This window comes from Phenylobacterium sp., assembly GCF_035309685.1.
Taxonomy (GTDB): domain Bacteria; phylum Pseudomonadota; class Alphaproteobacteria; order Caulobacterales; family Caulobacteraceae; genus Phenylobacterium.
The window spans coordinates 54,553-104,101 of sequence record NZ_DATGEX010000013.1 but is presented as its reverse complement, the minus strand read 5'-3'; the positions used below and the strand labels follow the sequence as shown (position 1 = coordinate 104,101).

Below are 49,549 nucleotides of genomic sequence, written 5' to 3'. Positions count from 1 at the left end.
GTTCGGCGACCGTGGCTGGTGGTCGACCACCGCGGCCTGGGGCCGGCGGTCCAGCCTGGGAACTGACCTCGACGCCTGGGTGCTGGAAAGCGCGGTCAAGCCGAACCCGGCCTGGACGGTGTTCGGCCGCGCAGAGCGGCTGGACAATGATGAGCTCGTCGCGCCGCCCGCAGGCGCCGCCCACGGGCCGGCCTTCACCGTCGGCAAGGTGAGCCTGGGCGCGATCCGTGACTGGCCGGTGGGCGATCATCTGCTGTTCGGCCTGGGCGGCCTCTACGCGCTGGATTTCGTGCCCGGCGCGCTGAAGTCGGCCTATGGGAGCACCGAGCCGCACGGCGCCATGGCCTTCGTGCGGCTGAAGCTTCACTGACAAGCTCGCCCTGAAAGCTTTGGCGGCAAGCTTCACCGCGATTGGCGGGCGAACGGCGATACGCTAGCACTTCGGCCATGAGCCCCGCGATCCGCGTCCTCTCCGACATCCCCCGCCGGCAGGCCGCCGAGCGCAGCGACGCGATCGCCGTCCAATGCGGGGACGGGCGGCTGACCTACGGCGAGCTCGACGCCAACAGCCGCAAGGCCGCGGCCCTCTTGATCGGCGCGGGCGTCCAGCCCGGCCAGCGGGTGGCGTGGCTGGGCCGCAGCCACGAGACCTTCTTCGAGCTGCTGTTCGGCTGCTGTCTGGCGCGCGCCTGCTTCGCACCGATCAACAACCGGCTCGCCATCGGCGAAATCGCCTTCATCCTGGACGACTCCACGGCCGATCTGATTTTCGTGACCGCCGACTTGCTGGCGGCGGCTCAGGCGGCGACCGCCCAGATCAGCCGGCCGATCCGCATCTTCACCGTCGATGCGCCGGCGACCGGTCTCGACCACTACCCGGCCCAAAGGGACGCGGCGTCCGGCCCGGCCCGCGAGCCGCAGCCCGCCGACGATGTGGTGCAGCTCTACACCTCCGGCACCACGGGTCTGCCCAAGGGCGTGCGGATCACCAACGCCAACATGGAGGCGTTCCTCGGTCCGGCCATGACCTTCGAGGGTATGAACAACACGCCGGACGACGTCTTCGTCTCCTGCATGCCGCTATTCCATGTGGGCGGCATGAACCCGGACCTCACCGCGCTCGCGGGCGGCGCCAAGCTGGTGGTGATCCCGGCCTTCGATCCGCCGCTGGTGCTGAAGATCCTGGAGAGCGAGGGGGCCACACGCACCGGCTTCGTGCCGGCGATGATCAACATGCTGCTGCAGCACCCTGACTGCGCGACCACCGATTTCTCCAGCCTCAAGAGTCTGGTCTATGGCGCCTCGCCGATCAGCGAGGCCGTGCTGACCGCCGCGCGCGCACGCTTCGGGTGCCGCTTCACCCAGGTGTTCGGCATGACCGAGACCAACGCCGCCGGAACCGTGCTGCACGACGACCACCACCAGCCGCACCTGCTGCGCTCCTGCGGGAAATCCTGGGCGACGCATGAGGTGCGGATCGCGGGCGACGACGGCGAGGAGGTCGCGCCTGGCGAGGTGGGCGAGATCCAGGTCCGCGGCCCGGCGGTGATGTCCGGCTACTGGAACCGTCCGGAGGCCACCGCCGAGACCATCACCCCAGAGGGCTGGCTCAAGACCGGGGACGCCGGCTACCGCAACGACGACGGCTATTTCTTCGTCCACGACCGGGTGAAGGACATGATCGTCTCGGGCGGCGAGAACGTCTATCCGGCCGAGGTGGAGAACGCGATCCTGGGCTGCCCCGGCGTGGCCGACGCCGCGGTGATCGGGGTGCCGGACGCGCGCTGGGGCGAGGCGGTGAAGGCCATCGTGGTCAGGGCGCCGGGCGCGGAGATCGGCGAGGACGCGGTGATCGCCTGGGCCCGCGAACGGATCGCCGGCTACAAGGCGCCCAAGTCCGTGGACTTCATCGACGCGCTGCCGCGCAACGCCACCAACAAGGTGCTGCGCCGCGTGCTGCGCGAACCCTATTGGGCAGGCCACGGCCGGCTGGTCGGCTAGGCCCTGTTCTTCCCCGCCCCCGCTGATCCATCGTGAGCGGGAAGGGCTCTAGGAGGCCAGGTCCGCCCGATCCAGGGGCTCGGGCCGCGGCCGCGGGGCGAGCGCCAGGCGGGACAGGCTGACCAAGGCCGCGATGGCGGCGAGCCCGGCCGCGGTCGCGAGCGCTGCCTTGGTCGCCGAGGTCCCGGCCAGGTGGAAGAAGACCGCGGTGGTCACCGCGCCCGCCGTCTGGCCCAGCAACCGCGCGGTGGCCAGCGCGCCGCCGGCCGCGCCGGAGCGGTGCATGGGCGCCGCGGTGACCATGGCGCGGTTGTTGGGCGACTGGAAGAAGCCGAAGCCGAGGCCGCAGACCGCCATGCGCCAGGCGACGTCCAGATTGCCCGCGTGGACCGGCACGATCGACAGCGCGAAGAGGCCGATGGCGAAGACGCCAAGGCCGATGCCGCCCAGCGTCCCGGCGCGATGCCGGTCGGCAAGGCGTCCCGCCAAGGGCGCCGAGATCCCCACCGCCAGCGGCCAGGGCGTCATCAACAGCCCCGTCTCCACGGCGGTACGGCCCATCACCGTCTGGAAATAGAAGGGCAGGCCGACATAGGCCATCATCTGGGCGGCGAAGGCGACGATGGAGGTGGCGATCGACAGGCCGAAGATCGGCAGCTTCAGGAGGTCGAAGGGCACCAGCGGCGCCTCGCGGCGAAGCTCGCGGTAGCTGAGCAGCGCGCCGGCCGCGCCGCCGATGGCCAGCTTCGACAGGCCCGACGCCAGGCCTTCGCGCGCGATGCTCTCCGCCCCGGTGATCAGGAAGCCGAAGGTGAGCGCGTTCAGCACCGCCGAGATCCAGTCGAACTTGCGACTCGAACCCACCGTCTCCGGCAGGGACCTAAAGGCGATGGCGATGGCCAGCGCCCCGATCGGCACATTGATCGCGAACAGCCACTCCCACGACCAGTGCGACAGGATCGCCGCCGCCACCGTGGGCCCCAGCGCCGCCGAGACCGAGATCACCAGGGCGTTGAGCCCAATGCCCCGGCCGAGGAACTTCTTCGGGTAGGTGAAACGCACCAGGGCGGCGTTGATGCTCATGATGCCGCCGGCGCCCAGGCCCTGCAGGACGCGAGCCGTGGTGAGGGTTGGCAGGGTGTGGCTGAGCGCGCAGCCGAGCGAGCCCAGGGTGAAGACCGCCAGGCCGACCATGTAGACCCGCCGGTAGCCCAGCCGGTCGCCCAGCGCCGCCAGCGGCAGGAGGGTGACGGTGATCGCCAGCTGATAGGCGTTGACGATCCAGATCGAGGAGGCGGCGCTGGCGTGCAACTCGCGCGCGATGGTCGGGAGCGCGACGTTGGCGATGGCGCCGTCCAGCACCGACATGGTCATGGCCAGCCAGATCGCCGCCACCGACCAGTAGCGCCGCGGGATCGGCAGGCCGTCCGGCATCCCGGTCGGCGCGTGGGCGTCGGAGTCCTCGCGCGCGATCTCGGCGGCGGTGGCCTTGGCGGCGGTCGGCTTGGCGGTAGGGGCCGGCATCAGGCGTGAAACCCCCGAGCCGCCGATGGGTGGCGAACCTCCACCAAGATCAGGCGCTGGCCGCCGCGCTGGGGCGAGCCTTCACGGTCTCGAACCAGGCGGTAAGCTTGCCGAACCCCGGGTCCAGCGGCTGGCCGACCGTCGCGCCGAAGTCGAGGAAACAGAACAGCAGCACATCGGCCAGGGTGAAGCGGTCGCCCGCGATCCACGGGCCCTGGACGTGGCCTTCCAGCCATTCGAGCCCGTCGCGGGCGACGGCCTTCAGGCCGGGCGCGGCCTCGGGCAAGACCCGCATGCGGCTTTCAAACAGGCGCAGGCCCTCGGCGTAGCGGAAGCCGTTGGCCATCGGCTCGCAGACCTTCAGGTCGACGCGCCGCGTCCACATCCGCGTCGCGGCCCGCTCTTCCGCCGTCGTCCCGATCAGCGGCGGGCTCGGATGGCGCTCGTCGATATATTCGCAGATGGCCGTGATCTCGGTCACGCAGCTTCCGTCGTCCAACTCCAGCGCCGGGGTCTGGCCCGCAGGGTTGACCGCGGCCACATAGGGCTCGCGGCGGTTCTCGCCGCCCATCAGGTCGACGGTCACGAAGGGGATTTCCAGCCCCTTTTCGGCCAGGAACATCTTCACCACGCGAGGATTGGGGCCGATCGAGGTATGGAGCTTCATGGGATTTCCTCTGTTTGCGGCCGCGACCCTAGGAGGGCGCCGGGAGGAGCGCAACGTCAGCGCCGGCGGAGGTGTTTCGCGCCGCGCCACAGCCAAGCTGCTCACCGCCTTGTGACCTGTTCGAGTGGCTTTTGAGCCCGTCTTGGAGTATAGAAGCGCCCCATGGCTGATCGACAGTTCAAACCCGACCTGACGGGATCTGACGAGACGCTCGAGCACCTCCTCGCCCGTCTCCGCTCCACCCTGCGCCGCCCGGCCCGGCCGCGGCGCGACGGCCCCACCGACTGGGATCACTTCGTGACGTCGCGGCGTCCGCATGGCGGCCTCGGCGGCGCGGAGGCGCCGATCCCGCGCGAAAGACCGATCCCGGACGCCTACGCGGCGTTCTGAGAGTCAGAGCCCGGCAGGCTTCGGGCCACCCGTCGCCCAGTCCAGGAGCTCGACCGGGTGGATGACCGGCTGGCTGACCACCGGCGCCATCTGGGCGATGCAGCCGACGTTGCCGGCCGCCACCGCCGCCGCGCCCGTGCGCGCGATATTGGCCGCCTTGCGGGCGCGAAGCCGCCCGGCCAGCTCCGGCTGCAGGATGTTGTAGACACCCGCCGAACCACAGCAGAGATGACCCTCGGCGATGGGACGGACCTCGAAGCCCGCCTGCGCCAAAAGCTCCGCCGGCCCCGTCTTGATCCCCTGGCCGTGCTGCAGCGAGCAGGGCGCGTGGTAGGCGACGGCCAGCCTGCCGGGCCGGGTCACCGGCGGCAGACCCACCTCGGCGATGAACTCCAGGATGTCCCGGGCGCGCGACGCCGTGTCGGCCGCCCGAGGATCGTCCGGCAGGCGGCGGCCATAGGCCTTCAGCGTCGTGCCGCAGCCGGCGGCGGTGGTGACGATGGCCTCGAAAGGTCCGGCTCGGGTCCAGGCCGCGACATTGGCGCCGGCGAGCCTGGCGGCTTCCTCCGCGCGGCCCAGGTGCTCGGAAAGCGCCCCGCAGCAGCCCTCGCCCTCGACCAGCACCACCTCATAGCCCGTGCGCGCGATCAGCCGGATCGCCGCCGCGCGAATGGCGGGCGCCATGGCCGGTTCCACGCAACCCTGGAGCAAGGCCACGCGACCGCGGGACGCGCCTTCAGCGGGTGTCAGCCTGGGTGAGGCGGCTTTCGCGGACGCCTTCGGAACCAGGCGCAGCAGGGCGGCCAATGACCCCAAGCTCAGCATCTCGAACGCCGGCTCCAGCGGCCGCGCCAGGCGTCCGAGCGCGAGCGCGAAGCGCAGATGGCGAGGCCGCGTCATGACGCGCGGGATCGCCCAGCGCAGCAGCCGCTCGCCGGGCGGCCGGCGGTGGTGGGTCTCGATGTGCGCGCGGCCGTGCTCGATCAGCTGGGCGTAGTCGACGCCGGAGGGGCAGGTGGTCTTGCAGGCCAGGCACGAGAGGCAGCGGTCGACGTGGGTGACCGTCGAGGCCGCGGGCGCGCCGCCGTCCTCCAGCATGGCCTTGATCAGCTCGATCCGCCCGCGTGGGCTGTCGCGCTCGTCGCCCAGCAGGACGTAGGTCGGGCAGGTCGCCGCGCAGAAGCCGCAGTGCACGCACTTGCGGATCTCCGCGTGGCTGGCGGCGACATCGGGATCGGTGAGCTGGGCGGGTGTGAAGGCGGTTTGCATCAGGCGCCGCCCATCCGGCCGGGGTTCAGCACACCCTTGGGATCGAAGGCGGCCTTGACCCGCGCGGTGAGCGCCGCCAGCGGCCCTTCCAGCGGCTCGAAGGCCGGCGCATCGCCGCGATAGACGGTAGCGTGGCCGCCCAACGCCTTGACCGCCGCCCGAACGCCCTGCGGCTCGGCGTCGGTGAGCAGCCAGACGAGGCCGCCGCCCCAGTCGTAGAGCGCCTCGCCCGCCACGGCCTCGCCGACGCTGGCGCCCATCGCCGGCGGGACGGAGATCCGCCACAGCGGCCGCGGATCCTTGTGGAAGGCCTCGACCTCGCGGACCTGGGCCCAGAACTGGCGGCTGTGGCCGGCGTCCAGCCGCTCGGCGCGGCCAAAGCCCTTCAGGGCCGCGGCCAGGTGATCGGCCCGCGCCGCCACCGAAGCGGCGAAGCCCTCCAGCCTGAGCGCCGTCACCGCCATCTGGCCCTTCAGCGGGGCCCGCGCCGCCGCGGCCTGCGGCAGGTGCGCCGCGCCGGAAACCTCGACCGGGGCGTTCATCGCCGCCACCATGGCCGCGTTGGCGCGCGCGTCGGCGAGGCCGAACAGCAAGAGCGTCGTCTCGGTCCGCGCCGCGGGCAGCACCTTGATGGTGACCTCGGTCAGCACCGCCAGCGTCCCCCAGGAGCCGGCCATCAGCTTGCTGAGGTCATAGCCGGTGACGTTCTTGACCACCTTGCCGCCGGCCTTGATCAGCTCGCCGCGGCCGGTCACCGCCTCCAGCCCCAGGAAGTGGTCGCGCGCGGCGCCGGCCCGGATGCGGCGCGGGCCCGAGAGGTTGGCCGCCAACGCGCCGCCGAGCGTCGGCCGGCCTTTGGCGCCCAGCAGCTTAGCCAGATGCGGCGGCTCGAAGGGCAGCATCTGCGCCTGTGCGGCCACCAGCTTCTCCAGCGCGGCCAGCGTGACGCCCGGCTGGGCGGTCAGCACCAGTTCCTCCGGCGCATAGTCGATGACCTTGGAAAGGCTCGCCAGGCTCAGCACCCCATCGGCCGCCGGCCCGCCGCCAATCCCGCGCTTGGTCCCGCCGCCGACGATCTCCAGGGCGCGACCGGCTCCGCCGGCGCCGGCGACGATCTCCGCGACCTCGGCGGCGGTCTTCGGTGTCCAGGTCCGGGCGGCCAGGTCCAGCACCCTAGAACCGCGGGAGATCGGGAAAGGCGACGGCGCCGCGATGCACATGCACCCGGCCCAGTTCGGCGCAGCGGTGCAGGCGCGGGAACACCTTGCCGGGGTTGAGCAGCAGGTCGGGGTCGAAGGCGCACTTCAACCGCTGCTGGGCCGCCAGGTCGGTCTCGCTGAACATCTCGCCCATCAGGTCGCGCTTCTCGACGCCCACGCCATGCTCGCCGGTCAGCACCCCGCCGACCGCGACGCAGAGCTTGAGGATGTCGGCCCCGAAGGCCTCGGCGGCCTCCAGCTGTCCCGGCTGGTCGGCGTCGTAGAGGATCAGGGGGTGCAGGTTGCCGTCGCCGGCGTGGAAGACGTTGGCGACGCCCAGGCCATACTCCAGGCCCATCTGGGTGATGGCGCTCAGCACATAGGGCAGCTGTCGCCGCGGGATGGTGCCATCCATGCAATAGTAGTCCGGCGAGATGCGCCCAACCGCCGGAAAGGCCGCCTTGCGCCCCGCCCAGAAGCTCAGCCGCTCCGCCTCGCTCGCCGACGTGCGGATCGTCGTGGCGCCGCGCGCCAGCGCCAGGTCCGCCACATGGGCGGAAAGCTCGGCGCACTCCGCTTCGGGCCCGTCCAGCTCGACGATCAGCAGGGCCTCGCAGTCCATCGGATAGCCGGCGTGGACAAAGGCCTCGGCCGCGGCGATGGCCGGCCTGTCCATCATCTCCATGCCCGCGGGGATCACGCCGGCCGCGATGATGTCGCCGACCGCGCCGCCCGCCGCCTCGACGCTGGGAAAGCCCAGCAGCATGGCCCGCGCCGTCTGCGGCTTCGTCAGTAGGCGGACGGTCACTTCCGTGACTACGCCCAGCAAGCCTTCCGACCCCGTCACCACGCCCGGCAGGTCGTAGCCCGCCGCGTCCAGGCCCTTGCCGCCCAGACGCACCACCTCGCCGCTCATCAGCACGATCTCGCAGCCGAGCAGGTTGTTGGTGGTCAGGCCGTACTTCAGGCAGTGCACCCCGCCGGAGTTCTCCGCCACGTTGCCGCCGATGGTGCAGGCGATCTGGCTCGACGGGTCGGGCGCGTAGTAGAAGCCGTCCGCCTCGACCGCGGCGGTGATGGCGAGGTTGGTCACGCCGGGCTGCACCACCGCGCAGCGGTTGGCGTAGTCGATCTCCAGCACACGGTTGAACTTGGCCATGCCCAGCACGATGCCGTCGGTCAGCGGCAGGGCCCCGCCCGACAACGAGGTCCCGGCGCCCCGCGGCACCACCTTGACGCCGTTCGCCTGGCACCAGGCCAGCACGGCGCAGACCTGCTCCACCGTCTCCGGCAACACCACCGCCAGCGGCGTCTGGCGGTAGGCGGAGAGGCCATCGGACTGGAAGGGAACCAGGCCGGCGGGGTCGCCGATCACGCCCTCGCCCGGGACCAGCCGCTGCAGGGCGCGCACGATCTCGGCCTTGCGGGCGATCAGGGCGGGATCGGGCAGCGGCATCTTCATGGCCGGCCTTGAGTAGCCCGTTCCGCGGGGCGCCCCAAGCTTCACCCTGAGTCAGAACGTCTCATCCGTAGGACCCCGTAGTGTCCCGGCGGTGCGAACCGGCTATGTGGAGTTACGCACTTAGCCGAACCCGTCGAGGGCTCCGGCGTCTTGCCAGGGGCGGCCACGCGTTCAGTACCGGCCGCCCCGACCGGTCTCGCCTCCAACTAGAATAGAGAGCGCCGCCGGCCAGCGGGCCGGCGGCGGCGATGCTGAACAGCCGCTGCGACGAGTCGCGGGCGTTTGGCCCGTCTGTCACCGCCTCTCCTTGACGGACTGCGCCTCAAGTCCGCGGGGGCACTGTGCGTGCGCTTTACGCACGCGGCAACCGGCGGAAGCTCGCGTTCCGTCAGGCGGAACGGGGTCGACCTAGTGGCGCGCGGGCGCCTGTTGCTGGGCCTGAGCCTGGGCCTCGCGGCGCTGCTCGACCTCTTTCTTATGGGCGAGGTGGTGGCCCACGACGCAGCCGGCCGCCGCGCCCAGGACGGCGTGATGGCCGACGACGTGGCCGGCGACGCCGCCCACCACCGCGCCCTTCAGGCACCCCTTGGCCTGAGCAGGGCCGGCGGCGGGGAGGGCAAGCGCCAGCATCAGGGCGGCGGCCGAGGCGATCTTGGCGGTGGCGTTCATAGCGTTCACATCCTCAGAGGCTTGGCGGCGAGGCTATTCCGCGCCCAAGCTCGCGCCAAGTTAAGGAACGCCCATGTCCGACATCCTGCTGACCGACGATCCCGCGCCCTTCGTGCGCCGCCTGACGCTGAACCGGCCGGAGAAGCGCAACGCCCTCTCCAACGACTTGCGGGCGCAGGTGTTCGCCGCCCTGGAGGCCGCCGACACCGACCCGCAGGTTCGGGTGACGATCCTGCGGGGCGCCGGCTCCTGCTTCTCGGCCGGCTACGACCTGGGCGGCGGGGCCGCGCCACCCTATCCGTTCCATACCGCGGCCGGCGCCGGCCACTGGTCGCGGCACGTGGTCGAGGGCTGCTTCCGGGTCTGGGACCTCGCCAAGCCGGTGATCGGCCAGGTTCACGGCTGGTGCCTGGCCGGCGGCTCGGAGCTGGGGACCGCGTGCGACCTGGTCTACGTCGCCGAGGACGCCCAGATCGGCTACCCGCCCGTCAGGATGATGAGCCCGCCGGACAACCAGTTTCACCCATGGCTCTGCGGCCTGCGCCCAGCCATGGAGATGATGCTGACCGGCGACGCCATCGATGGCGTGGAAGCTGTCCGCGTGGGCTTCGCCAACCGCGCCTTCCCGGCCGACCGGCTGGAAGCCGAAGTGCTGGCGATGGCTGAGCGCGTGGCCAAGATTCCCACCGACGTGCAGCAGATGAACAAGCGCTCCGTCCACCGCGCCATGGAGATCATGGGGCTGCGCGCCGCCCTCCGCGCCGGCGCCGAGATCCAGGCGCTGGCGCTGACCACCGAGAGCTCGCGGGAGACCTTCGCCAGGTTCGCCGACGGCGTATCCCAGGCGCTCGACGCCCGCGATGGCGCGTTCGGGGACTACCGGACGAAGGGCTAGTCGCCCTTGAAGGCCGGCGTGCGCTTCTCGTTGAAGCTGGCGACGCCCTCGCGGCGGTCGGCGGTCTTGAAGAGGCGGTTGTAGCCGGAGAGCTCCATCTCCATGGCCGCGGCCAGATCCTGGCCGTGGCCCTCGTGGACCACGCGCTTGAGCGTGCGGACCGAGAGCGGGGCGTTGGCGGCGATGCGGCGTGCGGTCTCCAGCACCGCCTCCATCAGCTCGGCGGCCGGGACCACGCGGTTGACGATGCCCGCCTCCAGCGCCTCCTGGGCGGAGAGCGGCCGGCCGGAGACCAGGATCTCCAGCGCCCGGCGCTCGCCGGCCTGGCGGGTGAGCAGCTGGGTGCCGCCCAGGCCCGGCATGATGCCCAGCGTCACCTCCGGCAGGCCGAAGCGGGCGGTGTCGGCGGCATAGGCGAAGTCGGACAAGAGCGTCATCTCGCAGCCGCCGCCCATGGCCGCGCCGTTCACCGCCGCGATCACCGGCACGGGGACGGCGAGCTGAGCGCGGGCCATGGCCTCGAAGACCTTGTGCTGCTCGGCCCAGGCCTCGTCGGTCATGCCGTTGCGTTCCTTCAGGTCGGCGCCGGCCTGGAAGTGCTTGCCCTCGCCGGTCAGGATCACGCAGCGCAGGTCCGCGCGATCGTGCAGCGAGGTCCACGCCTCCAGCAGCTCCATGCCCATCTGGGTCGAGAGCGCGTTGGCGACCTCCGGCCGGTTGAACGCCACCATCGCCACGCCCGGCGCGGGGTCGGTCAGCTTGATCGTCTCGGGCATGTTCAAAAGCTCTTCGGCAGGTCCAACACGTGGGTGGCCACGTGGCTGAGGATGAGGTTCGTGGAGATCGGCGCCACCTGGTAGAGGCGGGTCTCGCGGAACTTGCGCTCGATGTCATATTCCTCGGCGAAGCCGAAGCCGCCGTGGGTCTGGACGCACATGTCGGCGGCGTACCAACTGGCCTCCGACGCTGTGAGCTTGGCCATGTTGGCCTCGGTCCCGCAGGGGTGGCCGGCCTCGAACAGGGCGGCGGCGTGGTCGACCATATGGCTGGCGGCGGTCATCTGCACGAAGGCCCGGGCGATCGGAAACTGCACGCCCTGGTTCTCGCCGATGGCGCGGCCGAACACCTGCCGCTCGCGCGCGTAGGCGCTCGCGCGGTCGATGAAGAACTTGGCGTCGCCGATGCACTCCGCCGCGATCAGGATGCGTTCGGCGTTCATGCCGTCGAGGATGTAGCGGAAGCCCTTGCCCGCCTCGCCGATCAGGTTGGCCGCCGGCACGCGCAGATCCTCGAAGAACAACTCGGTCGTGGCGTGGTTCAGCATGGTGCGGACCGGGCGGATCGTCAGGCCGTTCCCCACCGCGGCGCGCATATCCACCAGCAGCACGCTCATCCCATCCGAGGGCTTGGCCGCGTCCGCCCGCGCCGTGGTGCGGCAGAGCAGCACCATCAGGTCGGAATGCTCGGCGCGGCTGATCCACAGCTTCTTGCCGCTGACCACGTAGTCGTCGCCGTCGCGCCGCGCGAAGGTGGTGATCCGCGTGGTGTCGGTGCCGGCGTCGGGCTCGGTGACGCCGAAGGCCTGCAGCCGCAGTTCCCCCGAGGCGATCTTCGGCAGATAGGCCTCTTTCTGCGCCGGGCTGCCGTGCCGCAGCACCACGCCCATGGTGTACATCTGCGCGTGGCACGCGCCGCCGTTGCCGCCGGAGCGATGGATCTCCTCCAGCACCGCGGTCGCGGCGCCGAGCCCCAGGCCCGAGCCGCCGTAGGCCTCCGGGATCAGCACCGAGAGGAAGCCGGCTTCGGTGAGCGCCCGGACGAATTCGGTCGGATACTGCCGCTCCCGGTCCAGCGCCCGCCAATAGGCGCCGGGGAACCGCGCGCAAAGCCGGCCGACAGCCTCGCGGATTTCGGGGAAGGTCTGGGTAGGCACAGGCGCATCTCTGGCGCCTGCCCCTTTCACTGTCATCCCGGAAAGCGCGCGCTTGTCTGGGACCCAAGGCCCCGCACGTCAGGAGGACGAGGTCCGCAGAGCTACTTTCTCCCGAAGAGCCGCTGGAATAAACCGGGCACCTTCGGCGGCCGCACCCCTTCCAAGGCGACAAATACGATCCCTTGCTCATGGTCGTCGCGATACCCGCTCAACGCCGCCACGATTTCTGGACCGGCGTCAAACATCCAGTCGACCTCGGGATCTTCGCCCTCTGCTTCTTGCTTCTGGTGCAAATCCTGTCTGATGCCCGCCAGCTCCGCGGGAGGAGATCCTTCCACGGCGAGGTTGGTGAACCCGTGCTCGGGATTGTGGGTGGCCGACCAGGTCTCCGCCCCATCGTGAAAGCCGCGGGCGACGCTCACCATGACGTGCTCTTCGACCTGACAGGCAAGGGCCTCCGCGCCCGCCGACAACCTCTGCATCAGCTCCAGCGTCGGATAGTCGAACCTGATGTTTCGCACGACCAGCCAGCCGTTGCCCATGTCGCCCAGCGACAGCTCAGCGCCACCCCAACCCGCGGTCCTTTCCGTTTCCTCGCAGCCAAGCCTTCGGGCGACCTCCGAGCGATCGAGGCCCCGAATGGCGATCCACGAATTCGAGCGTCCCATTCACGTCTCCCTTCCAGACGACCGAACTATTGCCATGGGGCCCGCCGATTTGGATCCGCCCAATCCACAGCAGGAAGGCCCAGTGCCGAGAGTCCCTGACCTGCAATCTGACCGACATGGGGCGGCATCCAATGGTCATTCCGCACTGTGCCGGGATTTTGGGCCTGGTATCGGAGTTGGTTTGGCGTTGGGCGAGCCCACGGTCCGAACTTCGACTCGGTGGCTTCAACAGGTCCATCGACCAATGTGCTGTCCAGGATCGTCCTGCCACCGCCGCTCAGGCTCCGGGGTACTTGCCTTTCCGCGGTCGGATTTCCTTCAAAGAACGACTTCGCGTCGGAAAGCGCCTCTCCGAGCTTACCCTTCTGCCAAGGTCGCAATCCGTTGCTCCAGTATTCGCCGGCAAGCTGCCCGACGCCGCCAAAGCCGCCGCCGGCTACCATCGAATGGCCTACGTTCTCGGAATCAAAATCTCGATTGAGCAGTCCATCCAAGGTGGACGTGACGCCCGCCCCCAAGGCTGCGGTCGGGACCGGCCGAAGGCGGCCGCCGCTCGCCGCCATCGCGCCGCCACCTGCCGCAGCGCCGACATAGTCACGCCAGCCGGACGGATGGTGCGAAAGCACATCCGTAGCGCCTTGGCCTACAACTCCTAGCGCTGCACCTCCCAGGGCCACCCTCGCACGAGTTGCATTGGAAAGCGCGGGCATCGCCCGCACGGCCGTCGTTGCCAGCCGCGGAGCGATCGTCGCCGCAGCTCCGTCAGTCGCGAGAATATCCAGAGCCGTTCCGCCTGCCTCTCCCAGTCCTCGTGACAAAGGATAATGAATTTGGTCGTACTGATCTTGATCGCGCGCCGCCTGCACTAGCTGATGAAAGCGTGAGCCGACCGGCTGGCCTGTGAACAGCGCTGGCACGCTGCCGATCGCCGCTTCGGCTTGGTCGCCATAGCCAAACAAGACTCCATCCGTCGCGCCACGGCCCACTGCTCGCGCGCGCTCAACCAGCTCGTCGAGCGAACTCGAAGGCGGACTCCCGCAGGCGAGTTGCGCCGCGCCCAGCGCCCGCACATCGAGAGGTGTCGGGGCCGAAAGGTCAGCACCTCGCTGCGTGGCGGCTGCCCAGGCGTCACGGCCCGCCGCCTCCGACTGTGGATCGTTCAGCCGCGCGACATCTCCGGCGCGCTTAGCCATCCAGCTTGAAATGTCGCTGTCATCATCGAGCTCACCGTCAGACCACAGCCGCATTCGCCCTCCAACTTCACTGAAAAGTTCATCCCGACGCCGCTGCCCAAGACGGCGTCCCGCGAATGCCAAGGTTCTCACGGTGCAGGCGAGAGGTCAAGAACAAAAGAAGAACATTCTAGCAGTACTGCGCGGGGCGCTGGCGTTCGAACCGGGATGACACGGGGTTGGAAGGCGCTAGGGTCGCCGTTGGGGAGAGACCTGTGACAGACCTCAGCTACGTCAGCGGCGCGAGCGGCAAGCCTCTGCTGGGCCAGACCATCGGGGCGGCGTTCGATGCGGCGTGCGCGGCGCATCCGGATGTGCCGGCGCTGCTCTCGCGGCATCAGAAGATCCGCTGGACCTATGCGCAGATGAAGGTGCGGGTCGACGCGCTCGCGGCCGGCCTGCTGGCGCTCGGCCTGGAGCCCGGCGACCGGGTGGGGATCTGGGCGCCCAACTGCGCCGAGTGGGCGGTGACCCAGTTCGCCACGGCGAAGGCCGGCCTGATCCTGGTCAACATCAACCCGGCCTACCGCCTCTCCGAGGCCGAGTACGCGCTGAACAAGGTGGGCTGCAAGGCGCTGGTCACGGCCGTCGCGCACAAGACCAGCGAATACCTGCACATGCTGCGCGAGCTGGCGCCCGAACTGTCGGCGGCGCGGCCGGGCGATCTGCAGGCGGCCCGACTGCCGGCGCTACGCCTGGTGATCACGTTGGGCGAGCAGGCGCACCAAGGGTGCCTCGCCTTCCATCAGGCCTGCGACGCCGGCACGCCGGCCGATGCCGCCCGCGTGGCCGAGATCGGCGCGGGCCTGCAGTTCGACGACGCCATCAACATCCAGTTCACCTCGGGCACCACCGGCTTCCCCAAGGGCGCGACGCTCAGCCACCACAACATCCTCAACAACGGCTATTTCGTCGCCGAGGCGATCGGCCTGCAGGTCGGCGAGCGGCTCTGCATCCCGGTGCCGCTCTATCACTGCTTCGGCATGGTGATGGGCAACCTCGGCTGCGTCACCCATGCGGCCACCATGGTCTATCCGTCGGAGGGTTTCGATCCGCTGGCGGTGCTGGAGGCGGTCGAAGCCGAGGCCTGCGCGGCGCTCTACGGCGTGCCGACCATGTTTATCGCCATGCTGGGCTGCGAGCGGTTCGGCGAGTTCGACCTGACCAGCCTGCGCACCGGCATCATGGCCGGCTCCCCTTGCCCCATCGAGGTGATGAAGCAGGTGGTCGACAAGATGCACATGCCGCAGGTGACCATCGCCTACGGCATGACGGAGACCTCGCCGGTCAGCTTCCAGTCGGGCGCCGACGACAGCCTGGAGGTCCGCGTCGCCACCGTCGGCCACGTCCATCCGCACCTGGAGGTGAAGATCGTCGACGAGGCCGGGCGCGTCGCCCCGCGCGGCGCCACCGGCGAGCTTTGCACGCGGGGCTATTCGGTGATGCTGGGCTACTGGGACGATCCCGAGCGGACGGCCGAGGCGCTGGATTCGGCCGGCTGGATGCACACCGGCGACCTCGCCACCCTCGACGCCGACGGCTGCGGCAACATCGTGGGCCGCATCAAGGACATGGTCATCCGCGGCGGCGAGAACGTCTATCCGCGCGAGGTCGAGGAGTACCTCTACCGCCACCCGGCGATCCAGGACGTGCAGGTGATCGGCGTCCCCGATCCGAAGTACGGCGAGGAACTCTGCGCCTGGATCGTGCTGAAGCCCGGCGAGGCCCTGACCGCCGAGGCCGTGCGGGCGTTCTGCCAGGGCCAGATCGCCCACTACAAGATTCCACGCCACATCAAATTCGTGGAAGGCTTTCCCACCACCGTCACCGGCAAGGTGCAAAAGTTCGCCATGCGCGAGGCGATGATTGCGGAATTGGGCCTCGTGCTGGAAAAGACCGCATGAGGAAAAACCCCTTCGCGTGTCATCCCGGACGGCCGAAGAGCCGATCCGGGACCCAGGAGCCACCGCACTGCATCCGCCCCTGGGTCCCGGCTCTCCGCTCCGCTGCGGCCGGGATGACGGACGTTTTGATGATGGATCGCTGTCGATGAGAAAGCTTGCGAGCGCCATCGACGCCCAGTCCGTCACCTACGCCGCCAACGCCAAGGTCAACCGCCAACTCGCCGCCGAACTGCGCGAACGCGCCGGCCAGGCGGCGCTCGGCGGGTCCGAGGACAGCCGCAAGCGCCACGAGAGCCGCGGCAAGCTGCTGCCGCGCGACCGCGTCATGCGGCTGATCGATCCGGGCTCGCCCTTCCTGGAGGTCGGCCAGCTGGCCGCCAACGGCCTCTACAACGACGAGGCGCCAGGCTCAGGCATCATCGTCGGCATCGGCCGCGTCTCGGGCCGCGAGTGCATGATCGTCGCCAACGACGCCACGGTGAAGGGCGGCGCCTACTATCCGATGACGGTGAAGAAGCATCTCCGCGCCCAGGAGATCGCCCTGCAGAACCGCCTGCCCTGCATCTACCTGGTCGACTCGGGCGGCGCGAACCTGCCGCACCAGGCCGAGGTCTTCCCCGACCGCGAGCACTTCGGGCGCATCTTCTTCAACCAGGCGCGGATGAGCGCCGAGGGGATCGCCCAGATCGCCTGCGTCATGGGCTCCTGCACCGCCGGCGGCGCCTATGTGCCGGCGATGAGCGACGAGACCATCATCGTCCGCGGCCAGGGCACGATCTTCTTAGGGGGTCCCCCGCTGGTGAAGGCCGCCACCGGCGAGGTGATCTCGGCCGAGGAACTGGGCGGCGCCGACACCCATGGCCGCCGCTCCGGCGTGGTCGACCATGTGGCCGCCGACGACGAGGACGCGCTTTCCATCGTCCGCTCCATCGTGGCGCGGCTGAACACCACCAAGCGCGTCGACATGGACATCGCCGAGCCGCGCCCGCCGGCCTTCGATCCCGAGGAGCTCTACGGCATCGTGCCCACCGACGTGCGCGCGCCCTATGACGTCCATGAGGTGATCGCCCGCATCGTCGACAACTCCGAGTTCGACGAGTTCAAGCAGCTCTATGGGACCACGCTGGTCTGCGGCTTCGCGCGCATCTGGGGCTATCCGGTGGCGATCCTGGCCAACAACGGGGTGCTGTTCTCGGAGAGCGCGCTGAAGGGCGCGCACTTCATCGAGCTCGCCTGCAAGCGGAAGATCCCGCTGATCTTCCTGCAGAACATCTCGGGCTTCATGGTCGGCGGCAAGTACGAAGCCGGCGGCATCGCCAAGGACGGGGCCAAGCTGGTCACGGCCGTGGCCTCCGCCGAGGTGCCCAAGTTCACCGTCCTGATCGGCGGCTCGTTCGGGGCCGGCAACTACGGCATGTGCGGCCGCGCCTATTCGCCCCGCTTCCTGTGGACCTGGCCCAACAGCCGGATCAGCGTCATGGGCGGTGAGCAGGCGGCGAGCGTACTGGCCACGGTCCACCGCGACGCCGACAAATGGACGCCGGCCGAGGAAGAGGCCTTCAAGGCCCCGGTGCGCCAGCGCTACGAGGACGAGGGCAACCCCTATTTCGCCACCGCGCGCCTGTGGGACGACGGCATCATCGATCCCGTCCAGACCCGCGACGTCCTGGGCCTGTCCATCTCGGCCTCGCTGAACGCGCCCATTCCGGAAACGCGCTTCGGCGTGTTCAGGATGTAGCCATGGCCACGGGCGACAACCTTCTCGAAGCGGTCACCGCCGACACCCTCGCGCACGAGGCCGCGCGGGCGTCCAAGCACAGCCTGCCGATCGGCGCGCCCTGCCCCAACTGCCACACCGCGCTGGCCGGACCCTGGTGCTACGCCTGCGGCCAGCGCGGCGAGAAGTACCATCGCTCCATCTGGCGGCTGACCTGGGAGGCCCTCGAAGGCCTGACCGATTTCGACGGCCGGATGTGGAAGACCTTTCCGCGGCTGATCTTCCGCCCGGGCCGGCTGACCCGCGAATATCTCGACGGCCATCGCGCCGCCCAGGTGCCGCCGTTCCGCATCTTCCTGGTGGTGGTGCTGTTGGTGTTCTTCACCGGCGGCCTGGACCTGCAGGCCAACCGCGCGAACATCAATTTGATCACCCTCGACAAGGCTGAGGCTCCACAGGGGATGTCGGCGGCTGACCGCGCCGACTTCCAGAAGGTGATACAGGTCATGCGCACCGAGTTCTCCAAGCCGGCGCCCAACAAGACGCCCACGGAAAGGTGGCTCCGCGCCCAGATCGTCAAGGCGTTGGCCAATCCGGACGCGTTCAAGGCGGCCCTGGCGGAGTGGGCGGAGCGGCTGGCCATCGTCATGCTGCCGATCGCCGCCCTGATCCTGAGCGTGCTCTTCGTCTTCAAGAAGAACGTCTACGTCTTCGACCACCTGATCTTCTCGATGCACTCCCTGTCGTTCCAGGGGATCCTGCTGTCGGTGGTGTTCGCGCTGGGCACGGTGGCAAGCTGGGGGCCGTGGCTGCTGTTCCTGTCGCCGATCCATCTCTTCGCGCACATGCGCGCGACCTACAGGATCAGCTGGTACGGAACCCTGATCCGCATGTTCCTGCTGTTCATCGGCTCGGCCTGGGCCTTCGGCTTCCTGATCGTCGGCCTGCTGCTGGTCGGCCTGGCCACGGTGCATTGATGTTCAAATCCGTCCTGGTCGCCAACCGTGGCGAGATCGCCCGCCGGGTTTTCGCCACCGCGCGGCGGATGGGGATCGCCACGGTCGCCGTCTATTCCGAAGCCGATGCGAGCGCGGCCCATGTGGCTGACGCCGACCAGGCTGTGCTGATCGGCCCGGCCGCCGCACGCGAGAGCTATCTGGTCCCGGAGAAGATCATCGCCGCGGCGAAGGCGACCGGGGCCGAGGCGATCCACCCGGGCTACGGATTCCTGTCGGAGAACGCCGACTTCGCCGATGCGGTTGTCGCCGCCGGCCTGATCTGGATCGGCCCGCCGTCGTCGGCGATCCGCGCCATGGGTCTGAAGGACGCCGCCAAGGCGCTGATGGCCAAGGCCGGGGTGCCGGTAACGCCGGGCTATCTGGGCGAGGACCAGGCTGAAGGCACGCTGGCGAAGGAGGCCGCGCGGATCGGCTTTCCGGTGCTGATCAAGGCGGTGGCCGGCGGCGGCGGCAAGGGCATGCGCAAGGTCGAGAAGGCCGCCGACTTCGACGCCGCGCTCGCCTCCTGCAAGCGCGAGGCGGCCGCCTCGTTCGGCGACGACCGCGTGCTGCTGGAGACCTATGTGCAGCGCCCGCGCCACATCGAGGTGCAGGTGTTCGGCGACAGCCACGGCGGGGTCGTCCACCTCTACGAGCGCGACTGCTCCCTGCAGCGCCGCCACCAGAAGGTGATCGAGGAAGCGCCCGCGCCCGGCATGGACGATGTGACCCGCGCCGCGATCACCGGCGCCGCGGTCAAGGCCGCAAGGGCGGTGAACTACGTCGGCGCCGGCACCATCGAGTTCATCGCCGACGCCAGCGCCGGCCTGCGCCCCGACCGCATCTGGTTCATGGAGATGAACACCCGCCTGCAGGTGGAGCACCCGGTCACCGAGATGGTCACCGGCCTCGATCTGGTGGAGTGGCAGTTCCGCGTCGCGGCCGGCGAAGCCCTGCCGCTGACGCAGGATCAGATCGGGCTGGCCGGCCACGCGGTGGAGGCCAGGCTCTATGCGGAGAGCCCGGCGACCGGCTTCCTGCCCTCGACCGGCGTGCTGGAGCATTTCGAGCTGCCGCCGACCGTGCGCGCCGACGCCGGAGTCGAGGAGGGCGGCGAGGTCACCCCCTTCTACGATCCGATGATCGCCAAGCTGATCGCGCATGCCGAGACCCGGGAAGCGGCGCTGAGCGAACTGGCCGAGGCCTGCGACGAGGTCGAGGTGTGGCCGGTGAAGACCAACGCCGGCTTCCTGGCCCGCTGCCTCGAGGCGCCCGACTTCATCGCCGGCGACCTCGACACCGGCTTCATCGAGCGCAACCTCGCCGAGCTGGCGGCGGCGCCAGAACCCTCACCCGCCGCGCTGTCGGCCGCCGCCGAAGCGGCGATGATCGTCGACGAGACGCTGACCCCTGACGCCTCGCCCTGGCGCGACCTGCCGGGCTTCCGCCTGAACGCGGCGCCGGAGACCACAACCCGCCTGTTCCTGGGCGGCAAGCCCATCGTCTGCGCCGTCAACGACATGGCCGCGCCGCGCTCGGTCCTGCTCACCGACGAGGACGAGATCGTGGTCTTCGAGGCGGGCGAAGCCTTCGTCTTTGCCACCCATCCGCCCGCCGCCGACGAGGCCGGCGCGGCCGGCGACGGCGCCATCCGCTCGCCCATGCCCGGCAAGGTCACCGGCCTGTCGGTCAAGGCGGGCGAGGCGGTGAAGAAGGGCCAACCGCTGCTGGTCCTCGAAGCCATGAAGATGGAGCACGCGCTCACCGCGCCCTTCGACGGGACGGTGGACGAGGTGTCGGTCAGCCTCGGCGCCCAGGTCACCGAGGGCGCGGTGCTGATGAAGCTCAGCGCGAGCTGACCTCTTCTCCAAGCTCGTCATTCCCGGCCTTGTGCCGGGAACCTATGAACTCCGAGATGAAGGGGACGCGGCAGCGGCGCCCGCTATCCTCTGGCGGCCTCTGTGATCATGGGTTCCCGGGACAAGCCCGGGAATGACGACCGAAAAAGAGAGTGAACTCACCGGGGTTTGGGCATCTCGAACATGGCGTCGGGGCGGATCTCGGCATAGTCGCCCATGCGACCGGCCCGCAGGATCGGATGGGCCTGGGCGGTCTGATAGATTCCGTCGACGATCAGCGCGCGGTCGATGTGCACCGCGACGACCTCGCCCAGCACCAGCCAGGTCTCCACCCGCTCGCCGGCCGCCGTGGTGAGTTGGATGAACTGCGACAGGCGGCACTCGAAATTGACCGGGCTCTCCAGCACCCGCGGCGGCGCGACCTTGAGGCTCGGCGCCGGGGTCACGCCGCCCAGTTCGAACTCGTCGATGTCGGCGGCGACCGTGGCCGAGGTCGCGTTCATCCGGTCCTTCAGCGCGTGCGTCGCCAGGTTCCAGACGAACTCGCCGGTGGCCTGGATGTTGGCCACGCTGTCCTTCCAGCCCGTGCTGGCGAAGCCGATGATCGGCGGGCGGTAGTTGAAGGCGTTGAAGAAGCTGTAGGGCGCGAGATTGCGTGTCCCCTCGGCGCTCAGCGACGAAATCCAGCCGATGGGCCTGGGACCGATGATGGCGTTGAAGGGGTCATAGGCCAGGCCGTGCCCCATCGCCGGCTCATAGCTGTGAGCGTCGGCTCCAGCCATCAGGCGTTGCGCAGCAGGGCGACCGTGCCCTGGCCGCCGTCGGCGCAGATGCTGACGATGGCGTGGCTGCCGCTCGGCAGGGCGGCGAGCTCCTTGACCGCCTGGCTCAGGATGCGCGCGCCGGTGGCTCCGAACGGATGGCCAAGCGCGGTCGAGCCGCCGTTGGGATTGAGCCGGTCCATCGGGAACTTGCCGAGCTTGGCGGTCACGCCGGCCTTGTCCTTCAGGAAGGCCGGGTCCTGGATCGCCTTGATGTGGCTGGCGACCTGGGCGGTGAAGGCTTCGTGCAGTTCCCAGAGCGCCACGTCGCCGTAGGTCAGGCCGTTGCGGGCCAGCAGGCGCGGGATCGCATAGGCCGGCGCCATCAGCAGGTACTCGTTGAAGAGGTCGATGGCGTTGGCGATGTAGTCCACCAGCCGCACCCGCGGGACCTCGGCCGGGAGACGCTTCAGCCCCTCGGCGGTCGCGACCCACATGGCGGCCGCGCCGTCGGTGAGCGGGCTGGAGTTGCCGGCGGTGAGCGTGCCCTGACCGCTGGTCCGGTCGAAGGCGGGCTTCAGCCCGGCCAGCGCCTCCATCGAGGAATCCGCGCGGACCAGGGTGTCGCGGCCGGTCTCCTCCAGCCGCAGCACCAGGTCGTCGAAGAAGCCGGCGGCCCAGCCGGCGGCCGCCTTCTGGTGGCTGGCCAGCGCCAGTTCGTCCTGCTCGACGCGGCTGATCTCCCAGCCCTTGGCCATGTCCTCGGTGTGCTCGCCCATGGACTTGCCGGTCGCCCGGTTCTTGATCTGCGGGATAAACAGCCGGACGTCGCGCGCCCGGGTCCCGCGCAGCGCCGCCCAGCGGCCGGCCAAGTCGCGCGCCTCCATGAACGCCCGCAGGTCGTCGGAAAGGCCGGGCGAGAGCCCGATCTGGATGCGGCTCATGGCCTCCGCGCCGCCGACCAGGGCCAGGCTTCGGCCCGCCGCGTCGTCCAGCATGCCGCCGGCCTGGAAGGCGCCCATCATCGAGGTGGAGCAGGCCATGATCGTCGACGACGCCGGGATGGTCGGGTCGCCGCCCGCCGCGATCAGCGCCTCGCGCGCCAGGTTGCTCATGGTCAGGTTCGGGATGACCGCGCCCCAGTTCATCAGGTCGGGCCGCCCGCCTTTCGTCAGCATCGCCTTGACCACCGGGATCGAGAGATCGAGCGCGTCGTTCGCCGCCAACGGCCCGCCGGCCTTGGCGAAGGGCGTGCGCACGCCGGCGGCGAACCAGACATCCGGTTTGCCCGAGGTCGGGGATTTCGTGGCGGCGGCTCTGGCCATGGGATGCTCCTAAGCGTCGCCTAGAGATGGCCCCGGCGGCGCGGCATGCAAAGCCTCACTTCTTGGCGCGGGCCTTTTCGTCCGCCCGGGCGCCGGCCAGGATGTTGGGCAGCGAATAGTTGCCCTCGTGGCAGGCGAATTCGTAGATCGGCCTGGAGCTCGCAAACAGCGAATATTCCGCCAGCCAGGGCGCGGTGTAGATCGACGGATCGACCACCGTGTACTGGTAGAGAAGCTCGGTCTTGGAGACCCGCGTATAGCGCTCGATCACCTTGGCGCTCTGCGGCACGAACAGCGTCGGGAAGGGGCGGATCGCGTCCTTCGCCGGCAGGCCGGTCGTCTCGACGACCAGGGTGTCGCCCTCCCACCGGGCGATCGCGTCGCCCAGCGGTCCGGCCATCGACAGCGAACCGTGCTTGTCGGTCAGCGGGATGATCCGTAGGTCCGGGCCGTATTCGGTCAGGATCACCACCGCGTCCTTGGTCTGGACGATCTGGCGCGGGTTGATGTCGCCGGTGCTGGCGATCGGCGGCTGGCCCCAGCCGACGACGCAGCGCTCCCAGTTCGGCCGAACTTCGGGGTCGTCCTTGGGGAACGGCGGCTCGGTCTGGGTGCGCAGCAGCTGTTCGATGAAGCGCATCTGGCCGCGCATGCCGGGCGTCAGCGGCAGCATGCCGTCGGCCGGCTGCACCACCTGGCGCGTGCGCCTCTGGCCTTTGACGATCGCCAGGTCCGAGCGGCCGGGGTCGGCGCGGATCTCGGCCACCTCGGGATCCTGGGCGAAGATCGCCAGCTTGCCGGCCTCGGCGTTCAGCTTGCGGGCGTAGGCCGTCGCCTCGGCTTCCGACAGCGTCAGGCTCGGCATGTCGGGCCGCGCCTCCATCGGCAGGAAGAAGTGGGTGTTCCAGATGCCCTGCAGGTCCGGCTGGCCGAGCGCGTTGCGCGGCGCGTGGTAGTCCGCCGCCAGCGCCGGCGCGCCGGTCAACAGGGCGGCGGCCATCAGCATCAGGCTCAGCGGGTTCATGGTCACTCGGCTCCCGCCACGACACCTGCATCATGTAGGCGCCCGATCTCGGCTCCGCTCAAGCCCAGCACATCGGCCAGCACTTCGTCCGTATGCTGCCCGAGCTTCGGCGCAGGTTGCACCGATTGCCGGACATCCGGCAGCACCGTGCCCATGGCGCCAGGCGTGATGTAGTCGAGGCCGCTCGGATGGCGGACGGTCTGGAACAGCGGGTTGTCCTTGTAGAGACGCGGGTCGTCCAAGGCCTCGACCATGGTCTGGTAGGCGCCCCAGGTGACACCTCCGGCGTCCAGCGCGGCTGTGAGCTGGGTTGCGTCCTTCGCCGCGAAGGCAGCCTCGAACAGCGGATAGAGCCGCGCGCGATGGGTGAAACGCAGGCCCTCGTCGGCGGCGAAGGAAACGCCGAGTTCGGCCTCAACCACCGCGACCTCGTCGGCGATGCCGAGCGCCTCCAAGGCCTTCGACCACTGCCGCGGCGTCACGCAGAGCAGCATCAGGCGCTGGCCGTCGTGGGTGGTGAAATCGCGGCCGAAAGCGCCGTATAGATCATTGCCCATGCGTGGGCGGGGCTCGCCGGTCGTCAGCGTCTCCGCCGCGAAGCCCAGGTTCGCCATGGTGGCCGCACCCACGTCGGAGAGCGGCACGCGGATCTCGCGCCCGCCCTCGCCGCGCATCCGCCCGATCAGGGCCGCCGTCAGAGCGAAGGCGCAGTAGGCGCCGGTCAAGAGATCCCAGGCGGCCAGAACATGGTTCACCGGGCGCGCATCGTCCGTGGGTCCCGTCATCAGCGGCAGGCCGAGCGCGGAATTGATCGTGTAGTCCATGCCCTGCGATCCGTCGGCCCAGCCCATCACCCGCACGCAGATCAGGTCGCGGTTGAGCGCGCTCAGCGTCGCATGGGAGAGGAACCCCTCCACCGGAAAATTGGTCACGAACATTGCGCCTTCTGGGGCGCCTTCTGGGGCGCCGCCCGCGCCGCCGGATGCGGCCAGCCGCTGCGCGATCTCCCGGCCCTGCGGACTCGAGAGGTTGAGCGCGACCGACTTCTTGCCCTTGTTCAGCCCTTCCCAATAGAGGCTGGACCCGTTGTCGGCGAGCGGCCAGCGGCGGAAGTCCGGGCCCCCGCCGATGGCGTCGAAGCGGATCACCTCGGCGCCCATCTGCGCCAGATAGAGCCCGCAGGTCGGCCCGGCCACGAAGGCCGACCCCTCCACCACGCGCAGGCCTTTCAACAGATCGTACATGTGCGGGTTTCCCCCAACTCAGGTCCTCCCGGAATGGGCGCAAGCCCATGTCCGGGACCCATAGACACAAGGCTCGCCGCGAAATCACCCGCCATCGGGGAAAGTGATCACCCGATCAAATCCCCGACCTCTTTCACCTCTTCCGGCGTCAGATGCCAGGCGGCGGTGGCGGCGTTGGTCTTGACCTGCTCGGGCGTGGTGGCGCCGGCGATCACGGACGAGACGACCTCGTGGCCGAGCAGCCAGGCGAAGGCCAGCTCCAGGATGGTGTGGCCGCGCTCGGCCGCCCAGGTCTCCAGCTTCTCGACCTTGTCGAAGTTCTTGTCGCTCATCGCCGCGGCGCCCCGCGCGCCCCAGGCCGCCAGCCGGGTCCCCTCCGCCGGCTTTTCGCCGCGCCTGTACTTGCCGCTGAGCAGGCCCGAGGCCAGCGGGAAGAACGGCAGGAAGCCCAGGCCGAAATGCTCGCAGGCCGGCAGCACCTCGAACTCCACCTTCCGCTCCAGCAGGGAATAGAGGTTCTGGGCGGAGACAAACCGCGTGCTCCCTGCCGCGGTCCAGTCCGCATCGGCGATCTGCCAGCCCGTGAAGTTGGAATTGCCGATGTAGCGGACCTTTCCCTGAGTCACGAGGTCGTCCAGCGCGCGCAGGGTTTCGTCAATCGGGGTGTCGGCGTCGGGGGCATGGAACTGATAGAGGTCGATGTAGTCGGTCCCGAGCCGGCTCAGGCTGTCTTCCACCGCGCGCATGATCCACCGCCGTGAGCCGCCCATGCGGCGCGGGTCGTCGCCGATCCGCATGCCGAACTTGGTGGCGAGCGTGATGTCCTGCCGCCGCTTGCCGAGCGCCTTGCCGAGGAACTCCTCCGACTTGGTCCCGCCATAGATGTCGGCGGTGTCGAAGAAGGTGACGCCGGCGTCGAGCGCGGCGTCGACCACGGCCTGCGTCTGCTTGGCGTCGATGCGCATGCCGAAATTATTGCAGCCCAATCCTACCTCGCTGACCTTCAAGCCCGAGGTTCCCAGCCGGCGCATTTTCATCGTCGTTCCTCCGGATGTTTTTGAGGGCCCTGGCGGCCGCGCGGCGGGACCCTAGCCGCATCCTCTTCTCATCCCAAGGCGCCGCGGCCCCGACCCCATGCTCAAGCCTGTTTACCCCTGAGCAAGCTTGCTGGCCCGTTCACTAGTTTTGTTGGCGATATCGCAAGTGTCGGCTTCGTAAGCTCACGATCCGAAACAGGTTTTTCAACCGAACGGTCCAAGCCATGCGTGTCGTCACCATTGTCAGTCTCGGGGCCTGCGCCCTGTTCGGTCTTTCCGCCCTGGTGGTGGCCAAGACCATGATGCCCAACCCGGGCGTGGCCAAGGCCGCGGCCCCGCAGCCCATGGCCGGCGTGCCCATCGTGGTCGCCAAGTCGGCGCTGAAGTTCGGCGACAAGCTGGACGCTTCGAAGATCGAGGTCCTGAAGGTGCCGTCGAACGCCGTGCCGGACGGCGCGTTCGCGACCACCGCGCTGGTGCTGTCCCAGGACGGCGGCGGACCGCCGGTGGTCCTCACCCCCATCGCCGCCCGCGAGCCGCTGTTGCCGGCCAAGCTTTCCGGTCCGGGCGCCCGCGCCTCGGTCGCCGCCGAAATCCATGACGGCATGCGCGCCTACACCATCAAGGTCAGCGACGTCACCGGTGTCGGCGGCCACGCCCTGCCGGGCGACCGGGTGGACGTCGTGCTGATGCGCGACCTCTCGGCCGACGCCCAAAAGCACAACTACATCTCCCAGGTGGTGATCCAGGATATCCGCGTCCTGGGCGTCGACCTGAACGCCGACCTCGCCTCCAACAAGCCGGCGACGCCGTCGACCGCGACCCTCGAGGTTTCGGTGGCCGACGCCCAGAAGCTGGCGGTGGCGGGCGACCTCGGCAAGCTGTCGCTGGCGCTGCGCAAGACCGGCTCGGCCGAGATCGCCCAGACCGCGCCGATGCGCACCGAGGCCCTGTTCGGCGGCCAGCCGCGCAGCACGGGCCACGCCACGGTCCGGCGCGTCAAGGTCGCTGAGGCCATGCCGGCCGCTCCGGCCCTGATCACCATCGTGGCCGAGGGCGGCAGCGACCAGCATCCCGGCAAGGCGCGCGCGCCGAAGCCGGCGCCGGCCGCCCCGCCCGCGACGCCGGCCGCTCCGGCCGCCGCGCCGAACCCGGCCGTCCCTGGCGCGGGCGCCGGCGTCGGCGCCGGCACGGCCCACACGTCCTAAGAACCCTGGAGCCCATGACCATGTCACGCCACCTGGCCACCGCGCTCTGCGCCACCGTCAGCCTGCTGGCGGCCACCGCCGCCGCGACGCCGGTCTTCGCAGACCAGTTCGCCAGCGAGGCCGCGCCCGTCCGCACCATCTCGGTGCCGAAGGACAAGGCGCTGTCGTTCCGCCTGGACGAGCCCGCCAGCAAGATCGTCGTCTCGCAGCCAGACATCGCCGAGGTGGTCGCCACCACCGACCGCAGCTTCTATGTCCGCGGCCTCGACGTCGGCTCGACCAACCTCTTGGTCTATGGACCGGGCGGCCGGCTCCTGCAGATGATCGACGTGCGCGTCGGCTTTGACGCCCGCGCGCTGCAGAGCGACATCGACACCGCGTTCCCCGGCGAGGCCGTCAAGGTGCAGACGCTGGGCGAAGGCCTGCTGCTCACCGGCACGGTCTCCTCGACCAGTGTCGCGACCCGCGCCAAGGCCATGGCCGACAAGTTCGCCCCCGACGGCGCGACCTCGGCCCTGCTGGTCAGCGCCTCGCAGGAGGTCGTGCTTGAGGTCCGCGTCATGGAGGCGACCCGCTCGTCCCTGCAAGACGCCGGCTTCTCCGGCGCGATCACCAGCGGCAACACCACGATGAACTTCGGCAGCGGCCTGATCGGCAACACGCCGGCCAACGGGGTCCTGGGCTTCGCCACCCACGCCGGCGTCAACGGCGTGAACCTCAGCCTGCAGGCGCTTGAGGAAAAGGGCATCGTGCGCACGCTCGCCAAGCCGACCCTAGTGGCGGTCTCCGGCGGCAAGGCCAGCTTCCTGGCCGGCGGCGAGTTCCCCTATCCGGTGCCGCAGGGCCTGAACCAGATCACGCTGGAGTTCCGCCAGTACGGGGTGAAGCTCGACTTCACGCCGACCGTGCAGGACAACGGCCTGATCCGCCTGGCCGTGGCGCCCGAGGTCAGCCAGCTCGACCAGACCAACTCGATCAAGATCGACGGCGTTCAGGTGCCGGGCCTGATCACCCGCAAGGCCGACACTACCGTCGAGATCCGGGACGGCGACTCCTTGGCGCTCGGCGGCATGTTCATGCACACCTACAACAACGACCTGCGCCAGTTCCCGGGCCTGGGCGACATCCCGATCCTGGGCGCGCTGTTCCGTTCGGCCCGCTGGGCGCGCAACGAGACCGAGCTGATCATTATCGTGACGCCGCACATCGTCACGGCGCGCGACTTCGAGAGGGCCGGCAAGACCGCCGACATCGCCACCCAGGAACCGAGCACGCTTGGCTTCATGGTCGGCGGCCAGGTCTCCAAGGGCCCGCCGATGAGCCGCGACATGCGCGGTCCCATCGCGCCGCCCCCGCCGGCCTCGCCGGTGGCCTCCGCCAGTTCGCCGGCCGCCTCGGTCACTGCCCCGACGACGACCCCGGCCGCGACCCCGGTCGCCGCCGCCACGCCCACCCTGCCGCTCCGCGGCGAAATCACCGCCGCCGCCGTTCCCGCCTCCGGAAAGTAAGTTCCTCCATGAGTACCCAGTCCCTCAGCGGTCGGCGCGTCCTGGCTATTGGTCCGGCGCTCGCCGGGCTCGCCGCGGGCCCGCTTGCAGGGGCCCAGATGGAGCAGGCGACGCTGGCCAAGCTGGTCGGCGTGACCGCGGCCGATGCGGACCTGATCATGATCGACGCCGACGCCTGGGCGGACCCGGCGCTGGCGGCCGGCATCCAGGCGCTGACCATCTCGCCCAGCCCGCCGCCGCCGGTGCTGCTGGTGGGCTCGCACCTGCCGACCGCGGTGGTGCGCAACCTGTTCCGGCTCGACCATTCCGACGTGCTGGAGGCGCCCTTCACGCCCGAGGCCGTGGTCGCGGCGATCGAGGGCCTGCTGGCCGCCAAGGCCGCCAAGACAGTCGCCGCCGCCGCCCCGGCGACGGCCGTGCCGCAGGCGGCCGCGGTCGCCCGTTGCTGGGCGGTGATCGGCGCAGTCGGCGGCTCGGGCGCCACGACGCTCGCCATCGAGATCGCCAACCAGCTCTGCGGCCGGCAGGCCAAGGAAAAGAGCGTCTGCCTGATCGATCTGCACTTGGCGGACGGCTCGGCCGGCCCCTACCTCGGCGCGAGTCCGACGCTGCGCGTGGCCGATCTCGCCGCCGCCGCCGACAAGCTGGACGCGGCCATGCTGCAGGCCTTCGTCACCCCGGTGACCAAGCAGCTCGACCTGCTGGCCGCGCCGCGCGACCCGCAGGCCTTCGAGGCCGCGCCGCGCGAGGCGATCCTGCGGATGCTGGAAATCGCCTGCGAGAGCTACGACTGGGTGATCCTCGACATGCCGCGCCACCGCCGGTCCTGGAGCCTGGAGGTGCTGGGCGGCTGCGACGAGATGCTGGTGATTTCCGAGCTGACCGTGCCGGCCCTGCTCGCCGCCCGCTCGCTCTCCGACGAGATCGAACGCGACCTGGGCTCCGGCCAGAAGCCGAAGATCGTGCTGAACCGTCTGGCCAGCCGCATGTTCGGCCCGGCGCCCTCGATGGCGGAAGCCGAGCGGGCCCTGCAGCGCAAGGCCGAGGGCGGCGTCAGCTCCGACTGGGAAGCCGCCGCGGCCTCGGTCAACCTGGGCGGCCCGATCGCCACCCACCGGCCCAAGTCGAAGATCGTCAAGGACGTCCAGCAACTGGTCGACCGCCTGGCCGCTCACGCCGTCGCCACGAAGGCCGCCTGATGGGACGCTTCGGACTCCCCGGCGCGAAGCCCGCGGCCGAGCCCGCCGCGGCGCCGGCGCCGGCCGCCCCCGCCGCCGCCCCGGCTCAGACGCTCGCCTCGCCGCCTCCGCCGCCGATGCCGCCCAAGCATGTGCCGACGCCCAAGGGCGGGCCGCCTTCGCAGCTGGACACCCGGCTTCGCCTGCACTCGCGGCTGATCGAGGAGCTCGACCTCGCCAAGCTCGACAAGCTCGACGAGAAGGACATGCGCCGCGAGGTCATGAGCCTGGTGGCCGACTTCGCGCGGTCCGAGCGGATGGCGCTGAACACCGCCGATCTGCAGGAGCTCGGCGCCTCGATCTTCGACGAGATGGTCGGCCTGGGCCCCCTTGAGCCGCTGCTCAAGGACGAGAGCATCAACGACATCCTGATCAACGGCCCGTTCCAGGTCTACGTCGAGCGTCGCGGCGAGCTGGAGCTGACGCCGGTCCGGTTCCGCGACAACGACCATCTGCTGCGCATCGTCAACCGCATCGTCGCCGGCGTCGGCCGCCGCATCGACGAGAGCCAGCCCATGGTCGACGCGCGCCTCGCCGACGGCTCCCGCGTCAACGCCGCCATCGCGCCGATCGCCATCGACGGCGCCGCGGTCTCGATCCGGAAGTTCTCCAAGAAGCCGCTCACCCTGGAGCGCCTGGTCGAGTTCAACGCCATGCCGATGGCGGTGGCCGACTTCATCCACGGGGCGGTCAAGTCCCGCGTCTCGACGGTGATTTCCGGCGGCACGGGCTCGGGCAAGACGACGCTGCTGAACGCGCTTTCCGCGGCCATCAGCCACGGCGAGCGCCTGATCACCATCGAGGACGCCGCCGAGCTGCAGCTGCAGCAGCCGCACGTGGTGCGCCTGGAGACCCGGCCGCCGAACATCGAGGGCAAGGGCGAGATCCGGCAGCGTGAGCTGGTCAAGAACGCGCTGCGGATGCGTCCCGACCGCGTGATCCTGGGCGAAGTCCGGGCCGACGAAGCCTTCGACATGCTGCAGGCCATGAACACCGGCCACGAAGGCTCGATGGCCACGATCCACGCCAACAACCCGCGCGAGGCGATCGGCCGCCTCGAACAGATGATCGCCATGGGGGGCCTCGCCATCAGCCCCGACGCCATGCGCCAGCAGATCGCGTCCGCCATCGGCCTGATCATCCAGGTGATGCGCCTGTCGGACGGCAAGCGGAAGGTGACCCACGTCACCGAGATCACCGGCATGGAGGGCCAGGTGGTGCAGATGCAGGACATCTTCACCTTCAACCGCACCCACACCGATCCGGACGGCACGGTGCACGGCGAGTTCCGCGCCACCGGCCTGCGGCCGCGCTGCATCGACGAGATGAACCGCCGTGGCATCGCCTACGACGTCGCCAACTTCGACCCGAGCAAGGCGCTGGGGGTGTCATGACCGTCAGTCCGAACGTCATCTTCCTGATCCTGGTCTTCGCCGCGGTGTTCACCGCCGGCCAGTCGATCATCGGCCTGGTCTCGGTGGCCACCCAGAAGCGCAAGGTGAACAAGCGGCTGAAGGTGGCCGAGCGGGTCGACGGGGTCTCCGCCCTGGTCATGGAGCTGCGCAAGCAGCGCGGCCTCGACGCCAAGGGCGAGCGCGGCCGGCGCCTGCGCTGGCTCTCCAACCTGATCGTCGCCTCGGGCCTGAAGTACGAGCCGAAGAAGTGGACCGTCTATGCGATCCTGGCGGGCCTGGTCGGCGGCATGGCCGCCGCCGTGCTCTCCAAGAACCCGCTGCTGTTCCCCGTCGGGCTGCTGCTGTTCGGGGTCGGCGGACCGATCTTCTATCTGAAGCACCTGGTGAAGAAGCGCGCCAAGGCGCTCGGCTTCCAGCTGCCGCAGGCGCTGGAGATCATCGTCCGCAGCCTCGAGGCCGGCCACCCGGTGCCAACCGCGATCAGCCTCGTGGGGCGCGAGATGGTCGATCCGATCGGCTCGGAGTTCGGCATGGCCGCCGACGAGATCGCCTATGGCGCGACCATGGAGCAGGCCGTCGAGCGCATGGCCGAGCGTTGCCAGCATCCCGACGTCGACCTGTTCGCCGCCACCGTGCGCCTGCAGGAGCGCTCCGGCGGCAACCTGACCGGCCTTTTGAAGCTCAACGCCGCCACGGTGCGCGAGCGGCACAAGATGCGGCTCAAGATCCAGGCCGCCTCATCCGAGGGCCGCGCCTCGGCGATGATCCTGACCTCGGCGCCCTTCGTCTCCACCGGCTTCATCGTGATCTCCTCGCCGCACTTCTACGGCGATGTCATCCATGAGCCGCTGGTGAAGTGGGGCCTCTTGGGCCTCGGCATCTGGATGTTCCTCGGCAACCTGGTCATGCGCCGCATGATCGATCTTCGGCTGTAGTCGCCATGAACCCCGCGCAGATCCAGAACATCATCACCGTCGCCGGCGCGCTGTTCATGCTGGCCGGCGGCGGCGGCGCGGCCTTTGTGGCGGCCGGCGAGCTGCGCCTGCGGGCCATCCGCCGGGGCCGCCTGGCGCCCGATAGCGGCGCGCGCATGGGCGGGGCGAGCCGTCCGCGCGACCCCAACTCCGGGATCGGCGGCCAGTTCATGGGCCAGATCCGCAAGCTCGGCCAGCAGAGCGCGGTGCGCGATCCGGCCAAGCTTTCGGTGCTGCGCTCGCGGCTGATGCAGGCCGGCTTCTACAATCGCGAGGCCCCGGTGATCTATCTGGGCGTCCGCGCCGCCAGCCTGGCGGCGGCGACGCTCGGCGTCATCCTGGTCCTGCCGCTGGTGGTCGGCGGCAAGGGCGGCTTCGGCGGGGTCGCTATCGCCGGCGTCCTGGCGCTGATCGCCATCCTGGGGCCGGACCGGGTCTTGAACATGCGCCGCTCCAAGCGCGAGCGCGAATATGCCGACGGCTTCCCCGACCTGCTGGACCTGCTCGTGGCCTCTGTCGAAGCCGGCCTTAGCCTCGACGCCGCGGTGACCCGGGTGACCGAGGAGCTGGCACGGCGCTATCCGAACCTGACCGTGCACCTGCGCTTCCTGGTGCTGGAGCTGCGGGCCGGCAAGTCGCGCAAGGACGCCTGGTCCGCCTTCGCCGACCGCCTGGGCATCGACGACGCCCGCCAGCTGGCCACCATGCTGCGGCAGGCCGAGGAGATGGGCACCAGCCTTGGGGAAACGCTCACGGTGTTCTCGCAGGACATGCGCTCCAAGCGGATGCTGCGGGCCGAGGAGAAGGCGCTGGCGCTGTCGGCCAAGCTGACCGTCCCGCTGATCGTCTTCATCTTCCCCTGCCTGCTGGGCTCACTGATGCTGCCGGCCGCGGCGCGCCTCGTGCACGTCTTCAGCCACCACTAGGCGGCTACAGGCCATAGGGCCGGTAGGGTCCGAAGATCAGCTGCTCGAAGACGCCGACGCCCTCCTGCGGCGCCTCGCCGGGGGCTTCGTAGATCGCGGTCGAGATCGCCTGGATGTGCCAGTTCTCGGGCGAGGCCATGTCGGCGGCGGCGATGTCGATGTCCTCGCGCGCCACCGCCAGTTCGCCCTTCAGCGCGCCGTGGCGCCACTCGCCGCCGTAGCCGATGCCGCGCATCAGGAAGACGCCTTTCGGCTTGATGGCGATGCTGGCCTCGCCCTGCGCCAACGGGACCTTCAGCGTCCCGCCCAGCGCGTGCCGCGTGCCGGCCTTGAGCGTCACCTCCTCCATCCGGGGCGCGTCGGCATGCCAGCCGCCTTCGGCGCCGGCGCCGTCCGGCAGGATCACCGCGCGGGTGTTCCAGGGGCGCCCCTCATGGTCGGCGTTGACGTGGAAGAAGACGCTTTTGTCGGCGAAGTTCAGCGGCGCCCACTGCCAGAAGAAGCTGGGGATGGCGTCGCTGGGAGTGGACTGGGAGTCCGGCGCGCCGACCGGCCGGATGCCCCACGAGCGGTCGCGGGTGCCGGTCCAGCCGGAACCCAGCGCGCGGCGCTCGCCGTCCACCTCGGTCCAGCCGGAGACCCGCACGTTCTGGGTGAGGCGCGTGTAGTCCATGAACACCCGGGGGCCATTGCGGCGCATGAACCGCGGCTCCTCGATCGGAAAGGCGCGGCCTTCGAAGGTCAGGTCGCAGGCCAGGCCCTCGGCCTTCTCGACGACCACCCGCAATTTCTGCAGCGGCTCGATCACCTCGATGCGGATCGGCCCCACCGACAGGTCCATCCGCTCCATGCGCAGGATCTTCGACGCGTGCAGGCAGTATTCCTTACCGTCGCGGATGATGGCGACGTGGGCGTCGGCGACGTTCAGCGCCGGATAGACCCCGAAGGCCACGGCGACGAACTCGCTGCCGTCGGGCGAATATCCGTTGAAGAAATAGCGGTCGTAGAAATTCCGGTCGGAGCCCGCATAGGCGATCGGCTCCGGCGTCTGGTGGATCGGGAAGTCGTCGCCCTTGGTCAGCATCTGCGGCTCCCTCGCCCTTGACGTGTCGTCACGCTTGCGACGCGCTCTTGGGCCGTATCAAGTGCGTGCGACGGCAAGAACACAAGTGAAGTGCGGAGGAGCGTCCGATGAGCGTCATGACCGAGGTCGACCATCGCATCCCCAAGGACGTGGCCGAACAGCTGGTCGCCCCGGGCGCCTACGCCGACGGCCGGATCCACAAGGCCTACGCCTGGCTGCGCAAGAACGAGCCCTTGGGCGTCGCGCAGGTGGAGGGCGTCGACCCCTTCTGGGTGGTCACCCGCCACGAGGACATCCTGGAGATCAGCCGCCAGAACGACCTGTTCCACAACGGCGACCGCTCCCCGACCCTGATCGGCCAGGAGGGCGACCGCAAGGTCCGCGAGATGATGGGCGGCAGCCCGCACCTGTTGCGCACGCTGATCCACATGGATGCGCCCGATCACCTGAAATACCGCCTGCTGACCCAGGCCTGGTTCATGCCGCAGAACCTCAAGCGGCTGGAGGATCAGATCCGGGTGCTCGCCAAGGCCTCCGTGGAAAAGATGGCCGCCAGTGGCGGTCGCTGCGACTTCGTCAAGGAGGTCGCCCTGCACTACCCGCTGCATGTGATCATGAGCATCATGGGCGTGCCCGAGGCGGACGAGGGCCGCATGCTGAAGCTCACCCAGGAGCTGTTCGGCGCCTCCGACCCGGAGCTGGCCCGCGATCCCGACGAGCTGGAGAAGCCCGCCGAGGAGCGCCAGATCGATTTCGGGGTGATCATCGACTTCTCGAACTACTTCCGCGCGCTCTCCGAGAGCAAGCGGGCGCACCCGACCGAGGACCTCGCGAGCCTGATCGCCAATTCGCTCATCGACGGGGCGCCGATCAGCGACCTGGAGGCGATGAGCTACTACATCATCGTCGCCACCGCCGGGCACGACACCACCTCGTCCTCCACCGCCGGCGCCATGTGGGCCTTGGCCGAGAACCCGGCCCAGCTCGCCAAGGTCAAGGCCGACCCGTCGCTGATCCCGGGGCTGGTCGACGAGTCGATCCGCTGGACCACGCCGGTGAAGACCTTCATGCGCACGGTCACCGCCGACACCGAGTTCGCCGGGCGCCACATGAAGAAGGGCGACTGGCTGATGCTTTGCTACGCATCAGGCAACCGCGACGAAGCGGTGTTCGAAGCGCCGCAGGAGTTCCGCGCCGACCGCAAGCCCAACAAGCACCTGGCCTTCGGCTACGGCGCGCACCTGTGCCTGGGCCAGCACCTGGCCAAGATGGAGATGCGCATCCTCTGGGAAGAACTGCTGCCCAGGCTCTCGGACCTCGCCCTCGACGGCGAGCCGGCGATGAGCGAGAGCGTTTTCGTCAACGGCCCCAAACGCCTGCCCATCCGCTTCAAGATGGATTGAGTGTTGAACTTCCTCCTCTGTCATCCCGGACAGCCCGCAGGGACGATCCGCTGCGGCCGGGATGACAAAGATGGGGGCCTGGGCCTGTGACGCAGCACCCCCTCGAACCGCGCGTGGCCGCGTACATCGCCAAGCAGCTGCCGGACGCCTCCGATGTCGCCGTCAGCGGCCTGGAGCGCATCTCGGGCGGGGCGTCACGGGAGACCTACCGGTTCCGGCTGAGCTATCGCCAGGGCGGACAGACCCACGAGCGAAAACTGATCCTGCGGCGCGATCCGCCGGCCAGCCTGATCGACACCGAGCGGCGGATCGAGTTCGCGGCCTACCGCGCCTTCCACGGCTCCGCGGCGCCGGTGCCGGAAATGCTGTGGCTGGAGGAACAGGACGACGCTCTCGACCACCCCTTCTTCATCGCCGAGGAACTGGCGGGCTTCCAGGCCGCGCCGCAGCTCCTGTTCGCTGGCGGCTATGACGCGGTGCTGCCGCGGGTGGCTGAGCGCAAGTGGACGATCCTGGGCGAGATCGCCAAGGCCGACCCGCAGGCGTTGAACCTGACCTCGGTCATGGAGGCGCCGGCGCTCGACGCCTGCTGGCGCCGCGAGCTCGACCACTGGGAGGCGGTCTTCGACACCGACGAAGCCGAGCCGCAACCGATCGCGCGCGCCGCCATCCGCTGGCTGCGCGCCCACCCGCCGCCGCCGGCCCAGAAGCTTTCCGTCGTGCATGGCGACTACCGCACCGGCAACTTCCTCTACGACGAGGCCGGCGAGATCCATGGCGTGCTGGACTGGGAGATGGCCCACCTGGGCGACCCGCTGGAGGACCTGGCCTGGGGTTTCAACCCGGTCTGGGAGTTCGGCCGCGGCCTGGCCGGCGGGCTGGTCCCGAAGGATGAGGCCGTAGCCATCTGGCGGCGCGCCAGCGGCCTTTCCGTCGATCCAGCCGCCCTGCACTGGTGGATCCTGTTCAACTGCGTGAAGGGCCAGGGCATCTGGGTCGGCTCGGCGCGCGCCTTCATCGACGGCGGCAACCGCGACCCGATCCTGGCCTACGCCGCCTGGTGGTTGCTGAACGCCCAGGATCGGTCGATCCTCAAGGTGATGGGGAAGCTATGACGCCTGAGGCGCCGATCGTTCTTGCGGAACTGGCCGCGTTGGTGATGCGCAATGGCGCGCCGGAGGTTCCGGCGGGCGAGCGGCAGAGCCAGTTGACGCTGGCGGCCATGCTGCTGGGCGTCGCCGCCGAGGTCTGGGACGGCGCGGCGGACAGCCTGGTGCGGGAGAACCGCGCGCTGGCCGCTTTGCTGGACGACGCCGCTGGCGAGGACGACCTGAAGCTCTCCGCGCTGCGGGCCGAGAACGCGCGCCTGCGCGCCCGGCTGATCGCCGCGCAGATCGCCGCCGAAGAGGCCGGCGACCCCGACCGCGAAGCCGCCATCTGGGCCGAACTCGTCGCCTCCACCGAGCGGCGCAAGCTCTCGATCTCGTCGATCTGACCCAGGTCTGAACAGAAAATGGCCTCGACAAAGGACATCGCCAACCGCGTCCCGATCACCGGCGCGCTGATGCTGTCGACGCTGATGTACACCATCGACTCGACCGTCGCGAACGTCGCCCTGCCCCACATCCAGGGCAGCGTCTCGGCGAGCGCCGACCAGATCGTCTGGGTGCTCACCAGCTACATCATCGCCACCGCGATCATGACGCCGCTGTCCGGCTGGCTCAGCCAGAAGATCGGCCGCAAGACCATGTTCCTGTGGTCGATCGCCGGCTTTACCGGGGCCTCGATCCTTTGCGGCGTCGCCACCTCGCTTCCGGAGATCGTCATCTTCCGCCTGTTGCAGGGGGTCGCCGGCGCCTCGCTGATGCCGCTCTCCCAGGCCACCATGCTCGACATCTATCCGCAGAAGATGATTCCGCGGGTGATGAGCATCTGGAGCGCCGCGGTGATCCTGGGTCCGATTGTAGGACCCACGCTGGGCGGCTGGCTGACCGAGGACTTCTCCTGGCGCTGGGTGTTCTACATCAATGTGCCGATCGGCATCGTCGCCTTCCTGGGCATCTGGACCTTCATGGACCGCGACGACGGCGGGCGCGAGCGGCCGTTCGATTTCCTGGGCTTTGGGGCGCTGGTGCTGTTCATCGGCGGGTTCCAGCTGATGCTCGACCGCGGGCCGACCGAGGACTGGTTCGACTCCAAGGAGATTTGGATCGAGTGCGCGATCGGCGCAGGGGGCTTCTTCGTCTTCCTGGTCCAGACGCTCACCGCCGAGCATCCGTTCTTCCATCGCGACCTGGCGAAGGACTCGAACTTCCTCGCCACCACCCTGTTCTCGATGACCACCATGGTGCTGCTGTTCTCGTCGAGCGCGCTCTTGCCGTCGATGATGCAGAACCTGCTGGGCTATTCGGCGCTGCAGGCCGGCGTCGCCTCGATGACCCGCGGCCTCGGCTCGCTGATCGCCTTCCTGGCCGTGCCCATGCTGGTCGCGCGGTTCGGGCCGCGCAGGGTGCTCCTGGTCGGCATCGGACTATCGGCCTACGCCATGTGGCAGATGGGCCAGTTCGACCTTTCGATGACGGCGCGGCCCATCGAGGTGGCGGGCTTCATCCAGGGTATTGGCACCGGCCTCTTGTTCGCCCCGCTCAACACCTTGGCCTACGCGACGCTTTCGCCGATCCACCGCACCGAGGGCACCATCGTCTCCACCATGGCCCGAAGTATCGGCTCCAGCGCGGGGATTTCGGTGGTGCAGGCCATCCTGATCCGCGATGCGGCGCTCGCCCATTCGCGGCTGGCCGAGCATGTGACCGTCACCGACCCGGTGCTCCGCTGGAGCCTGCCGCAGGCCTTCAGCCTCTCCGGCCCGGGCCTGGGATTCCTCAACGGCGAGGTGACGCGGCAGGGGACGATGATCAGCTATGACGCCGTCTTCGGCGCCATGGGCGCCTTGGCGCTCTTGATGGCGCCCGCCTTGCTGGTCCTCAAGCCGCCGCCGAAGCAGCCCGCCGCCGCGCCGGGCGTCCCGGCCCCGGCCCGCGAGGTCCACGCCGACTAGTGTGCTGGCTTGGAAGTTCGCATCATTCTGGGTCGTGCTCTGCTGCGAACTTCAAAGCCCAAAAGCACACTAGAAATATAGACTTGCTAGTGTCCTCATCGATTCCGAAGTTCGCCAGAGCTCGCCACAAGCGCTTGCGAACTTCGGAATCGGGACACTAGCCGTTGGCGGCGCGCGAATCCGCCGGCGCCTGGTCCCGTTCGGTCATGCCGTAGTCGCGCAGCACGCTCGCCACCCGCAGCCGATAGCCGGCGAAGACCTCGCCCCGGCCGATGGCCTGGGCGCGCCGGTGCGCCTCCAGCCCGCGCCATTGCGCCACCGCCGCCTCGTCGCGCCAGAAGGACAGCGACAGCATCTTGCCGGGTTGCGCGAGGCTCTCGAACCGTTCGACGGAGATGAAGCCGTCGATGGACTCCAGCCGGGATTTCAGCTCCGCGGCGATGTCCAGATAGGCCTGCCGGCGCCCGTCGCGCGGCTCGACCTCGAAGATCACCGCGATCACGCCTTGCGCACCCCGCGCAGGAAGGTCCGCGTCTCCTCCATGATGAACTTCTTCTCCTGGGCGAACTTGAAGTTGGCCAACGAGTCGGCGTCCTGCCGCAGCCGGCCCCGGTAGGTCTCATAGGACGCCAGGCACTCGAAGCCGATCATGGCCAGCGCGACGTTGTTGGTCCCCTCGTGCGGCATGAAATAGCCCAGGAGATCGCCGCCCATCAGCGGGATGATGGTCAGCCACTTCCTGGCGTATTCCTCGAAATCGGCCGCCTTGTAGGGGTCGATGACATAGCGGATGCAGCAGACGACGTTGGTGCTCATGGAGGCCTCCGGGCTTGAAGGCCCCTCTCCTAGCCCGGACCGGCGCGCGAAGGTTTCGACCGCGATCGAAGCTTGGGCCCTGGGCGCCGGAGCCCGCCTGGGCTTAGGATCGAAATATGAAGGTCGGCCCCGACATCGCCGTCGTCGCGTCCCTGCTGGGCGACCCGGCGCGCGCCAACATGCTGACCGCCATGTCGGCGGGCCAGGCGCTGACCGCGGGCGAGCTCGCCCGCGAGGCCGGCGTCACCGCCCAAACCGCCAGCTCGCACCTGGCCAAGCTCTCGGCCGCCGGCCTGGTGGAGGGCCGCAAACAGGGCCGCCACGTCTACTATGGCCTCTCCGGACCCGACGTGGCCGGCGTGCTCGAGGCGCTCTCGGGCCTGGCCGCGCGCACCGGCCATACCCGCGTCCGCACGGGGCCGAAGGAGCCGGCGCTGCGCCGCGCGCGGGTCTGCTACGACCACCTGGCCGGCGACCTGGGCGTGGCCATGCTGGACAGTCTGACCCATCGCGGCATGATCGTGGGTACGGGCGAAACCCTGGTGCTCACCGAAAAGGGGGAGGCTTTCGTGACCGCGCTAGGCCTCGACCTGCCGGCGCTCACCAGCCTGCGCCGGCCGCTCTGCAAGGGCTGCCTGGACTGGAGCGTGCGCCGCTCGCACCTGGCCGGCGCCCTGGGCGCGGCCTTGCTGACCCGGTTCTTCAACCTAGGCTGGGCGACCCGCGAACCCGGGACCCGCATCGTCAGCTTCAGTCCCCGAGGCCTGGAGGCCTTTCGCGAAATCTTCGGGGTTCCGGCCGAGGCCGAAGCCTTGGCGTGACAAGCCCGTTCCGGTCGGCTTTGGTGCTGACGCCGTGATTTGACGCGGCCTTCGACCAACAGCCATTTCCAACCGGACGGATTTCCACATGCCACCACGGATGTTGCCTGAGCCCACGCCGGAGACCCGGCATTTCTGGGAGGGCTGCAAGGCGGGCGAGCTGCGCCTGCAGCGCTGCACCGACTGCGACGGCGGAAGCTATTTCCCGCCCCGGCCTTTCTGCCCCAAGTGCGGCAGCCGCAAGGTCGAGACCTACAAGGCCAGCGGCCAGGGCGTGCTCTGGTCCTACGTCATCAACATGCGCCCGCGCCCCGACATGGGGACCGAGCCCTACGCCATCGCGGTGGTGAAGCTGGCCGAAGGGCCGACCATGATGACCAACATCGTGGACTGCCCGCAGACGCCCGAGGCGCTGCAGCTCGACATGCCGCTGAAGGTCACCTTCTCGAAACAGAGCGACGACATCTCGCTTCCGTTCTTCCAACCCCAATCCTCGCAAGCTGGGGGAGCGTAAGCGCATGAAACGCAAATCCATCGCGGTCGTCGGCGCCGCCGAGACCACCCAGATGGGCCGCATCCCCGACGTCTCGGTGATCGGCCTGCACGCCGACGCGGCGCTGAACGCCATGGCCGACTGCGGCCTGAAGCCCTCGGACATTGACGGGGTCGCCTGCGCCGGCATCTCGCCGGTCGAGCTCGCCCACTATATGGGGATCACGCCCACCTACGCGGACGGCACCAGCGTCGGCGGCTGCTCCTTCATGCTGCACGTGCGCCACGCGGCGGCGGCGATCAACGAGGGGCTCTGCACCACCGTCCTGATCACCCACGGCGAGAGCGGCCGCTCCCGCGTCGGCGCCGGGGGCTTCGCCCGCGCGGCCTCCAGCCTCGCCGGCCAGTTCGAGATGCCCTATGGCCCGATGGGTCCGCCGACCATGTTCACGATTCCGGTGCTGCGCTACCTGAAGGCGCGCGGCTACACGGTCGAGGACCTGGCGCAGGTGGCGGTGGTCCAGCGCGAATGGGCGGCGCTCAACCCGCGCGCCAGCTACAAGGAGCCGATCACCATCGAGGACGTGCTCAAGTCCGACATGATCGCCTGGCCCTTCACCAAGCTGATGTGCTGCCTGGTCACCGACGGCGGCGGGGCGCTGATCCTGACCAGCGCCGAGCGGGCCAAGGACTTCCCGCAGAAGCCGGTCTACATTCTGGGAACCGGCGAGAGCGTCGAGACCCCGATGGTCAGCCAGATGGAGGACTTCACCTCGTCGCGCGCCTTCCGCGTGTCGGGCAAGAAGGCCTTCGCCGAGGCCGGCATCGGCCACGCCGACGTCGACCACTTGATGATCTACGACGCCTTCGCCCACCTGCCGCTCTACGGCCTGGAAGACCTGGGCTTCTGCCAGCCGGGCGAGGCGGCCACCTTCGTCCGTGAACGGAACACGGCGCCCCCTAAAGATGGAAAAGGCGGCGGCAAGCTGCCCTTGAACACCAACGGCGGCGGCCTCTCCTACATGCACTCCGGCATGTACGGCATGTACGCCCTGCAGGAGAGCGTGCGGCAGATGCGCGGCGTCGCCCCGGCCCAGGTCGCGAACGCCAAGATCAGCATCGCCCACGGCGTCGGCGGCATGTTCGCCGCCTCCGGCACGATCGTGTTCTCCAACGAGGCGCCGTAACGGCTGTCACAGATGAGGGGTCATTCGGGCGTCCCGACCGGACGGAGATCTAAAGTCGTGACGCCTATGCGATCCCTCATCTGCCTGCTGGCCCTCCTCGCCGCGCCCGCCGCTGCGCAGGACCTGACGCTCACCGGCGTGATGACCCGCGCCGACCACGAGCACTACCGGGAGATTCCCTTCAAAGTCCCGGCCGGGACGACGCGGCTGACAGTGGAGTTCGCCTACACCGGCAAGGATCAGAAGTCGGTGATCGATCTGGGCGTCCGCGATCCCGAAAGGTTCCGCGGCTGGAGCGGCGGCAACAAGCAGAGCTTCACGATCTCCGACGCCGAGGCCACGCCCTCCTACCTGCCAGGGCCGCTGCCGGCCGGGACCTGGAAGCTGGTGCTGGGCGTGCCGAACCTGCGGGCCGGCGCCGAGGCGCACTACACGGCCCACGTCACCTTCGAACACGGAACGAGCTTCGCCGGCTTCAGCGCCGCGCCGATCAAGCCGGAGCCGGGCTGGTATCGGGGCGACCTGCACATGCACACCGGCCACTCGGACGGGACGTGCCTGTCGATGCGCAAGGCCCACGTGCCCTGCCCGGTGTTCCGCACCCTGGAGGCGGCGCGCGCCCGCGGCCTCGACTTCGTTTCGGTCACCGACCACAACACGACCGCCCAGAACCAGGCCCTGCGCGAACTCGCGCCCTACTACGACGACCTGCTACTGATCCCAGGCCGCGAGATCACCACCTTCTACGGCCACGCCAACGTCTGGGGCCCGACCGCGCCCATGGACTTCCAGTTGGGATCGCCCCGCGCGCCCACCCTGGCCGCGATCCAGAGCCAGGTGGAGAAGGCCGGCGGCCTGATCTCCATCAACCACCCGGGCCAGCCGTCGGGCGAGGCCTGCATGGGCTGCGGCTGGACGGTGAAGGACGCCGACTTCTCGCGCATCCAGGCGATCGAGGTCGTCAACGGCGGCGCGCTTCGCCTGCCGGGCGGCGCGGAGAGCGTGATCTCCGGAATCCCGTTCTGGGAGGCCAGGCTCAACGCCGGCTTCCGGATCACCGGCGTCGGCGGTTCCGACAGCCACGACATCGAGATCAGCCGGGTGGCCGCCGCCGGCGTCGGCTATCCGACCACCGTGGTCCATGCCCAGGCCCTGTCGCAGCCGGCGATCCTGGCCGCGATCCGCGCCGGCCACGTGTTCATCGACGTCAACGCCAGCCGCGAGCGGTTGCTGGAGGTGAGCGCCGCATCCGGCGGAAAGACCGCGGAGATGGGCGATGCGCTCGCCGCCCCGGCCGGCGCGCCGGTCAGGATCACCGCGCACGTGACCCACGCGGCGGGCGGGTCCCTGTCGCTGACGGGCGACGGGCCAAGGCCGAAGCTCGCCGACGCCGCGCTCAAGGGGGACGACGAGACCAGGACCGTCGAGGTCTCAGGCGACGGCCAACGCCACTGGCTGCGCGTCGACGTGCGCGGGCCGGACGGCAAGCTCTGGCTGATCGGCAACCCGATCTACCTCAACGGCCGCTAGGCGACGGCGGTGGAGTCTTCGCCGGCGGCTTCTTCCGAGCGGCCGCTGATGGCGTTCATGATGCTTTCGATCAGCGCCTGGGCGTGGATCGGCTTGGAGAGGTGCAGATCGGCGCCGGCCTCGTGGCTGGCGCGCATGTGCTCGTCGAGCGCGTTCGCGGTCAGCATGATCACCGGCGTGCGCGGCAGGCCGGTTTCCCGCTCGAACTGGCGCAGCATGGCCGTCGCCGTGAGGCCGTCCAGCTCCGGCATCTGCATGTCCATCAGGACGACGTCGAAACGTTCCTGGCGCAGCAGGTCGATGGCCAGCTGGCCGTTCTCGACGATCACCGGGGTGACGCCGACCGACTCCAGGATCAGCTCGACGACCTTCTGGTTGGTCGGATGGTCCTCGGCCACCAGCACCCGGGCGCCGGCGATGTCGAACACCTGGGCCTCGTCCTCGCCCTCGTCCACGGCCACGTCTTCAAGCCGCTCCAGGGGCACGTAGACCGAGAAGGTCGAGCCGTGGCCCGGGCGCGACTGCACCACGATGCGCCCGCCCATCAGCTCGACCAGTGAGCGGCTGATGGCCAGGCCCAGGCCCGTGCCGCCGAACCGGCGGCGGATCGAGGCGTCGGCCTGTTCGAAGCGGCGGAACAGGCGCTGGCCCGTCTCCTCGTCGAAGCCGATGCCGCTGTCGGACACCTGGAAGCGGATCTCGTCGCCAAAGGCGATGACGTCGAGCACGACCTCGCCGGCCTCGGTGAATTTCACCGCATTGGAGAGCAGGTTGGAAAGCACCTGGGTGATCCGCACCGTGTCGCCCGCGTAGTGGCCCTCGGCCTCCGGCGCGATCGACCAGCGGAACGAGAGGCCCTTGGCCTGGGCTGACGCCTTGTGCAGCTCGGCCACATGGCTGACCAGCCGGGTCATGGCGAAGTCGTCGCGGCTGAGCGTGATCTCGCCGGCCTCGATCTTCGAGAAGTCGAGAATGTCGGTCAGCACCCGCTCGAGCAGGCGGCCCGAGGCGACGATCAGTTCGGCCAGCTCCTTGCCCTTGGGCGTGGTTTCCTGGCCGGCCAGGGTCTCGGAGATGGCGATGACGCCGTTCAGCGGCGTGCGCAGTTCGTGGCTCATATTGGCCAGGAAGCGCGACTTCTCGGTGTTGGCCCGTTCCAGCTGGGCGGTGCGTTCGCTGACCCGGTCCTCCAGCGAGGCCAGCACGGCGACCGTCTTTTCGCGCTCGGTGCGCAGCGAGGTCGCCAAGACGCCGATCTCGTCGTTGCGCAGCTCCACGTCGCTGACGTCGGGACGCTCGTTGTCGCCGCCCTCGCAGGACGCCGCCAGCCGCTCGACCGGGCGCACGATGCTGCTGCGCGCCAGCAGCACCACGGCGAGCGCCTGGATCAGTGAGGCGATACCGCCGATCAGCAGCACCCAGGAGGCCGACTTCAGGGCCGAGGCCATAACGTTGGCCTTGGGATAGGTCAGCAGCAGGTACCAGTTGGGGCCGTTCAGCCGCCCGAAGGCGACGATCTGGCGTCCGTCCGGGCTCTCGATGACGCCGTTCTCGCGCCGATCCTTGCCGATCCGCGCCACGAGGTCGGTGAGCGCGAACCGCTTCTGGTACTGGGCCAGGGTCTTTTCCGGCTGGGCGGCCTGGTCGGTGAAGCCCGGATAGGCGATCAGCTCGCCCTTGGAGGTCACGATCATCGGCGAGGCGCCGGACGGCGTGTTCTTCACCGCGTTCAGGAAGAAGTGGGTCAGCTCCATCGACGAGCCGAACGCGCCCACATAGCGGCCGTTCACATAGGCCGGCGTCAGGCAGGCCGTCGCCAGCCGCTTGCCGACCGTGTCCTGCACCAGGCGCTGCAGGTTGGTGCAGCGGGTGGCGCGGCTGGGGTCGAACTGCGGCAGAGTGACCTTGGCCATCTCCTCGCCGGAAATCGACAGGTCGGCCGGCGCCTCATGGCGATAGAACATCAGATGGTCCGGCCGGTCGGGGCCGTACATGACCAGCCGCGTGGGCTTGGGCATGAAGAAGTAGAAGTTGTCGTAGTCGCGGCGCATCGCCTGGCCGAAGTCCGACACCAGCCGGAACCCCGCCACCAGCGCGCGCATCTCGTCCGGCGTCGTCTGTTTGGCGCCGGCGATGAAGGCGCCGAGGCCATAGGTGTAGTCGCCCTGGTTGATCGCCCCGTCGAAATATTTGTCGCGGCTGCGGCGGGTGCCGTCGGCCTGCAGCGGGAAATAGTCGTCGGCCAGCCGGGTCACCTCGGCGTCCGACAGGTGGTTCATCCGCCGCTCCAGCTCCTCGCCGGCGGCCTTGTGGACGGTGGAGAGGTTGGAGAACTGGCGGTCCACATTGGAGCTGCGCTCCCGGACGTAGTCCGTGAGGTAGCCGATCTGACGGCTCGAGAGCTCGCGCTCAAAGACGACGAATGCGCCGAAGGTGCCGAGCACCGTCATGATCAGCGACATCAAGCCGACGCTGATCAGGAACCGACGCGAGAGGGATTTCATGGACCGGTGGGAACTCCGCCTAACCTACGGACCCTAAGCGGCGATCATAAAGGTCAGGTTTACGCGGTAGATTTGCCGCCGGCCGCGGTGAATCGGCCACAGTCGCGCTCAGCGGCCGTCAAGATTTGGAACCACGGAGAAGGCGCGGAAGTAAGATTCAACCACGGACGGACACAGATGCACACGGACGCGTCCTGCCGCTTGAAAGGCCGAAGGCCATCTTCCGATAGGCTCTGCCTACGATCAGAAGGCGAGCTGCGCTCGCCAAGCGCAAGGCGCGTCGGTGTGCATCTGTGTCCGTCCGTGGTCGAGCCTTCTTCCTTCTTCCGTGCTCTTTCCGTGTTTTCCGTGGTTGCTTTTCTTCCGCCCGTCAGCGGTCGAACTTGGTCGCCAGCACGATCGAGGAATTGGTGCGTTCGACGCCGCGCAGGGCGCCGATCTCATCGATCAGGGCGTCCATGTCGCCCACGCTGGGGGCGGCGACGGCGGCGATCATGTCCGATGGTCCGCTCACGGACTGCAGGCGCCGCACGCCGGGCATCCGTTTCAGCGCCGCGGTGACCGCGGCCGCCTGCTTCGGCTCGACCGTCAGCATGACGAAGGCGTGGATCAGGGCCGCCTCGCGCGCCTCCGACAACTTCACCGAATAGCCGGCGATCACCCCCGTGCGCTCCAGCCGGGCGAGCCGGCTCTGCACAGTGGTGCGCGAAAGGCCGAGCGCCCGGGCCAGCTCGGCGACCGGCGCGCGGGCGTCGTCGCGCAGGCGGGCGATCAGGTGGTCGTCGAGATCGTCCATCGCGCCCCCTCGTCAATCTGCCGATTTGTGCGGTCGATACGTCCAGATATCTCACGAATATCGCCGAGATGCCAATTGATATTGGCGCCGACGCGAATCATTCTTGGGCGACCCGCCGCCCGAGGAGCCCCACAATGCGCAAGATCGCCGTCATCGGCGCCGGCAAGATCGGCGCCACGGCCGCCAGGCTGCTCGCCGGTTGCGGCGACTATGAGGTCACGGTGATCGACGCCAACGCGCAGGCCCTGGCCGGCGTCGACGCCCGTGCGAAGACCGCAGCCGTGGCCATCGACAGCGCCGCGGCGCTCAAGGCGGCGCTCGCCGGCTGCTTCGCCGTCGTCAACGCCGCGCCCTACCATCTCACCGTCGCGGTCGCTGAGGCCGCCAAGGCCGCCGGCGCCCACTATCTCGACCTCACCGAGGACGTCGCCGCGTCGCGCGTGGTCCGCGACCTCGCCCGCGGCGCCGACGTCGCCTTCATCCCGCAGTGCGGCCTGGCGCCGGGCTTCATCACCATCGCCGCCTGGGACCTCTGCAAGCACTTCGACGAGCTGCACGACGTGCGCCTGCGGGTCGGCGCCCTGCCGCGCTATCCGTCCAACGCCTTGAACTACAACCTCACCTGGTCGACCGACGGGGTGATCAATGAATATTGCGAGCCCTGCGAGGCGATCGTCGAGGGCCGCCTGCGCGAGGTCCCGGCGCTGGAGGAATGCGAGGAATTCTCCCTCGACGGCGTGACCTACGAGGCCTTCAACACCTCCGGGGGCCTCGGCACGCTCTGCCAGACCCTCGACGGCAAGGTGCGCAACCTCAACTACCGCACCATCCGCTATCCCGGCCACGCGGCGATCATGAAGGCGCTGTTGAACGACCTCGGCCTGCGCAATCGCCGCCCGCTGCTCAAGGACATCCTGGAGCAGGCGGTGCCCGCGACCCTGCAGGACGTGGTCATCGTCTTCGTGACCGTCAGTGGACTGAAGGATGGCCGACTGATGCAGGAGACCTATGTCAACAAGGTCTACGCCCAAGTGATCGGCGGCGAAATGCTCAGCGCCATCCAGATCACCACCGCCGGCGCCGTCTGCGCGGTGCTGGACCTGTTGGCGGACGGCAAGCTGCCGGCCAGGGGCTTCATCCGCCAGGAGGACATTCCGCTCGCCGACATCCTGGGCAACCGCTTCGGACGCTTCTACGCTGGCGACACCCCGCAAGCCCTCCGCGCCGCCGAGTAGACCACATGACCCTGCAAAGCCCGATCAGCTCCGCCCCCCTCGCGTCGACAAGGGCGGAAGCCCATGACGTCCTGAGCCGCCTGGGCGTCGCCGAGACGCTGTGGACCGGCGGCGACCGCGCCGTGCGTTCGCCGGTCACCGGAGAGACCCTCGCCGACGTGCATGACGCCACACCGGCTTCCACAGCAAAGGCTGTGGAAACCGCGCACCAAGCCTATCTGGCCTGGCGCAACGTCCCGGCGCCCCGCCGGGGCGAACTGGTTCGCCTGCTGGGCGAGGAGTTGCGCGCCGCCAAGGCCGACCTCGCCGCCCTGGTGACTCTGGAGGCCGGCAAGATCGTCTCCGAGGCCCAAGGTGAAGTGCAGGAGATGATCGACATCTGCGACTATGCCGTCGGCCTGTCGCGCCAGCTGTTCGGCCTGACCATAGCCACCGAGCGGCCCGAGCACCGCATGATGGAGACCTGGCATCCGATTGGCGTGGTCGGCGTGATCTCGGCGTTCAACTTCCCGGTCGCGGTCTGGTCGTGGAACGCGGCGCTGGCGTTGGTCTGCGGCGACGCGGTGGTCTGGAAGCCGTCGGAAAAGACCCCGCTCACCGCGCTCGCCGTGCAGGCCCTGCTCGACCGCGCCATGGCGAAGTTCGGCGACGCCCCGCAAGGACTTTCCGCCGTCGTCATTGGCGGCCGCGAGGTCGGCGAGACCCTGGTCGACCACCCCAAGGCGCCGCTGGTCTCGGCCACCGGCTCGACGGCCATGGGCCGCGCGGTGGCGCCGCGCCTGGCCGCCCGCTTCGCCCGTGCGCTCCTCGAGCTCGGCGGCAACAACGCCGCCATCGTCGCGCCAAGCGCCGATCTGGACCTAACCCTGCGCGGGGTGGCCTTCGCGGCCATGGGCACCGCCGGCCAGCGCTGCACGACGCTGCGCCGGCTGTTCGTGCATGACAGCATCTATGACGCCTTCCTGCCGCGCCTGAAGGCCGCCTACGGCTCCGTGCCGGTGGGCGATCCGCGCAAGGCCGGAACCCTCGTCGGCCCGCTGATCGACGCGGCCTCGTTCGAGGGCCAGCAAAAGGCGCTGGCCGACGCCCGCGCGGCCGGTGGCCAGGTCACCGGCGGCGAGGCGGTTCAGGTCGCGGGCTGCGCGGACGCCGTCTATGTCCGCCCGGCCCTCGTGGAGGTGTCGGAACAGGCCGAGGTCGTCCGCCGGGAGACCTTCGCGCCGATCCTCTACGTCATGCGCTATGCGGATCTCAGCGAGGCCATCCGTCTGCAGAACGACGTGCCGCAGGGCCTGTCGTCCTCGATCTTCACCAACGACCTGCGCGAGGCCGAGCTGTTCACCTCGGCGCGCGGCTCCGACTGCGGCATCGCCAACGTCAACATCGGCCCCTCGGGCGCCGAGATCGGCGGGGCGTTCGGCGGCGAGAAGGAGACCGGCGGCGGCCGCGAGGCGGGCTCCGACAGCTGGAAGACCTACATGCGCCGCGCCACCAACACGGTGAATTTCGGCCGCACGCTGCCGCTGGCGCAGGGGGTCGAGTTCGACGTCTAGCGTTCCACCGACGTCCGCTGGAT

Annotated in this window: 44 protein-coding genes and 2 pseudogenes (1 of these 46 cut by a window edge); 24 read left to right on the top strand and 22 right to left on the bottom strand. The window is 69.4% G+C overall.

The features are described from left to right. Together VKQ35_RS03270 and VKQ35_RS03265 are read left to right on the top strand one after the other, a co-directional pair. Positions 1–370: pseudogene (locus VKQ35_RS03270) on the top strand (hypothetical protein); the annotation flags it as partial. A 77-nt stretch (positions 371–447) separates the two neighbouring features. Next, the gene (locus VKQ35_RS03265; RefSeq protein WP_324358623.1) at positions 448–2,001 is read left to right on the top strand and encodes a long-chain-fatty-acid--CoA ligase; all 1,554 of its coding nucleotides are present in this window, start codon (positions 448–450) and stop codon (positions 1,999–2,001) included. A 48-nt stretch (positions 2,002–2,049) separates the two neighbouring features. Here the strand turns inward: VKQ35_RS03265 and VKQ35_RS03260 are convergent, their stop codons facing one another. Together VKQ35_RS03260 and VKQ35_RS03255 are read right to left on the bottom strand one after the other, a co-directional pair. Next, a complete protein-coding gene (locus VKQ35_RS03260) occupies positions 2,050–3,525 on the bottom strand; it encodes an MFS transporter (protein WP_324358622.1) in 1,476 nt (491 codons plus the stop codon). A 49-nt stretch (positions 3,526–3,574) separates the two neighbouring features. Beyond that, positions 3,575–4,192, bottom strand: coding sequence for a glutathione S-transferase family protein (locus VKQ35_RS03255; RefSeq protein WP_324358621.1), 618 nt, complete (start codon positions 4,190–4,192; stop codon positions 3,575–3,577). A gap of 162 nt (positions 4,193–4,354) precedes the next feature. On the opposite strand from VKQ35_RS03255, the gene VKQ35_RS03250 reads away from it, so the two are divergent. Beyond that, the gene (locus tag VKQ35_RS03250) at positions 4,355–4,582 is read left to right on the top strand and encodes a hypothetical protein (RefSeq protein WP_324358620.1); all 228 of its coding nucleotides are present in this window, start codon (positions 4,355–4,357) and stop codon (positions 4,580–4,582) included. 3 nt (positions 4,583–4,585) lie between these two features. On the opposite strand, the gene glcF is transcribed toward VKQ35_RS03250, so the two are convergent. The 4 genes from glcF to VKQ35_RS03230 all read right to left on the bottom strand — a co-directional run bounded on the left by glcF (position 4,586) and on the right by VKQ35_RS03230 (position 9,181). Further along, complete coding sequence (glcF, locus tag VKQ35_RS03245; RefSeq protein ID WP_324358619.1) at positions 4,586–5,851, bottom strand: glycolate oxidase subunit GlcF; 1,266 nt, start codon at positions 5,849–5,851, stop codon at positions 4,586–4,588. Beyond that, positions 5,851–7,023 (bottom strand): glycolate oxidase subunit GlcE, encoded by a 1,173-nt coding sequence (gene glcE / locus VKQ35_RS03240; RefSeq protein ID WP_324358618.1) that lies wholly within the window; start codon positions 7,021–7,023, stop codon positions 5,851–5,853. Before glcE ends, glcF begins: the two co-directional genes overlap by 1 nt. Position 7,024: 1 nt before the next feature. Beyond that, positions 7,025–8,512, bottom strand: a complete 1,488-nt coding sequence (locus tag VKQ35_RS03235; protein ID WP_324358617.1) for an FAD-linked oxidase C-terminal domain-containing protein — start codon at positions 8,510–8,512, stop codon at positions 7,025–7,027. A 408-nt stretch (positions 8,513–8,920) separates the two neighbouring features. Beyond that, entirely contained in the window at positions 8,921–9,181 is a 261-nt protein-coding gene (locus VKQ35_RS03230; RefSeq protein WP_324358616.1) for a hypothetical protein, read from the bottom strand. A gap of 73 nt (positions 9,182–9,254) precedes the next feature. Here VKQ35_RS03230 and VKQ35_RS03225 point away from each other — a divergent pair, with 73 nt between their 5' ends. Next, positions 9,255–10,076: an enoyl-CoA hydratase-related protein gene (locus VKQ35_RS03225; protein WP_324358615.1), complete on the top strand. Its 822-nt coding sequence runs from the start codon at positions 9,255–9,257 to the stop codon at positions 10,074–10,076. On the opposite strand, the gene VKQ35_RS03220 is transcribed toward VKQ35_RS03225, so the two are convergent. From VKQ35_RS03220 to VKQ35_RS03205, 4 genes are all read right to left on the bottom strand, one after another. Then, positions 10,073–10,852 (bottom strand): enoyl-CoA hydratase/isomerase family protein, encoded by a 780-nt coding sequence (locus VKQ35_RS03220; protein ID WP_324358614.1) that lies wholly within the window; start codon positions 10,850–10,852, stop codon positions 10,073–10,075. The two genes, VKQ35_RS03225 and VKQ35_RS03220, sit on opposite strands and share 4 nt — an antisense overlap. A 2-nt stretch (positions 10,853–10,854) precedes the next feature. Continuing rightward, positions 10,855–12,009 carry an acyl-CoA dehydrogenase family protein gene (locus VKQ35_RS03215; protein ID WP_324358613.1) on the bottom strand — a complete coding sequence of 385 codons (1,155 nt, stop codon included), beginning with the start codon at positions 12,007–12,009 and terminating at the stop codon, positions 10,855–10,857. Positions 12,010–12,110: 101 nt separating this feature from the next. Next, the gene (locus VKQ35_RS03210) at positions 12,111–12,677 is read right to left on the bottom strand and encodes a hypothetical protein (protein ID WP_324358612.1); all 567 of its coding nucleotides are present in this window, start codon (positions 12,675–12,677) and stop codon (positions 12,111–12,113) included. 26 nt (positions 12,678–12,703) lie between these two features. After that, positions 12,704–13,924, bottom strand: a complete 1,221-nt coding sequence (locus VKQ35_RS03205) for a hypothetical protein (protein ID WP_324358611.1) — start codon at positions 13,922–13,924, stop codon at positions 12,704–12,706. 200 nt (positions 13,925–14,124) lie between these two features. Between VKQ35_RS03205 and VKQ35_RS03200 the strand changes: the two genes are divergently transcribed. Further along, positions 14,125–15,813 (top strand): AMP-binding protein, encoded by a 1,689-nt coding sequence (locus VKQ35_RS03200; protein ID WP_324358610.1) that lies wholly within the window; start codon positions 14,125–14,127, stop codon positions 15,811–15,813. A gap of 15 nt (positions 15,814–15,828) precedes the next feature. On the opposite strand, the pseudogene VKQ35_RS22020 reads toward VKQ35_RS03200, so the two are convergent. Beyond that, positions 15,829–15,932, bottom strand: a pseudogene (locus VKQ35_RS22020) (hypothetical protein); the annotation flags it as partial. Between the two features lie 26 nt (positions 15,933–15,958). On the opposite strand from VKQ35_RS22020, the gene VKQ35_RS03195 reads away from it, so the two are divergent. Genes VKQ35_RS03195 through VKQ35_RS03185 form a run of 3 tightly spaced genes read left to right on the top strand, consistent with a single transcriptional unit; the run spans position 15,959 to position 20,387 of the window. After that, complete coding sequence (locus VKQ35_RS03195; protein WP_324358609.1) at positions 15,959–17,551, top strand: carboxyl transferase domain-containing protein; 1,593 nt, start codon at positions 15,959–15,961, stop codon at positions 17,549–17,551. A 2-nt stretch (positions 17,552–17,553) separates the two neighbouring features. Beyond that, positions 17,554–18,507, top strand: coding sequence for a DUF3667 domain-containing protein (locus VKQ35_RS03190; RefSeq protein ID WP_324358608.1), 954 nt, complete (start codon positions 17,554–17,556; stop codon positions 18,505–18,507). After that, complete coding sequence (locus tag VKQ35_RS03185) at positions 18,507–20,387, top strand: acetyl/propionyl/methylcrotonyl-CoA carboxylase subunit alpha (RefSeq protein WP_324358607.1); 1,881 nt, start codon at positions 18,507–18,509, stop codon at positions 20,385–20,387. The genes VKQ35_RS03190 and VKQ35_RS03185 overlap by 1 nt, the downstream gene beginning before the upstream one ends. 158 nt (positions 20,388–20,545) lie before the next feature. On the opposite strand, the gene VKQ35_RS03180 is transcribed toward VKQ35_RS03185, so the two are convergent. The 5 genes from VKQ35_RS03180 to VKQ35_RS03160 all read right to left on the bottom strand — a co-directional run bounded on the left by VKQ35_RS03180 (position 20,546) and on the right by VKQ35_RS03160 (position 25,778). Beyond that, positions 20,546–21,169: a flavin reductase family protein gene (locus VKQ35_RS03180; RefSeq protein ID WP_324358606.1), complete on the bottom strand. Its 624-nt coding sequence runs from the start codon at positions 21,167–21,169 to the stop codon at positions 20,546–20,548. Next, positions 21,169–22,473, bottom strand: coding sequence for an acetyl-CoA C-acyltransferase (locus VKQ35_RS03175; RefSeq protein WP_324358605.1), 1,305 nt, complete (start codon positions 22,471–22,473; stop codon positions 21,169–21,171). The genes VKQ35_RS03180 and VKQ35_RS03175 overlap by 1 nt, the downstream gene beginning before the upstream one ends. Positions 22,474–22,528: 55 nt before the next feature. Beyond that, positions 22,529–23,497, bottom strand: a complete 969-nt coding sequence (locus tag VKQ35_RS03170) for a hypothetical protein (protein WP_324358604.1) — start codon at positions 23,495–23,497, stop codon at positions 22,529–22,531. A 2-nt stretch (positions 23,498–23,499) separates the two neighbouring features. Continuing rightward, positions 23,500–24,741: a CoA transferase gene (locus tag VKQ35_RS03165; protein ID WP_324358603.1), complete on the bottom strand. Its 1,242-nt coding sequence runs from the start codon at positions 24,739–24,741 to the stop codon at positions 23,500–23,502. Between the two features lie 107 nt (positions 24,742–24,848). Beyond that, the gene (locus VKQ35_RS03160; RefSeq protein WP_324358602.1) at positions 24,849–25,778 is read right to left on the bottom strand and encodes an aldo/keto reductase; all 930 of its coding nucleotides are present in this window, start codon (positions 25,776–25,778) and stop codon (positions 24,849–24,851) included. Positions 25,779–26,002: 224 nt separating this feature from the next. Here VKQ35_RS03160 and cpaB point away from each other — a divergent pair, with 224 nt between their 5' ends. Genes cpaB through VKQ35_RS03130 form a run of 6 tightly spaced genes read left to right on the top strand, consistent with a single transcriptional unit; the run spans position 26,003 to position 33,047 of the window. After that, positions 26,003–26,986, top strand: a complete 984-nt coding sequence (gene cpaB, locus VKQ35_RS03155) for a Flp pilus assembly protein CpaB (protein WP_324358601.1) — start codon at positions 26,003–26,005, stop codon at positions 26,984–26,986. Between the two features lie 20 nt (positions 26,987–27,006). Beyond that, positions 27,007–28,494: a type II and III secretion system protein family protein gene (locus VKQ35_RS03150; RefSeq protein ID WP_324358600.1), complete on the top strand. Its 1,488-nt coding sequence runs from the start codon at positions 27,007–27,009 to the stop codon at positions 28,492–28,494. Positions 28,495–28,502: 8 nt separating this feature from the next. Then, positions 28,503–29,693, top strand: a complete 1,191-nt coding sequence (locus VKQ35_RS03145) for a hypothetical protein (RefSeq protein ID WP_324358599.1) — start codon at positions 28,503–28,505, stop codon at positions 29,691–29,693. After that, complete coding sequence (locus tag VKQ35_RS03140; protein ID WP_324358598.1) at positions 29,693–31,126, top strand: CpaF family protein; 1,434 nt, start codon at positions 29,693–29,695, stop codon at positions 31,124–31,126. The genes VKQ35_RS03145 and VKQ35_RS03140 overlap by 1 nt, the downstream gene beginning before the upstream one ends. Further along, positions 31,123–32,082, top strand: coding sequence for a type II secretion system F family protein (locus VKQ35_RS03135; protein WP_324358597.1), 960 nt, complete (start codon positions 31,123–31,125; stop codon positions 32,080–32,082). The genes VKQ35_RS03140 and VKQ35_RS03135 overlap by 4 nt, the downstream gene beginning before the upstream one ends. 5 nt (positions 32,083–32,087) lie before the next feature. Next, a complete protein-coding gene (locus VKQ35_RS03130) occupies positions 32,088–33,047 on the top strand; it encodes a type II secretion system F family protein (RefSeq protein ID WP_324358596.1) in 960 nt (319 codons plus the stop codon). A gap of 4 nt (positions 33,048–33,051) precedes the next feature. Here the strand turns inward: VKQ35_RS03130 and VKQ35_RS03125 are convergent, their stop codons facing one another. Then, positions 33,052–34,131 (bottom strand): hypothetical protein, encoded by a 1,080-nt coding sequence (locus VKQ35_RS03125; protein ID WP_324358595.1) that lies wholly within the window; start codon positions 34,129–34,131, stop codon positions 33,052–33,054. A 107-nt stretch (positions 34,132–34,238) separates the two neighbouring features. On the opposite strand from VKQ35_RS03125, the gene VKQ35_RS03120 reads away from it, so the two are divergent. The 4 genes from VKQ35_RS03120 (at position 34,239) to VKQ35_RS03105 (ending at position 38,592) form a co-directional block, all read left to right on the top strand. Continuing rightward, positions 34,239–35,534, top strand: coding sequence for a cytochrome P450 (locus VKQ35_RS03120; RefSeq protein WP_324358594.1), 1,296 nt, complete (start codon positions 34,239–34,241; stop codon positions 35,532–35,534). Between the two features lie 113 nt (positions 35,535–35,647). Then, positions 35,648–36,649, top strand: coding sequence for a phosphotransferase family protein (locus VKQ35_RS03115; RefSeq protein WP_324358593.1), 1,002 nt, complete (start codon positions 35,648–35,650; stop codon positions 36,647–36,649). Next, positions 36,646–37,029, top strand: coding sequence for a hypothetical protein (locus VKQ35_RS03110; RefSeq protein ID WP_324358592.1), 384 nt, complete (start codon positions 36,646–36,648; stop codon positions 37,027–37,029). The genes VKQ35_RS03115 and VKQ35_RS03110 overlap by 4 nt, the downstream gene beginning before the upstream one ends. A gap of 18 nt (positions 37,030–37,047) precedes the next feature. Then, entirely contained in the window at positions 37,048–38,592 is a 1,545-nt protein-coding gene (locus tag VKQ35_RS03105; RefSeq protein ID WP_324358591.1) for a DHA2 family efflux MFS transporter permease subunit, read from the top strand. Between the two features lie 157 nt (positions 38,593–38,749). On the opposite strand, the gene VKQ35_RS03100 is transcribed toward VKQ35_RS03105, so the two are convergent. Next, positions 38,750–39,094, bottom strand: coding sequence for an antibiotic biosynthesis monooxygenase (locus tag VKQ35_RS03100; RefSeq protein WP_324358590.1), 345 nt, complete (start codon positions 39,092–39,094; stop codon positions 38,750–38,752). Further along, entirely contained in the window at positions 39,091–39,408 is a 318-nt protein-coding gene (locus VKQ35_RS03095; RefSeq protein WP_324358589.1) for an NIPSNAP family protein, read from the bottom strand. The genes VKQ35_RS03100 and VKQ35_RS03095 overlap by 4 nt, the downstream gene beginning before the upstream one ends. 116 nt (positions 39,409–39,524) lie before the next feature. On the opposite strand from VKQ35_RS03095, the gene VKQ35_RS03090 reads away from it, so the two are divergent. The 4 genes from VKQ35_RS03090 to VKQ35_RS03075 all read left to right on the top strand — a co-directional run bounded on the left by VKQ35_RS03090 (position 39,525) and on the right by VKQ35_RS03075 (position 43,438). Further along, entirely contained in the window at positions 39,525–40,229 is a 705-nt protein-coding gene (locus tag VKQ35_RS03090; protein WP_324358588.1) for a winged helix-turn-helix domain-containing protein, read from the top strand. Between the two features lie 88 nt (positions 40,230–40,317). Then, a complete protein-coding gene (locus VKQ35_RS03085) occupies positions 40,318–40,743 on the top strand; it encodes a Zn-ribbon domain-containing OB-fold protein (protein WP_324358587.1) in 426 nt (141 codons plus the stop codon). Positions 40,744–40,747: 4 nt separating this feature from the next. Continuing rightward, positions 40,748–41,908 carry a thiolase C-terminal domain-containing protein gene (locus VKQ35_RS03080; protein ID WP_324358586.1) on the top strand — a complete coding sequence of 387 codons (1,161 nt, stop codon included), beginning with the start codon at positions 40,748–40,750 and terminating at the stop codon, positions 41,906–41,908. Positions 41,909–41,974: 66 nt separating this feature from the next. After that, entirely contained in the window at positions 41,975–43,438 is a 1,464-nt protein-coding gene (locus VKQ35_RS03075; protein ID WP_324358585.1) for a CehA/McbA family metallohydrolase, read from the top strand. Here VKQ35_RS03075 and VKQ35_RS03070 read toward each other — a convergent pair. Further along, positions 43,435–45,942 carry an ATP-binding protein gene (locus tag VKQ35_RS03070; RefSeq protein ID WP_324358584.1) on the bottom strand — a complete coding sequence of 836 codons (2,508 nt, stop codon included), beginning with the start codon at positions 45,940–45,942 and terminating at the stop codon, positions 43,435–43,437. The genes VKQ35_RS03075 and VKQ35_RS03070 overlap by 4 nt on opposite strands. A 370-nt stretch (positions 45,943–46,312) precedes the next feature. Further along, complete coding sequence (locus VKQ35_RS03065) at positions 46,313–46,738, bottom strand: Lrp/AsnC family transcriptional regulator (protein ID WP_324358583.1); 426 nt, start codon at positions 46,736–46,738, stop codon at positions 46,313–46,315. 134 nt (positions 46,739–46,872) lie between these two features. Here VKQ35_RS03065 and VKQ35_RS03060 point away from each other — a divergent pair, with 134 nt between their 5' ends. Continuing rightward, positions 46,873–47,973 (top strand): saccharopine dehydrogenase family protein, encoded by a 1,101-nt coding sequence (locus VKQ35_RS03060; RefSeq protein WP_324358582.1) that lies wholly within the window; start codon positions 46,873–46,875, stop codon positions 47,971–47,973. 5 nt (positions 47,974–47,978) lie between these two features. Next, complete coding sequence (locus VKQ35_RS03055) at positions 47,979–49,526, top strand: aldehyde dehydrogenase family protein (RefSeq protein ID WP_324358581.1); 1,548 nt, start codon at positions 47,979–47,981, stop codon at positions 49,524–49,526. Here the strand turns inward: VKQ35_RS03055 and VKQ35_RS03050 are convergent. Further along, positions 49,523–49,549 carry the 3' portion of a group 1 truncated hemoglobin gene (locus VKQ35_RS03050; protein ID WP_324358580.1) on the bottom strand. It continues 501 nt past the right edge of the window, so only the last 27 of its 528 coding nucleotides appear in the window; the start codon falls outside the window, past its right edge — the gene reads right to left on this strand; its stop codon occupies positions 49,523–49,525. The two genes, VKQ35_RS03055 and VKQ35_RS03050, sit on opposite strands and share 4 nt — an antisense overlap.

Bases quoted from the DNA above. Each gene is read 5' to 3' on its own strand.
- VKQ35_RS03250 (WP_324358620.1), top strand. From the start codon at position 4,355: ATGGCTGATCGACAGTTCAAACCCGACCTGACGGGATCTGACGAGACG.
- VKQ35_RS03150 (WP_324358600.1), top strand. From the start codon at position 27,007: ATGTCACGCCACCTGGCCACCGCGCTCTGCGCCACCGTCAGCCTGCTG.
- VKQ35_RS03255 (WP_324358621.1), bottom strand. From the start codon at position 4,192: ATGAAGCTCCATACCTCGATCGGCCCCAATCCTCGCGTGGTGAAGATG.
- VKQ35_RS03125 (WP_324358595.1), bottom strand. From the start codon at position 34,131: ATGCTGACCAAGGGCGACGACTTCCCGATCCACCAGACGCCGGAGCCG.
- VKQ35_RS03145 (WP_324358599.1), top strand. From the start codon at position 28,503: ATGAGTACCCAGTCCCTCAGCGGTCGGCGCGTCCTGGCTATTGGTCCG.
- VKQ35_RS03225 (WP_324358615.1), top strand. From the start codon at position 9,255: ATGTCCGACATCCTGCTGACCGACGATCCCGCGCCCTTCGTGCGCCGC.
- glcF (WP_324358619.1), bottom strand. From the start codon at position 5,851: ATGCAAACCGCCTTCACACCCGCCCAGCTCACCGATCCCGATGTCGCC.
- cpaB (WP_324358601.1), top strand. From the start codon at position 26,003: ATGCGTGTCGTCACCATTGTCAGTCTCGGGGCCTGCGCCCTGTTCGGT.
- VKQ35_RS03205 (WP_324358611.1), bottom strand. From the start codon at position 13,924: ATGCGGCTGTGGTCTGACGGTGAGCTCGATGATGACAGCGACATTTCA.
- VKQ35_RS03085 (WP_324358587.1), top strand. From the start codon at position 40,318: ATGCCACCACGGATGTTGCCTGAGCCCACGCCGGAGACCCGGCATTTC.
- VKQ35_RS03230 (WP_324358616.1), bottom strand. From the start codon at position 9,181: ATGAACGCCACCGCCAAGATCGCCTCGGCCGCCGCCCTGATGCTGGCG.
- VKQ35_RS03260 (WP_324358622.1), bottom strand. From the start codon at position 3,525: ATGCCGGCCCCTACCGCCAAGCCGACCGCCGCCAAGGCCACCGCCGCC.
- VKQ35_RS03135 (WP_324358597.1), top strand. From the start codon at position 31,123: ATGACCGTCAGTCCGAACGTCATCTTCCTGATCCTGGTCTTCGCCGCG.
- VKQ35_RS03175 (WP_324358605.1), bottom strand. From the start codon at position 22,473: ATGGCCAGAGCCGCCGCCACGAAATCCCCGACCTCGGGCAAACCGGAT.
- VKQ35_RS03265 (WP_324358623.1), top strand. From the start codon at position 448: ATGAGCCCCGCGATCCGCGTCCTCTCCGACATCCCCCGCCGGCAGGCC.
- VKQ35_RS03235 (WP_324358617.1), bottom strand. From the start codon at position 8,512: ATGAAGATGCCGCTGCCCGATCCCGCCCTGATCGCCCGCAAGGCCGAG.
- VKQ35_RS03195 (WP_324358609.1), top strand. From the start codon at position 15,959: ATGAGAAAGCTTGCGAGCGCCATCGACGCCCAGTCCGTCACCTACGCC.
- VKQ35_RS03055 (WP_324358581.1), top strand. From the start codon at position 47,979: ATGACCCTGCAAAGCCCGATCAGCTCCGCCCCCCTCGCGTCGACAAGG.
- VKQ35_RS03095 (WP_324358589.1), bottom strand. From the start codon at position 39,408: ATGAGCACCAACGTCGTCTGCTGCATCCGCTATGTCATCGACCCCTAC.
- VKQ35_RS03065 (WP_324358583.1), bottom strand. From the start codon at position 46,738: ATGGACGATCTCGACGACCACCTGATCGCCCGCCTGCGCGACGACGCC.
- VKQ35_RS03110 (WP_324358592.1), top strand. From the start codon at position 36,646: ATGACGCCTGAGGCGCCGATCGTTCTTGCGGAACTGGCCGCGTTGGTG.
- VKQ35_RS03060 (WP_324358582.1), top strand. From the start codon at position 46,873: ATGCGCAAGATCGCCGTCATCGGCGCCGGCAAGATCGGCGCCACGGCC.
- VKQ35_RS03185 (WP_324358607.1), top strand. From the start codon at position 18,507: ATGTTCAAATCCGTCCTGGTCGCCAACCGTGGCGAGATCGCCCGCCGG.
- VKQ35_RS03130 (WP_324358596.1), top strand. From the start codon at position 32,088: ATGAACCCCGCGCAGATCCAGAACATCATCACCGTCGCCGGCGCGCTG.
- VKQ35_RS03140 (WP_324358598.1), top strand. From the start codon at position 29,693: ATGGGACGCTTCGGACTCCCCGGCGCGAAGCCCGCGGCCGAGCCCGCC.
- VKQ35_RS03190 (WP_324358608.1), top strand. From the start codon at position 17,554: ATGGCCACGGGCGACAACCTTCTCGAAGCGGTCACCGCCGACACCCTC.
- VKQ35_RS03180 (WP_324358606.1), bottom strand. From the start codon at position 21,169: ATGGCTGGAGCCGACGCTCACAGCTATGAGCCGGCGATGGGGCACGGC.
- VKQ35_RS03105 (WP_324358591.1), top strand. From the start codon at position 37,048: ATGGCCTCGACAAAGGACATCGCCAACCGCGTCCCGATCACCGGCGCG.
- VKQ35_RS03070 (WP_324358584.1), bottom strand. From the start codon at position 45,942: ATGAAATCCCTCTCGCGTCGGTTCCTGATCAGCGTCGGCTTGATGTCG.
- VKQ35_RS03165 (WP_324358603.1), bottom strand. From the start codon at position 24,741: ATGTACGATCTGTTGAAAGGCCTGCGCGTGGTGGAGGGGTCGGCCTTC.
- VKQ35_RS03075 (WP_324358585.1), top strand. From the start codon at position 41,975: ATGCGATCCCTCATCTGCCTGCTGGCCCTCCTCGCCGCGCCCGCCGCT.
- VKQ35_RS03220 (WP_324358614.1), bottom strand. From the start codon at position 10,852: ATGCCCGAGACGATCAAGCTGACCGACCCCGCGCCGGGCGTGGCGATG.
- VKQ35_RS03120 (WP_324358594.1), top strand. From the start codon at position 34,239: ATGAGCGTCATGACCGAGGTCGACCATCGCATCCCCAAGGACGTGGCC.
- VKQ35_RS03160 (WP_324358602.1), bottom strand. From the start codon at position 25,778: ATGAAAATGCGCCGGCTGGGAACCTCGGGCTTGAAGGTCAGCGAGGTA.
- VKQ35_RS03080 (WP_324358586.1), top strand. From the start codon at position 40,748: ATGAAACGCAAATCCATCGCGGTCGTCGGCGCCGCCGAGACCACCCAG.
- VKQ35_RS03170 (WP_324358604.1), bottom strand. From the start codon at position 23,497: ATGAACCCGCTGAGCCTGATGCTGATGGCCGCCGCCCTGTTGACCGGC.
- VKQ35_RS03210 (WP_324358612.1), bottom strand. From the start codon at position 12,677: ATGGGACGCTCGAATTCGTGGATCGCCATTCGGGGCCTCGATCGCTCG.
- VKQ35_RS03090 (WP_324358588.1), top strand. From the start codon at position 39,525: ATGAAGGTCGGCCCCGACATCGCCGTCGTCGCGTCCCTGCTGGGCGAC.